Origin of the sequence: Streptomyces sp. BK79 (genome assembly GCF_044142145.1) — a bacterium.
Taxonomy (GTDB): domain Bacteria; phylum Actinomycetota; class Actinomycetes; order Streptomycetales; family Streptomycetaceae; genus Streptomyces.
Genome location: NZ_JBHVOC010000025.1, coordinates 112,677 through 159,371 on the forward strand (window position 1 = coordinate 112,677; position 46,695 = coordinate 159,371).

Annotated in this window: 43 protein-coding genes and 1 riboswitch; of the genes, 24 read left to right on the top strand and 19 right to left on the bottom strand. The window is 71.0% G+C overall.

From position 1 onward, the window contains the following. Positions 1-94 precede the first annotated feature (94 nt). From ACFIF2_RS28645 to ACFIF2_RS28675, 7 genes are all read left to right on the top strand, one after another. A complete protein-coding gene (locus ACFIF2_RS28645; RefSeq protein ID WP_395576122.1) occupies positions 95-745 on the top strand; it encodes an SCO family protein in 651 nt (216 codons plus the stop codon). Continuing rightward, positions 742-1,260, top strand: a complete 519-nt coding sequence (locus ACFIF2_RS28650) for a copper chaperone PCu(A)C (RefSeq protein WP_395576123.1) — start codon at positions 742-744, stop codon at positions 1,258-1,260. Before ACFIF2_RS28645 ends, ACFIF2_RS28650 begins: the two co-directional genes overlap by 4 nt. 13 nt (positions 1,261-1,273) lie before the next feature. Continuing rightward, positions 1,274-3,280, top strand: a complete 2,007-nt coding sequence (locus ACFIF2_RS28655; RefSeq protein WP_395576124.1) for a copper resistance CopC/CopD family protein — start codon at positions 1,274-1,276, stop codon at positions 3,278-3,280. Positions 3,281-3,288: 8 nt separating this feature from the next. After that, entirely contained in the window at positions 3,289-4,611 is a 1,323-nt protein-coding gene (efeB, locus tag ACFIF2_RS28660; RefSeq protein ID WP_395576125.1) for an iron uptake transporter deferrochelatase/peroxidase subunit, read from the top strand. A gap of 43 nt (positions 4,612-4,654) precedes the next feature. Further along, the gene (pheA, locus tag ACFIF2_RS28665; RefSeq protein WP_395576126.1) at positions 4,655-5,587 is read left to right on the top strand and encodes a prephenate dehydratase; all 933 of its coding nucleotides are present in this window, start codon (positions 4,655-4,657) and stop codon (positions 5,585-5,587) included. 553 nt (positions 5,588-6,140) lie between these two features. Further along, entirely contained in the window at positions 6,141-7,418 is a 1,278-nt protein-coding gene (serS, locus tag ACFIF2_RS28670; protein WP_395576127.1) for a serine--tRNA ligase, read from the top strand. Beyond that, entirely contained in the window at positions 7,415-8,245 is an 831-nt protein-coding gene (locus ACFIF2_RS28675; protein WP_395576128.1) for an HAD family hydrolase, read from the top strand. The genes serS and ACFIF2_RS28675 overlap by 4 nt, the downstream gene beginning before the upstream one ends. Positions 8,246-8,429: 184 nt before the next feature. Here ACFIF2_RS28675 and ACFIF2_RS28680 read toward each other — a convergent pair whose 3' ends face one another. The 5 genes from ACFIF2_RS28680 to ACFIF2_RS28700 form a co-directional block, all read right to left on the bottom strand. After that, entirely contained in the window at positions 8,430-8,735 is a 306-nt protein-coding gene (locus tag ACFIF2_RS28680) for a hypothetical protein (RefSeq protein ID WP_395576129.1), read from the bottom strand. A gap of 123 nt (positions 8,736-8,858) precedes the next feature. Next, positions 8,859-9,578 carry an ABC transporter permease subunit gene (locus tag ACFIF2_RS28685; RefSeq protein WP_395576130.1) on the bottom strand — a complete coding sequence of 240 codons (720 nt, stop codon included), beginning with the start codon at positions 9,576-9,578 and terminating at the stop codon, positions 8,859-8,861. A gap of 11 nt (positions 9,579-9,589) precedes the next feature. Next, positions 9,590-10,501: an ABC transporter ATP-binding protein gene (locus ACFIF2_RS28690; RefSeq protein ID WP_395576131.1), complete on the bottom strand. Its 912-nt coding sequence runs from the start codon at positions 10,499-10,501 to the stop codon at positions 9,590-9,592. Next, positions 10,498-11,406 carry an ABC transporter permease gene (locus ACFIF2_RS28695; RefSeq protein WP_395576132.1) on the bottom strand — a complete coding sequence of 303 codons (909 nt, stop codon included), beginning with the start codon at positions 11,404-11,406 and terminating at the stop codon, positions 10,498-10,500. The genes ACFIF2_RS28690 and ACFIF2_RS28695 overlap by 4 nt, the downstream gene beginning before the upstream one ends. Further along, positions 11,396-12,358, bottom strand: a complete 963-nt coding sequence (locus ACFIF2_RS28700; RefSeq protein ID WP_395576133.1) for an ABC transporter ATP-binding protein — start codon at positions 12,356-12,358, stop codon at positions 11,396-11,398. Before ACFIF2_RS28700 ends, ACFIF2_RS28695 begins: the two co-directional genes overlap by 11 nt. A 249-nt stretch (positions 12,359-12,607) precedes the next feature. Here ACFIF2_RS28700 and ACFIF2_RS28705 point away from each other — a divergent pair, with 249 nt between their 5' ends. The 4 genes from ACFIF2_RS28705 to ACFIF2_RS28720 all read left to right on the top strand — a co-directional run bounded on the left by ACFIF2_RS28705 (position 12,608) and on the right by ACFIF2_RS28720 (position 16,968). After that, positions 12,608-14,365, top strand: a complete 1,758-nt coding sequence (locus tag ACFIF2_RS28705; RefSeq protein WP_395576134.1) for an SDR family oxidoreductase — start codon at positions 12,608-12,610, stop codon at positions 14,363-14,365. Positions 14,366-14,475: 110 nt separating this feature from the next. Continuing rightward, positions 14,476-15,057, top strand: coding sequence for an RNA 2'-phosphotransferase (locus ACFIF2_RS28710; protein WP_395576135.1), 582 nt, complete (start codon positions 14,476-14,478; stop codon positions 15,055-15,057). Between the two features lie 69 nt (positions 15,058-15,126). Beyond that, positions 15,127-16,032, top strand: coding sequence for an LLM class flavin-dependent oxidoreductase (locus ACFIF2_RS28715; RefSeq protein ID WP_395576136.1), 906 nt, complete (start codon positions 15,127-15,129; stop codon positions 16,030-16,032). 48 nt (positions 16,033-16,080) lie between these two features. After that, positions 16,081-16,968: an HAD family hydrolase gene (locus ACFIF2_RS28720; protein WP_395576137.1), complete on the top strand. Its 888-nt coding sequence runs from the start codon at positions 16,081-16,083 to the stop codon at positions 16,966-16,968. Between the two features lie 6 nt (positions 16,969-16,974). Here the strand turns inward: ACFIF2_RS28720 and ACFIF2_RS28725 are convergent, their stop codons facing one another. The 5 genes from ACFIF2_RS28725 to ACFIF2_RS28745 all read right to left on the bottom strand — a co-directional run bounded on the left by ACFIF2_RS28725 (position 16,975) and on the right by ACFIF2_RS28745 (position 26,060). After that, entirely contained in the window at positions 16,975-18,024 is a 1,050-nt protein-coding gene (locus ACFIF2_RS28725) for a peptidoglycan DD-metalloendopeptidase family protein (protein ID WP_395576138.1), read from the bottom strand. Between the two features lie 118 nt (positions 18,025-18,142). After that, a complete protein-coding gene (locus tag ACFIF2_RS28730) occupies positions 18,143-19,825 on the bottom strand; it encodes a GAF domain-containing sensor histidine kinase (RefSeq protein WP_395576139.1) in 1,683 nt (560 codons plus the stop codon). A gap of 117 nt (positions 19,826-19,942) precedes the next feature. Beyond that, the gene (cydD, locus tag ACFIF2_RS28735) at positions 19,943-23,443 is read right to left on the bottom strand and encodes a thiol reductant ABC exporter subunit CydD (RefSeq protein ID WP_395576140.1); all 3,501 of its coding nucleotides are present in this window, start codon (positions 23,441-23,443) and stop codon (positions 19,943-19,945) included. A gap of 86 nt (positions 23,444-23,529) precedes the next feature. Further along, positions 23,530-24,534, bottom strand: a complete 1,005-nt coding sequence (cydB, locus tag ACFIF2_RS28740; RefSeq protein ID WP_395576141.1) for a cytochrome d ubiquinol oxidase subunit II — start codon at positions 24,532-24,534, stop codon at positions 23,530-23,532. Positions 24,535-24,554: 20 nt separating this feature from the next. Next, positions 24,555-26,060, bottom strand: a complete 1,506-nt coding sequence (locus ACFIF2_RS28745) for a cytochrome ubiquinol oxidase subunit I (protein ID WP_395576142.1) — start codon at positions 26,058-26,060, stop codon at positions 24,555-24,557. 211 nt (positions 26,061-26,271) lie between these two features. Between ACFIF2_RS28745 and ACFIF2_RS28750 the strand changes: the two genes are divergently transcribed. Then, on the top strand, positions 26,272-26,646 hold the full coding sequence (locus tag ACFIF2_RS28750) for a cyclophilin-like fold protein (RefSeq protein WP_395576143.1): 375 nt from the start codon (positions 26,272-26,274) through the stop codon (positions 26,644-26,646). A gap of 29 nt (positions 26,647-26,675) precedes the next feature. Here the strand turns inward: ACFIF2_RS28750 and hisC are convergent, their stop codons facing one another. Beyond that, positions 26,676-27,755, bottom strand: a complete 1,080-nt coding sequence (hisC, locus tag ACFIF2_RS28755; protein WP_395576144.1) for a histidinol-phosphate transaminase — start codon at positions 27,753-27,755, stop codon at positions 26,676-26,678. A 400-nt stretch (positions 27,756-28,155) separates the two neighbouring features. On the opposite strand from hisC, the gene ACFIF2_RS28760 reads away from it, so the two are divergent. The 3 genes from ACFIF2_RS28760 (at position 28,156) to ACFIF2_RS28770 (ending at position 31,639) form a co-directional block, all read left to right on the top strand. Next, positions 28,156-29,268: a LacI family DNA-binding transcriptional regulator gene (locus ACFIF2_RS28760; protein WP_395576145.1), complete on the top strand. Its 1,113-nt coding sequence runs from the start codon at positions 28,156-28,158 to the stop codon at positions 29,266-29,268. A 212-nt stretch (positions 29,269-29,480) separates the two neighbouring features. Further along, on the top strand, positions 29,481-30,587 hold the full coding sequence (locus ACFIF2_RS28765; RefSeq protein WP_395576146.1) for a metallophosphoesterase: 1,107 nt from the start codon (positions 29,481-29,483) through the stop codon (positions 30,585-30,587). 182 nt (positions 30,588-30,769) lie between these two features. Then, positions 30,770-31,639 carry a hypothetical protein gene (locus tag ACFIF2_RS28770; protein WP_395576147.1) on the top strand — a complete coding sequence of 290 codons (870 nt, stop codon included), beginning with the start codon at positions 30,770-30,772 and terminating at the stop codon, positions 31,637-31,639. A gap of 24 nt (positions 31,640-31,663) precedes the next feature. Here ACFIF2_RS28770 and ACFIF2_RS28775 read toward each other — a convergent pair whose 3' ends face one another. Together ACFIF2_RS28775 and thiC are read right to left on the bottom strand one after the other, a co-directional pair. Then, positions 31,664-33,124 carry a VWA domain-containing protein gene (locus ACFIF2_RS28775; protein ID WP_395576148.1) on the bottom strand — a complete coding sequence of 487 codons (1,461 nt, stop codon included), beginning with the start codon at positions 33,122-33,124 and terminating at the stop codon, positions 31,664-31,666. A gap of 86 nt (positions 33,125-33,210) precedes the next feature. Further along, on the bottom strand, positions 33,211-35,004 hold the full coding sequence (gene thiC / locus ACFIF2_RS28780; RefSeq protein WP_395576149.1) for a phosphomethylpyrimidine synthase ThiC: 1,794 nt from the start codon (positions 35,002-35,004) through the stop codon (positions 33,211-33,213). After that, positions 34,997-35,186, bottom strand: a riboswitch (TPP riboswitch). Its footprint overlaps the gene before it by 8 nt. A 71-nt stretch (positions 35,187-35,257) precedes the next feature. Here thiC and ACFIF2_RS28785 point away from each other — a divergent pair. Next, positions 35,258-36,682, top strand: coding sequence for a YibE/F family protein (locus ACFIF2_RS28785; protein WP_395576150.1), 1,425 nt, complete (start codon positions 35,258-35,260; stop codon positions 36,680-36,682). 51 nt (positions 36,683-36,733) lie between these two features. Here the strand turns inward: ACFIF2_RS28785 and ACFIF2_RS28790 are convergent, their stop codons facing one another. The 4 genes from ACFIF2_RS28790 to ACFIF2_RS28805 form a co-directional block, all read right to left on the bottom strand. Next, positions 36,734-37,171, bottom strand: a complete 438-nt coding sequence (locus ACFIF2_RS28790) for an SsgA family sporulation/cell division regulator (protein ID WP_351387688.1) — start codon at positions 37,169-37,171, stop codon at positions 36,734-36,736. A gap of 99 nt (positions 37,172-37,270) precedes the next feature. Then, positions 37,271-37,996 (bottom strand): IclR family transcriptional regulator, encoded by a 726-nt coding sequence (locus tag ACFIF2_RS28795; protein ID WP_395576168.1) that lies wholly within the window; start codon positions 37,994-37,996, stop codon positions 37,271-37,273. Between the two features lie 317 nt (positions 37,997-38,313). After that, positions 38,314-38,526, bottom strand: coding sequence for a DUF5326 family protein (locus ACFIF2_RS28800; RefSeq protein WP_395576151.1), 213 nt, complete (start codon positions 38,524-38,526; stop codon positions 38,314-38,316). Between the two features lie 173 nt (positions 38,527-38,699). Next, positions 38,700-39,017 (bottom strand): cupin domain-containing protein, encoded by a 318-nt coding sequence (locus ACFIF2_RS28805; RefSeq protein WP_386931749.1) that lies wholly within the window; start codon positions 39,015-39,017, stop codon positions 38,700-38,702. Positions 39,018-39,076: 59 nt separating this feature from the next. Here ACFIF2_RS28805 and ACFIF2_RS28810 point away from each other — a divergent pair, with 59 nt between their 5' ends. The 6 genes from ACFIF2_RS28810 to ACFIF2_RS28835 all read left to right on the top strand — a co-directional run bounded on the left by ACFIF2_RS28810 (position 39,077) and on the right by ACFIF2_RS28835 (position 43,825). Beyond that, positions 39,077-39,454, top strand: a complete 378-nt coding sequence (locus ACFIF2_RS28810) for a phage holin family protein (protein WP_395576152.1) — start codon at positions 39,077-39,079, stop codon at positions 39,452-39,454. 5 nt (positions 39,455-39,459) lie between these two features. Then, the gene (locus ACFIF2_RS28815; protein ID WP_395576153.1) at positions 39,460-39,954 is read left to right on the top strand and encodes a low molecular weight protein-tyrosine-phosphatase; all 495 of its coding nucleotides are present in this window, start codon (positions 39,460-39,462) and stop codon (positions 39,952-39,954) included. Next, complete coding sequence (locus tag ACFIF2_RS28820) at positions 39,951-41,129, top strand: cystathionine gamma-lyase (protein ID WP_395576154.1); 1,179 nt, start codon at positions 39,951-39,953, stop codon at positions 41,127-41,129. Before ACFIF2_RS28815 ends, ACFIF2_RS28820 begins: the two co-directional genes overlap by 4 nt. A gap of 229 nt (positions 41,130-41,358) precedes the next feature. Next, on the top strand, positions 41,359-42,264 hold the full coding sequence (locus ACFIF2_RS28825; RefSeq protein WP_395576155.1) for a LysR family transcriptional regulator: 906 nt from the start codon (positions 41,359-41,361) through the stop codon (positions 42,262-42,264). Between the two features lie 67 nt (positions 42,265-42,331). Next, positions 42,332-42,814: an NUDIX domain-containing protein gene (locus tag ACFIF2_RS28830; protein ID WP_395576156.1), complete on the top strand. Its 483-nt coding sequence runs from the start codon at positions 42,332-42,334 to the stop codon at positions 42,812-42,814. 144 nt (positions 42,815-42,958) lie between these two features. Then, positions 42,959-43,825: a GNAT family N-acetyltransferase gene (locus tag ACFIF2_RS28835; protein ID WP_395576157.1), complete on the top strand. Its 867-nt coding sequence runs from the start codon at positions 42,959-42,961 to the stop codon at positions 43,823-43,825. 94 nt (positions 43,826-43,919) lie between these two features. Here ACFIF2_RS28835 and ACFIF2_RS28840 read toward each other — a convergent pair whose 3' ends face one another. Continuing rightward, positions 43,920-44,342: a heme-binding protein gene (locus tag ACFIF2_RS28840; RefSeq protein WP_395576158.1), complete on the bottom strand. Its 423-nt coding sequence runs from the start codon at positions 44,340-44,342 to the stop codon at positions 43,920-43,922. Positions 44,343-44,365: 23 nt separating this feature from the next. Beyond that, a complete protein-coding gene (locus tag ACFIF2_RS28845; protein WP_395576159.1) occupies positions 44,366-45,574 on the bottom strand; it encodes an MFS transporter in 1,209 nt (402 codons plus the stop codon). A gap of 139 nt (positions 45,575-45,713) precedes the next feature. On the opposite strand from ACFIF2_RS28845, the gene ACFIF2_RS28850 reads away from it, so the two are divergent. Beyond that, a complete protein-coding gene (locus ACFIF2_RS28850; RefSeq protein ID WP_395576160.1) occupies positions 45,714-46,178 on the top strand; it encodes a MarR family winged helix-turn-helix transcriptional regulator in 465 nt (154 codons plus the stop codon). A 45-nt stretch (positions 46,179-46,223) separates the two neighbouring features. Continuing rightward, the gene (locus ACFIF2_RS28855; protein WP_395576161.1) at positions 46,224-46,676 is read left to right on the top strand and encodes a GNAT family N-acetyltransferase; all 453 of its coding nucleotides are present in this window, start codon (positions 46,224-46,226) and stop codon (positions 46,674-46,676) included. Positions 46,677-46,695 lie beyond the last annotated feature (19 nt).

Consider the following 46,695-nt stretch of genomic DNA (forward strand, 5'->3'; position numbering starts at 1 on the left):
CGACCTCTCGTCCGGTGTGCACCGGGGCTCCTCCGCCCTCCGGCGGGACGGCCCCGGTGCACACCGGAGCACCTCACATCTGGGACATTTCTCTATGCGCAAGAAGACGTTCGCCGCGGCCGCCCTGCTGGCCGCCGCCTCCCTGACCCTCTCCGCCTGCGGCAGCGGCGCCGACAGCGACAAGCCCGTCGCCGTGGTCTCCGAGGACACCGGCCGACAGGCCGCCACCCTCCTCGACAAGCCCTTCGAGAAGCCCGACCTGGTCCTCACCGACACCCAGGGCAAGAAATACGACCTCCGCGAGCAGACCGCCGGCAAGCCCACGCTGATCTACTTCGGCTACACCCACTGCCCCGACGTCTGCCCCCTGACCATGAACAACATCGCCGTGGCCAAGAAGGAGCTGTCCCAGGCCGAGCAGGACCAGCTCCGCGTCGTGTTCGTCACCACCGACCCGGAACGGGACACCCCGGCCGCCCTCGGCAAGTGGCTCAAGGGCATCGACCCGCAGATCGTCGGCCTCACCGGCGACTTCGACACCGTCCAGGCCGGCGCCCGCACCCTCGGCATCTCCATCGACCCGCCGACCAAGGACAAGGACGGCAAGATCGTCTCGACGCACGGCACCCAGGTCGTCGCCTTCTCCCCGAAGTCCGACGCGGGCTACGTCCTCTACGGCGAGGACGCCGGCGTCGAGGACTACACGCAGGACCTCCCCAAGCTCATCAAGGGGGAGAACCCGTGAAGGCCCGTTCCGCTCTCGCCGCCGTGACGGCGACGGGCGCCCTCGCCCTGGTGCTCGCGGGCTGCGGCGACTCGGACTCCGGGTCCGGCTCCGGCTCCGCCTCCGGGTCGGGAGCCGGTGCCGAACTCTCCGTCGGCGCCGCCTACATACCGCAGCCGGTCTCCGACTCGATGGCGGCGGGCTTCCTCACCATCACCAACGAGGGCGACGCGAAGGACGAACTCACCTCCGTCACGAGCGAAGCCGGCGACGTCACCGTGCACGAGACCGTCGACGGGACCATGAAGGAGGTCGACCGCCTCCCGATCCCCGCCCACGGCAAGCTCGTGCTCGAGAGCGGCGGCAACCACCTGATGTTCGAGCGGCTGAAGCAGCGGTTCAAGGAGGGACAGACGGTCTCCGTCGAACTGCGCTTCGCCCACGCCGACCCCGTCACCGTCGAACTGCCCGTGAAGGCGGCCACCTACCGGCCCACCACCGGGCAGCCCGAGCACTCCGAGCACTCCGGACACTGAGGGAGGGACCACCGTGACGCAGACCACCGCCCCGCGCCTGCGGACCCTGGTGCTGCTGCTCCTGGCCGCGGCCTGCGCGCTGCTCGCCGGCGCCGGGCCCGCCTCCGCGCACGCCGCACTGACCAGCAGCGACCCCCGGCAGGGGGCGGTGGTCGACAAGGCTCCGGCCCAGGTGTCGCTCACCTTCTCCGAGTCGGTCTCCATGGACGACGACTCGCTGCGCGTCCTCGACCCCAAGGGCAAGCGCGTCGACGACGGACGGCCGGCCGGCACCGGCGGCACGACCTACACCGTGAAACTGCACGCCGGGCTGCCCGACGGCACGTACACGGTGACCTACCAGGTCGTCTCCGCCGACAGCCACCCCGTGGCCGGCGCGTACACCTTCTCCGTCGGCGCCCCGTCCGAGACCTCGGTCTCCGTGTACACCACGGAGGCCGGCGAGGGACCCGTCGGCTGGCTGTACGGCCTCGGACGGTACGTGTCGTACGCCGGGTTCACCGTGCTGGTCGGCGGTGCCGCCTTCGTCCTGGCCTGCTGGCCGCGCGGCTCGGGGGTGCGGGTGGTGCAACGCCTGGTGGTCGCCGGTTGGCTCGCGCTGACCGCCGCCACCCTGCTGCTGCTCCTGCTGCGCGGTTCCTACACCGGCTCCGGGACGTTCGGCGACGTCTTCGACCTGAACCTGCTCGGCGAGGTGCTGCAGACCAAGACCGGCGCCGCCCTCGTCTCCCGGCTGCTGCTGCTCGCCGCGGCCGCGCTGTTCGTCGCCGTGCTCTTCGGGGCGTACGACAAGCGTGAGGACGAGGAGAAACGGGACCTCACCTTCGGGCTGGCCATCGGCGGGGCGGTCGTGGCGGCGGGGCTCGCGGCCACCTGGGCGATGTCCGAGCACGCCTCCGTCGGCCTCCAGGCCGGCCTCGCCATGCCGGTCGACGTCGTCCACCTGCTCGCCGTCGCCGCCTGGCTCGGCGGCCTCACCACCCTCCTCGTCGCCCTGTACCGGGCGCCCGCGGACACGCCCGTCCCCGCAGCGGCCGTACGCCGGTTCTCGCGCATCGCCTTCGGCAGCGTGATCGCGCTGGTCCTGACCGGCACCTACCAGTCCTGGCGCCAGCTGGGCTCCTGGACGGCCTTCACCGACACCCGGTACGGACAGCTGCTGCTCGTCAAGATCGGGCTCGTGGCGGTGCTGGTCGGCGTCGCCTACCTCTCACGTCGGTGGACGGCACAACTGGCGGAGGCCGCGCCCGCGGTGCTCCGTCGGCGGGAGAAGGAACGCGAGAAGGAGGAAGTCGGAGCGCCCAAGAGCGCCGAGAAGGGGTCCGGCACGGCGAAAGGCGCGGACACCGCAACCGGCGCGGCGAAGGGCGCGGGCAAGGCCGTCGGCACGGCGAAAGGCGCGGGCACCGCATCCGGCACGGCGAAGAATCCCGGTGACTCCCGGCGGGCCGCCCAGCTCGCCCGGCAGCGCGCTGCCGTGGACGCCGCCCGGCAGAAACGGCAACGGGACTCCGACCCCCACCGCTTCGGGCTGCGCCGCTCCGTGCTCGCGGAGGCGGGCGTCGCCGTCGTCCTGCTCGCCGTCACCACCGTCCTGACCCAGACCGAGCCGGGCCGGACCGAGGAGGAGGCCAAGGCCGCGGGTCAGTCCTCCGTCTCCACGTCCACCCCCGCCACCGGGGCCGTCAGCCTGGACATGCCCTTCGACACCGGCGGCCCGAACGGCAAGGGTGTCGTACGGGTCGAGCTCGACCCCGCCCGCGTGGGCGCCAACGACCTGCACCTCTACGTCGAGAACCCGGACGGGAACGCCTTCGACGTCCCCGAGGTGAAGGTCGCCTTCACCCTCAAGGCCAAGGACATCGGGCCGCTGCCCGTGGTCCCCGACCACATCACCACCGGACACTGGTCGGCGAGCGGAGTCCAGGTCCCGATGGCCGGCGACTGGGAGGTCGCCGTCACCGTACGGACCTCCGACATCGACCAGATGACCGTCTCCAAGAACACGCAGATCGGCTGAACCGCACCATGGCTGACCAGTCCCTCCCGCAGGCCCGGACCCCGGACGCCCCCCACGGGGCGTCCGGCGGACCGGGGCCGCACGACTCCGGGAACACCACCGCCCGCGAGGGCATCACCCGGCGGCGACTGCTCGGCACCGCCGGTGCCACCGGGCTCGTGCTCGGCGCGGCGGGCGGTGCCGCGGGCTACGCCGCCGCCCCCTCCTCCGCGGCCACACCGCTCACCTCGCTGGGCAGCGAACGGGTGATGTTTCACGGGAAACATCAGCCCGGCATCACCACCCCCATGCAGGCCTGCGGCCACCTCGTCGCCTTCGACCTCGCGGCGGGCGCCGGACGCAAGGAGGCCGCCGCGCTGCTGCGACGCTGGTCGGACACCGCCCGGCGGCTCATGGTCGGCGAACCGACCGCCTCCCGCGACACGGACGTGGCCCGGGACGCGGGGCCGTCCTCGCTCACCGTCACCTTCGGTTTCGGGCACAGCTTCTTCGGCCGGACCGGCCTGGCCGAGCGGCGTCCGGTCGCCCTCGACCCGCTGCCCGACTTCTCCTCCGACCACCTCGACAAGAACCGCAGCAACGGCGACCTGTGGGTGCAGATCGGCGCCGACGACGCCCTGGTCGCCTTCCACGCCCTGCGCGCCATCCAGCGGGACGCCGGGACGGCCGCCCGCGTCCGCTGGCAGATGAACGGCTTCAACCGCTCGCCGGGCGCCACCGCGCACCCCATGACGACCCGCAACCTCATGGGCCAGGTGGACGGCACCCGGAACCCGAAGCCGGCCGAGTCCGACTTCGACCGGCGGATCTTCGTCCCCGAGCAGCCGGGGAAGAACGAGCCGGCGTGGATGGCGAACGGCTCCTACGCCGTCGTACGCCGGATCCGCATGCTCCTCGACGACTGGGAAGCCCTCTCCCGCACGGCGCAGGAGGAGGTCATCGGGCGCCGGAAGTCCGACGGGGCACCGCTGTCCGGGGGCACCGAGACCACCGACATGGACCTGGAGAAGACGGACGCGGCCGGGGACCTGGTCATCCCGATCAACGCCCACGCCCGCATCAGCCGCCCCGACCAGAACGGCGGCGCGGCCATGCTCCGCCGCCCCTTCTCGTACCACGACGGCTTCGGCACGGACGGCGTCCCGGACGCGGGCCTGCTCTTCATCTGCTGGCAGGCCGATCCGCTGCGCGGCTTCGTGCCGGTGCAGCGCAAGCTGGACCGAGGAGACGCGCTGTCGCAGTTCATCCGGCACGAGGCCAGCGGCCTGTTCGCGGTGCCGGGCGGCGCGGCGGAGGGCGAGTACGTGGGGCAGCGGCTGCTGGAGGGGTGACAAGGCGTGAGCCCCGTCTCCCCGGGCCCATTAGGGTGAGGACATGCCAGCCAGTTACGCGTATCTCGGCCCTGAAGGCACCTTCACCGAAGTCGCCCTGCGCACCCTTCCGGAGACGGCGACCCGGGAGCTGGTCCCGTACGTATCCGTCCAGTCCGCGCTCGACGCGGTACGCACCGGCGAGGCCGAGGCCGCGTTCGTGCCGATCGAGAACTCCGTAGAGGGCGGCATCACCACCACCCTCGACGAGCTGGTCGCCGGCCAGCCGCTGATGATCTACCGCGAGGTGCTGCTGTCCATCACCTTCGCGCTGCTGGTCCGTCCCGGCACCAAGCTGTCCGACATCAAGACGGTCACCGCCCACCCGGCGGCCCAGCCCCAGGTACGCAACTGGCTCAAGGCCCACCTCCCCGAGGTCGCCTGGGAGTCCGCCGCGTCCAACGCGGACGGCGCCCGCCTGGTCCAGGAAGGCCGGTACGACGCCGCGTTCGCCGGCGAGTTCGCCGCGGAGCGCTACGGACTGGAGGTGCTGGAGGCCGACATCCACGACGCGAAGAACGCCCAGACACGCTTCGTGCTCGTCGGCCGCCCCGCCCGGCCCGCCGCGCCCACCGGCGCCGACAAGACGTCCGTCGTGCTCTGGCAGCGCGACGACCACCCCGGCGGCCTGCGCGACCTGCTGGGCGAGTTCGCCACCCGGGGCATCAACCTGATGCTGCTGCAGTCCCGGCCCACCGGGGCCGGCATCGGCAACTACTGCTTCTGCATCGACGCCGAGGGGCACATCTCCGACCGTCGGGTGGCCGATGCCCTGATGGGCCTGAAGCGGTCCTGCCTCCAGGTGCGCTACCTCGGGTCGTACCCGCGTGCGGAGGTCGTGTCGACGGACGTGGCCTCGCTGCGGCCGGGGACGTCGGACGCGGACTTCGTCGCGGCGGCGGACTGGGTGGCGCGCTGCCAGGACGGCCGGTTCTGACCGCTGGAGTCCGGCCGGTCGTACCTGCTGATTGTCGTTGTCCACAGAAGTTATCCACAGGTCTGCTTCTCGACCTGGGGACAAGTCGACAACGAAACGGCATTCAGTCGACATATCCCCCCACAGGCACCCACTCCGTCCACAGGCGCCCAGGTCACCCCTCGTCCACCTGTTTCTCGCCCGCCATCCTCCGGAGTGACACCGAGCGCCCCGTTTCCACTCGAAAGTGGGGGCGTGGAGGGTTTGAAGAACCCCTCTCCGCAATGAGGAATGATCACTTCCGGGGATTCCACAGATGTTGCGCACAGCCTGTGGATAACTTTTCCCGGCTGTGGATTCCTGTGGACAACGACGGCCCAAGTCCCGTCCTCCACAAGGGAATCCAGTCAACCAGCCCTCCGCCCACTGCCCCGTTCAAGGGACCGGATCTTCTTTCCTTGACAAGCGGAAACACAAGGAACACAGCGGGCAATACCCGCATAACGGAACCTGCGCACCGGGTTCGGCAATAGTGAGTCGAGACCCGTCACCGCACACCGGTAGCCTTGACCGCGTGATTGACCTTCGCCTGCTCCGTGAGGACCCTGACCGTGTGCGCGCGTCGCAGCGCGCCCGTGGAGAGGATGTCGCGCTCGTCGACTCCCTCCTGTCTGCCGACGAGCGGCGCAGGTCGTCCGGCGTCCGCTTCGACGAGCTGCGAGGCGAGCAGAAGGGCCTCGGCAAGCTCATCGGCAAGGCCACCGGCGACGAGAAGGCCGAGCTGCTGAAGCGGGCGAGCCAGCTCGCCGCCGACGTCAAGGCCGCCGACGCCGAGCGCGACGCGGCCGACGCCCAGACCCAGGAGCTGCTCCAGCGGCTCGGGAACCTCGTCCACCCCGACGTCCCCGTCGGCGGCGAGGAGGACTTCGTCACGCTGGAGACGCACGGCACGCACCGCGACTTCGCGGCCGAGGGCTTCGAACCCCGGGACCACCTGGAGCTGGGCCAGCTGCTCGGCGCAATCGACGTCGAGCGCGGCGCCAAGGTCTCCGGCTCGCGCTTCTACTTCCTGACCGGCGTCGGCGCGCTCCTGGAGCTCGCCCTGGTCAACGCGGCGATCGCCCAGGCCACGGCGGCCGGCTTCACGCCGATGCTGACCCCGGCGCTGGTGCGCCCGCAGTCGATGGCCGGCACCGGCTTTCTCGGCCAGGCCGCCCAGGACGTCTACCACCTCGACAAGGACGACCTGTACCTGGTCGGCACGTCCGAGGTGCCGCTCGCCGCGTACCACATGGACGAGATCCTCGACGCGGACCGGCTCCCGCTGCGCTACGCCGGTTTCTCGCCCTGCTTCCGCCGCGAGGCGGGCTCGCACGGCAAGGACACCAAGGGCATCTTCCGGGTGCACCAGTTCGACAAGGTCGAGATGTTCTCCTACGTCCTCCCCGAGGACTCGCAGGCCGAGCACCAGCGCCTGCTGGAGTGGGAGAAGCAGTGGCTCACGTCGCTGGAGCTGCCGTTCCGGGTGATCGACGTGGCCTCGGCCGACCTGGGCGCCTCGGCCTCGCGCAAGTACGACTGCGAGGCCTGGATCCCGACCCAGGGCAAGTACCGCGAGCTGACCTCGACCTCGGACTGCACCGAGTTCCAGTCGCGCCGGCTGTCGATCCGCGTCCGCGAGGACAAGAAGGTGCGCCCGCTGGCCACGCTCAACGGCACGCTGTGCGCCGTACCGCGCACGATCGTGGCGATCCTGGAGAACCACCAGCAGGCCGACGGTTCGGTGCGTGTGCCCGAGGTGCTGCGCCCGTACCTGGGCGGCCGGGAGGTCCTGGAACCGGTGGCCAAGTGACCGACACCGAAACCGCGGGGAGTTCCACGAGGGACTTCCCGTACCGGCTGATCGCGACCGATCTCGACGGCACGCTGCTGCGCGGCGACGACACGATCTCGCAGCGCACCCGTGACGCGCTCGCCGCTGCCACCGCGGCGGGCGCGGCCCACATCGTGGTCACCGGCCGCGCGGTCCCGTGGACCCGGCACATCCTCGACGACCTCGGTTACGACGGTCTGGCCGTCTGCGGTCAGGGCGCGCAGGTCTACCACGCGGGCGAGCACCGGCTGCTGACCTCGGTCACGCTGGACCGCCAGCTCGCCGGGGTGGCGCTGGCCAAGATCGAGGCGGAGACCGGCCCGCTGTACCTGGCGGCGAGTCGCGACGGCCTGGACGGTGACGTCCTGGTCGGTCCGGGCTACGCGGTCGGCGGCGATCTGCCGGCGGTGCCGTTCACCGACGCCTCGGATCTGTGGTCGGCGCCGCTGAACAAGATCTACATCCAGCATCCGACGCTGTCCGACGACGAACTGGCGGAGGCGGCCCGGCGCACCGCGGGCGGTTTCGTCACGGTCGTCATGGCCGGCGCGGGCATCGTCGAGCTGCTCCCCCTCGGGCTGTCCAAGGCCACGGGCCTGTCGCTGGCGGCGCGCCGGCTCGGGCTGAAGGCCGCGGACACGATCGCCTTCGGCGACATGCCCAACGACGTCCCGATGTTCGGCTGGGCCGCCCGGGGAGTGGCGATGGCCAACGCCCACGCGGAGTTGAAGGCCGTGGCCGACGAGGTGACGTCGTCGAACGACGAGGACGGCATCGCGGTGGTCCTGGAGCGGTTGTCGGGCTGACGTCGCCCTGGTGCTGACCGCACGGCCCGGACGGCGCCGGCGTCCCCGTCGGTCGGCCCACGCGAGGCGTCCCGCGTGCTCGAAGCGGCCGCCCTTCGCACCGGCGCCGTCCGGCCTCGTGCAGTGACCACAGTGCCGGTACGGAAAGCCGGGCGCCACCGATTAAAAGCGGACGTACGCCGCCTTACCGCCTGCGCCACCCGCGGCGTCGGCCCTTGCTGAAGAACCAGCCGGCGGGCGGCTCGTCCGAGCGCCACGGCTGCGGTTCCGGCTTCTCGCAGCGCCAGCGGGCGGCGAGCATCCGGGCGCGGGCCGAGGGCTCGGCGGTCCCGGCGTCGCGGACGAAGTCCTCGTCCAGGACGATGCCCTCCCAGGCGCCGTCGCCGGTGTCGCCGGTGTCGCCGCCGGCGGTCTCCCGCCCGGAGCCGTCCGCGGTGGAGCCTTCCTCCGGCTGTCCGCGGCCGTCGTGCTGAGGTTTCTGGTCCGTCATCCCGGTCCTCCCGGCCTGCGTCCCGTGCGTCCTCGCACCTCCCGTACGGGGACGCCGTTCCCGTACGCCCCCGGCCCAGTGTGCCCGGGCCGGGGTGAAGGCCCCGTCAGGTCCGGGGGCCGCTCACTCCTCCCCGGCGAGCGTCAGCGACCGCAGCTTCTGGCCGGCGTACCAGGTCGCGAGGACGGTGACCCCGGCGAGCAGCACGATCGCGGTGGGCAGGCCGACGTCGGAGGTCACCAGGTCCCCGTCGGCGACCTTCTGGGCGACCGCCAGCGACCACTGCTGGACGCTCAGGGTGCGGGCGCCGGGCACCAGGGAGCCGAACAGGGCCTCCCAGACCAGGGCGTAGACGAGTCCGAAGACCACCGCGTGCCGGGACACCGTGCCCAGCAGCAGGAACAGCGCGGCGTACGCGATGGAGGCGACCAGCGCGGCGATGGTGTAGGCGACGGCGACCTGCTGGCCGTTGCCGTTGAGGATCAGGCCGGCGAGGAGCGTGGGCACGGCGGAGAAGACCATCGTCACGGCGACGGCGACGATCAGCTTGGTGAAGATGATCGTCGGCCGCTTGATCGGCTTGGACAGCAGGTACACCACCGAGCCGTCGTCGATCTCGGGGCCGATGGCTCCGGTACCGGCGATGACACCGATGATCGGCACCATGGTGGCCAGCGCGAACCCGCCCAGCACGTCGGCCGCGGTCTGGTCGTCGGCTCCGGCGAGCGCGCGCACCGCCACGGCGATGACGAGCAGCAGCAGGGGGAGCGCGCCGAGGATGAGGGCCCGGCGGCGGCCGAGCAGGGCTCGGTAGGTGAGCCGGGCGACTGTGGGGTCGTACATTCTTCGGCCTCCTACGCCGCGACGAGATACGAGAAGACGGACTCGAGGGACTCGTCCGACGGCGAGACCGTGAGCAGCCGGATGCCGTGGTCGCGGGCGACCTTGGGCAGCAGGGCCGTGAACCGGCCGAAGTCGACGGCCTGGACGCGCAGGGCGCCCTCGGCGAGGTCGACCTCGATGCCGGAGGTCGAGGGGTCGGCGATGAGCGCCGCCGCAAGGGCCCGGTCGTCGCTGGAGCGCACCAGGTAGCGGTGCGGCCGGTCGGTCATCAGGCGGCGGATCTTGCGGAAGTCGCCGCCGGCCGCGTGCCGTCCGGCGACGATGACCTCGATGTGCCAGGCGAGCTGCTCGACCTCTTCGAGGATGTGCGAGGAGAACAGCACCGTGCGGCCCTCGTCGCCCATGCGCCGCAGCAGATCCATGAGCTGCATGCGCTGGCGTGGGTCCATGCCGTTGAAGGGCTCGTCCAGGAGCAGCAGCGAGGGGTTGTGGACGAGGGCGCTCGCCATCTTCACGCGCTGCCGCATGCCCTTGGAGTACGTGGCGATCTTGCGGTCCTGCGCGTGGGCCATCTCGACCGTGGCGAGCGCCTCGTCGGCCGCCTTGGCGCCGAGGCCGTGCAGTTCGGCGTTGGCGAGGACGAACTCGCGGCCGGTGAGGAAGTCATACATCGCCTCGCGCTCGGGGACGATGCCGATGTGCTGGTAGATGGCCTCGTTGCGCCACACCGGCTGCCCGTCGAGGGTGACCGTGCCGGTGGAGGGGGCGAGGAAGCCGCCCATCATGTTGATGAGGGTGGACTTCCCCGCGCCGTTGGGGCCGAGGAGGCCGGTGACGCCGGGGCCGATCGTCATGGTGATGTCGTTGACGGCGACCACGTTGCCGAACCAGCGGGAGACGTGGTCGATGTTCAGCGTGGTCACAGTCCCACCTTCTTGTAGCGGCGCATCAGCAGGCCGTAGGCGCCGGCGATCAGGCCGAGGGTGACGAGGACGTAGACCGCGCCCTCGGCGTTGCTCGGGCCGATCCCGCCGGGGAAGGCCGAGGTGGCGCCGAGGAAGGCCGACGACACTCCGTCGATGAGGGTGATCGGCGAGAACAGGCCGATCCAGGCGACGGCGTCGCTGCTGCCCTGGACGTCCGCGATGGCCTGGAGGGTGGAGACCGCTCCGTAGGTGATGGTCAGCACGGCGATGACGGCCGCGATGCCGAAGCCGCGGCGCGGGGTGACCGACGCGACGACGAGGCCGAGGCCGGCGAAGAGGAGCGAGAGCAGTGCCACGGAGACGAGTCCCTGTGCGAATCCCTTGGTCTGGTCCGCGAAGTCGAGTTCGGCGAGCAGCGCGCCCACGTAGAGCACGAGCAGCGGTGCGGCGGTGAGGAGGAACAGGGCCGAGGCCAGTGCCGCGTACTTGGCGCGGACGTAGTCGGCGGTCTCGATGGGCCGCGAGAAGTACAGCGGCACGGTCTTGAAGCGCAGGTCGCGCGAGACGGACTGGGGGGCCTGGGAGGCGACGTACAGGCTGATGACGGCCTGGAGGACGATCGCGTAGCGCGTGTAGTCCAGGGGCAGGTCGCCGGCCTTGGTGGCGACGGCGACGGCGACCATGATGGCCGCGGGCAGGCACATCACCACGAACAGCAGCATCGGCAGCACCTTGGACTTGGCCGAACGGCCGAGGCCGTAGGCGCCGCGCAGGGACTGCGAGTACAGCGAGCGGCGGGCGTAGGCGCGGCCGAGGCGGGGGCCGTCGTAGCTGCGGTAGCCGATGTTGTGGATGCGGGTCTGGTCGCCCGGAACCGTGGCTGTGGGCTGTTCAGCTGCCATGGCCGACCGCCTCCTTCCGTTCTGCGTCGCTGTCCTGGAAGACCTCCGCGATGTGGTGCCGGCGCTGCTCCATGCGCACCAGGCCGAGACCGAGATCGGCGATGACGTCCCTGACCAGGTCGTACGTCTCTTCGCCCGACGCGGTGAGCAGCAGGACGTGACCGGCGCCGGGAAGGCCGCTGCCGTCCTGGACGGTCACCCCGCGCGCGTGGAGCGCGTCGCGCACCGCGCGGGTGCCGTCGGGGTGGTCGTCGGTGTCGGTGACCTCGATCGCGAGGGTCGTGGTGCTCTGGGTGAAGTCGGTGGTGGAGCTGGAGCGCAGCAGCTTGCCGCCGTCCACGACGACGACGTGGTCGCAGGTGCGTTCCAGTTCGCCCAGCAGGTGCGAGGTGACCAGGACGGAGATGCCGAAGTCGGTGTGGATGCGGCGGATGAGGCCGAGCATCTCGTCACGGCCGACCGGGTCGAGGCCGTTGGTCGGCTCGTCGAGGAAGACCAGCTGGGGGTCGTGCACCAGGGCCTGGGCGAGCTTCACGCGCTGCTTCATGCCGGTGGAGTAGCCGCCGATGGGCCGGTAGCGCTCCTCGTACAGGCCGACGTGGCGCAGGGTGTCGGCCGTGCGTTCGCGGGCGGCGGTGGGCGGGAGGCCGGACATGCGTGCCATGTGGACGACGAACTCGGTGGCCGAGACGTCGGGCGGCAGGCAGTCGTGTTCCGGCATGTAGCCGACTCGCTCGCGGATGTCGGCGCCCTTGGTGGCGACATCGAGTCCGAGCACTTCGGCCCGGCCCTCGGTGGCGGGAGACAGACCCAGCAGGATCTTGATCAGGGTGGATTTGCCGGCGCCGTTGGCACCGACGAGTCCGGTCACACCGGGTCCGACGTCCACGGAGAGCCGGTCGAGCGCGGTCACCCGGGGGAACCGCTTGCTCAGGCTTTCGGTCGCGATCACAGTCACATCCACGACAGTAGTGACGGGCGCCACTGCGGTCGTCAGACCGGAGAGCCGTCTTCGCGTCAGACTCGAGTAGTACGGGCCCGTAGGGGTTGCCGTGCCTGAGAGCTACGGAACGGCCCTCCACAACCCTCCGGCCCCGCGCGACCGTCCTATTGACGCCGGGTCTAACGACTGGGAGATTCGGCGACGCCACCTGCTGGCTGGACGACGAGTGCCGCACGGGCGGCGCCGGGCGGAGGAGAGATGACGGTGCTGGACGGTGCGCGGGAGCGCTGGGTACGCACGGGCGGGGTCGAGCTGTGCGTGGCCGAGCTGGGCGACCCGCGGCAGCCCACGGTCGTTCTGGTGCACGGCTACCCGGACAGCAAGGAGGTCTGGTCCGAGGTGGCCGGCCGCCTCGCCGACCGCTTCCACGTGGTCCTCTACGACGTGCGGGGCCACGGGCGGTCCACCGCGCCGAGCCCGCTGCGCGGGGGGTTCACGCTGGAGAAGCTGACGGACGACTTCCTGGCCGTGGCGGACGCCGTCAGCCCCGACCGCCCGGTGCATTTGGTGGGCCACGACTGGGGCTCGGTGCAGTCCTGGGAGTTCGTCACGGTCGAGCGGACCGAGGGCCGCATCGCCTCCTTCACGTCGATGTCGGGGCCGTCCCTCGACCACTTCGGGCACTGGATCAACAAGCGGCTCAGGCGTCCCACCCCACGCCGGGTGGGCCAACTCCTGGGCCAGGGCGCGAAGTCCTGGTACGTCTACCTGCTGCACACCCCCGTGCTGCCCGAACTGGCCTGGCGCGGCCCTCTCGGCAAGCGCTGGCCGGGCATCCTGCGGCGCCTGGAGAAGGTTCCCGGCGGTGACTACCCGACCCCGTCCCTGCCGACGGACGCGGCCCACGGGGCGTGGCTGTACCGGGACAACGTCCGGCCCCGGCTGCGCCGCCCGCGCGCGGACGCCTACGCGCACGCGCCCGTGCAGCTCATCACGCCCCTCGGGGACGCGTTCCTGTCGGAGCGGCTCTACGACGGACTGGAGGTGTGGGCGCCGCGGCTGACGCGTCGCACGCTGCCCGCGAAGCACTGGGTGCCGCGCACGAGGCCGGACCGGCTGGCGGACTGGATCACGGAGTTCGTCACCGCGGTCGAGGGCGGACGGCCCGAGGGGGTGGCGAAGGGCAGGCACGCCGACCGCTTCGGCGGGCAGCTGGTGCTGGTCACCGGGGCGGGAAACGGCATCGGGCGGGCGACGGCGTTCGCCTTCGCCGAGGCCGGCGCGCGGGTGGTGGCCGTCGACCGGGACGCCGAGGCGGCCGCCCGCACCGCGGAGCTGTCCCGGCTGATGGGTGCGCGGCAGGCCTGGGCGGAGACCGTCGACGTCTCCGACGAGCAGGCCATGGAGAAACTCGCGGACAAGGTCGCCGCCGAGTACGGCGTGGTCGACATCCTGGTGAACAACGCCGGGATCGGCATGTCGGGCTCCTTCTTCGACACCACACCGGAGGACTGGAAGAAGGTCCTCGACGTCAACCTGTGGGGTGTGATCCACGGCTGCCGCCTCTTCGGGCGGCGGATGGCCGAGCGCGGGCAGGGCGGCCACATCGTCACCATCGCTTCGGCCGCGGCGTTCCAGCCGTCCCGGGCGCTGCCCGCCTACAGCACCTCCAAGGCGGCCGTGCTGATGCTGAGCGAGTGCCTGCGCGCCGAACTGGCCGGTCAGGGGATCGGTGTCACGGCGATCTGCCCCGGCCTGGTCAACACCAACATCACCTCGACCGCGCACTTCGCAGGCGTCGACGCACAGGAGGAACGGCGTCGGCAGCAGCGATCGGCGCGGCTGTACAGGCTGCGCAACTACCCGCCGGAGAAGGTGGCCGTCGCCGTCCTGGAGGCGGTCGTGCACGACCGGGCCGTGGTTCCGGTGACCCCGGAGGCGCGGGGCGCCCACCTCTTGTCGCGTGTCCTTCCCGGCGCGCTGAGGAGGCTCGCACGCGTGAAACCACCGCTGTAGTTTCCACAGGAAGCCCCAACCAGCCTGTGGATAACTTGACTTGACTGTGGATCAAACCTCCCCGGCGAAATCGATCGCGTGACGCCCGTCTCGCTCGGCAGTCTGGTCGCATGCATCAGAGTCACCATGACGACGGGCGGACCGTGCGCGTGTCCAAGTACCTGTCGAAGCATCTGCGTCACCAGCCGGACAGGATCGGGCTCACGCTCGACGAGGCCGGCTGGGTCGAGATCGACACGCTGATCGCCGCCGCGGCGGCGCACGGCTTCCGTTTCACGCGCGAAGAGCTGGACCACGTGGTCGCCACCAACGACAAACGGCGCTTCGCGATCGAGGGCAACCGGATCCGGGCCAGCCAGGGCCACAGCGTCGACGTGGACCTCGGGCTGGCCCCGGCGACGCCGCCCGCGTACCTCTACCACGGGACGGTGGCCCGGCATCTGGACGCGATCCGCGCCGAAGGGCTGAGGCCGATGAACCGGCACGATGTGCATCTCTCCAAGGACCGTGAGACCGCGACCCGGGTGGGTGCCCGTCGCGGCCGGCCGGTCGTCCTGCCCGTGGATGCCGGCGCCATGCACCGGGACGGGCACGTCTTCCACGTCAGCGCGAACGGGGTCTGGCTGACGAGGCACGTACCGCCGCGGTACGTGCGCTTTCCCCTCACTCCTTCACCCTCGGCCGGTGGCTGATCCGTCGCGTACGGTGACGCGGGTGACCGTTTCACGTGAAACGGGGACCGGCCGCATAGGCTCGGAGGCATGAGCTTGCGTCTGAGCACCGTGATCCTTCCGTACCGCCGTTGGCACGAAGGCGGCCGTTCGACCTGGACACGGGCCGAGCAGCTCGGCTTCCACACGGCGTACACCTACGACCACCTGTCCTGGCGGAGTTTCCGCGACGGCCCGTGGTTCGGTGCCGTCCCGACTCTCACGGCCGCCGCCACCGTCACCGAGCGGCTGCGCCTGGGCACCCTGGTGACCTCGCCGAACTTCCGGCACCCGGTGACGCTCGCCAAGGAACTGATCTCCCTCGACGACATCTCCGGCGGCCGGGTCACGCTGGGCATAGGAGCGGGCGGCACCGGTTCCGACGCCACCGCCCTCGGCCAGGAGCCGTGGACGCCGCGTGAACGGGCGGACCGGTTGGCCGAGTTCCTTCCGCTGCTCGACCGCCTGCTGACCGAGGACGCCGTGTCGTACGAGGGCGACTACTACTCGGCACACGAGGCGCGCAACATCCCCGGCTGCGTCCAGCGGCCCCGGCTCCCCTTCGCGGTGGCCGCGACCGGGCCACGAGGGCTGCGGCTCGCCGCCCAGTACGGGCAGGCGTGGGTGACCACCGGTGACCCGAAGCTGTACGAGACCGGAACCACCGAACAGTCGGATCGGGCGCTGCGGGCACAGGCCGACAAGCTGGCCGACGCCTGTGCCGCGATCGGCCGCGAGGTGAGCGAGCTGGACAGGGTCCTGCTCACCGGCTTCACACCGGATCGAAGCCGTCCGCTGGAGTCCGTGGACGCCTTCGTCGACTTCGCCGGCCGCCACCGTGACCTGGGCTTCACCGAGCTCGTCGTCCACTGGCCCATCCCGGACTCGGACTTCACGGCGGACGAGAAGGTCTTCGAGCGCATCGCCATGGAGGCTCTGGCGCAGCTGCGAGGATGAGAGCCGTACCTCACAGATGTGCGGACTCGCGCACGGGCGTGCAGGCATATGCGTGACAATGACCCGGTGACCTCAGCGACCCGACAGCCCGAGCCCTCGGCCGCCACGCTTCGCCCGCGGCTCATCGCCACCGACCTCGACGGCACGCTGCTGCGCGACGACAAGTCGGTCTCCCCACGCACGGTCGCCGCACTGGCCGCCGCCGAGAAGGCGGGCATCGAGGTCTTCTTCGTCACCGGTCGGCCCGCCCGCTGGATGGACGTCGTCAGTGCCCACGTCCACGGCCACGGCCTCGCCATCTGCGGCAACGGCGCCGCCGTGGTCGACCTGCACGGCGGACCCGGCGCGCACCGGTTCGTGAAGGTCCGGGAGCTGGCCCGGGAGAACGCGCTGGACGCCGTACGACTGCTGCGCGAGGCCGCGCCCGGCACGGTGTACGCGGTCGAGCAGACGTACGGCTTCCATCAGGAGCCGGCGTATCCGAAGCTCCACATGGAGGTCCCCGACGATCTCCTGCCCGCCGAGGAGATCCTGGCACCGGGCGGTCGCGCCGCCACCGAACCGGTCCTCAAGATCCTGGCCTTCCATCCCGAGCTGGACCCCGACGGCTTCCTCACCCTGGCCCGCCTCGCCATCGGCGACCGGGCCAACGTCACCCGGTCCAGCCCCAGCGCCCTGCTGGAGATCAGCGGGCCGGAGGTCTCCAAGGCCAGCACGCTCGCCCTGTGCTGTGCGGAGCGCGGCATCTCGCACGAAGAGGTCGTCGCCTTCGGGGACATGCCGAACGACGTCGAGATGCTCACCTGGGCGGGCCGGTCGTACGCGATGGGCAACGCCCACCCGGACGTGATCGCCGCCGCTTCGGGCCGGACGGTCGCCAACAACGACGACGGCGTGGCGGTCGTGATCGAGCGGATGCTGGCGGATCTGCCCTAGGGCCTGTCAGAGCGGCACCCCGCGCTGCGTCAGCCACGGCACCGGGTCCAGCGCCGAGCCCGTCTCCGGTGTCACCCGGACCTCGAAGTGCAGGTGCGGCCCGGTGGAGTTGCCAGTGCTGCCCGACTGCCCGATCCACTGCCCGGCGCCGACCCGGTCGCCCTGGTCGACGGCGACGGCGGCGAGATGGGCGTACTGCGTGTAGTAGCCGCCCGCGTGCTGGACCACGACCTGCATACCGAAGGCACCGCCGCAGGACACCCGCACCACGCGGCCCGTGCCGACCGAGCGCACCGGGGTGCCGACCGGCACCGCGAAGTCCTGGCCGGTGTGCCGGTCGGCCCACCGCGACCCCCCGCTGCCGAAGGACGCCGACAGGTCGTACGTCTCCACCGGTGCGACCCAGGAGCGGCCGGCCCCCACGTCCGGCTGGTCCAGACGGACCGCGCCGGGGCACGAGCCCGCGGCGACCGAGGCGTCGGCCTCTCCCTCCAGCTGGGAACGCGCCGCCTCCAGCTTGACCTCGATCTTCTTCTTCAGTGCCGCCAGATCGGCGTTACGCTGCTCCAGCGCCTGCCAGGCCGCCTGTGCCCTGGCCTCGTCGGCGGCGAGCCGGGCCTCGGCCCGCAGGCTCTTTCCGATGGCCGTGTTGACGGACAGATCCGCACGCGAGACCGCACGCTGACCGCGCATCAGCTCGTCGGGGTCGTCGGCGAGGATCATCTGCGCGGTCAGCGGCAGCCCGCCGCTGCTGCGGTACTGGGCGCGGGCGATACGGCCCAGGTCCTCATGCATGGCGTCGATCCGCTGCCGCTGCCGGTCCAGCCGCTTCTCGTACTCCAGGGCCTTCGACCGCTGCGTCTCCGCCTCGCGCCGTCCCTCCTCGTACTGCCGGGTGGCCTTCGCCGCGTCCTCGTACAGCCGGGCCACCCGCGCGCCGAGCGCCGTGCCGGATCCTCCGTCCTCGTCCCCGGCGCCGGTGGGGCGGGCCGCGAGCACGGCGAGCGCGCACAGCAGCACCGGAACGAGCAGCGGGTGTCGGCGAGGTGAGCACATGTCAGCGATCGTGGCCCGAGTGGGTGCGCACGGTCTCGTTCTGGGCGTGCAAGTGGGGGACGCTTGCTGCACTCGGCCCAGCGCGGCTGCTGCACATGGGGCATCGCGGCCCGCGCGTTCAGTACGGCGCCTCCCACAGCACCGTCGTGCCCCCGCCGTCCGCCCCGATACCCGGCCCGAGCCGACTGCTGCCGCCGACGGTGTCGGCACGGCGTTCCAGGTTGTGCAGCCCGCTGCGCCGTCCGCCCTCGGGAACGCCGACGCCGTCGTCCGCCACGGTCAGCCGCACGCCCGGCCTGCCATCGGGCAGGGTCACCGTCGCGTCGACGACGACCTCGATGCGCGTGGCGTGGGCGTGCCGGAAGGCGTTGGACAGGGTCTCGCGCAGCGCGGCGATGAGATGCTTGCCGGTGAGGTCACCGACGGCGCTGTCGACCGGTCCGACGAAGCGGTGCGCGGGCGTGAATCCGAGCGGCACCGCGGCCATGGTGATCTCGTTCAGCACCCGTGTGCGCAGTCCCGCCGGGGCCTCGGCGGGCTGCCTCAGCGCGAAGATCGCCGACCGGATCTCCTGAATGGTGACGTCGAGTTCGTCCACGGCCCCGCCCACCCCGTCGCGCACCTCGGGCGCGGCCGTCCCGCGCTGGGCGCTCTCCAGCATCATCCCCGTGGCGAACAGGCGTTGGATGACGAGGTCGTGCAGGTCCCGGGCGATGCGGTCGCGGTCCTCGTAGACCGCGAGCCGCTCCCGGTCGCGCTGGGCGTCGGCCATCATCAGCGCCAGCGCGGCCTGGGAGGCGAACCGGTCGCCAAGCGCGCGCTCCGTCCGGGTGAACGGACGCTCCCCCCGGGCACGCGGCATCACGAGACCGCCGAGGACCCGCCCGTCCCTGCCCAGCGGCAACAGCATGATCGGGCCGTAGGCGCGTACCGGCCCGGCCTCCAGGCGCGGATCGGTGGCGGCGTCGTCCACAAACACCGGGCGCCCGGCGAGCAGTTCCGCGACGACGGCGTTCTCCGGCGGGATGACCTCGCCCAGGGCCTTCGCGGGGTGCCGCGCGGCGACGGCCGCGATCTCCAGGCCGCCCCCCTCGGCCGGCAGCAGCACGATTCCGGCCGCCGCTCCGGAGAGCCGGCGGGACTGTTCGGCGACGACCTGGAGGGCCTCGTCGATGTCGCCGCCGGACAGCAGCGCGGTGGTCACGGCGACCGACCCGTCGATCCAGCGCTCCCGCTGCTGGGCGGCCTCGTGGAGCCGTGCGTTGCCGATGGCGATGCCGGCCTCCGTGGCCAGCACCCGGACCATGGCGAGGTCGGAGTCGTCGAACGGCTCCCCGGCGCGCTTGTCCGCCAGATAGAGATTGCCGAAGATCTCGCCCTGCACGCGGATGGGGACCCCGAGGAAGCCGCGCATCGGTGGGTGGTGCTCGGGGAAGCCGCACGAGCGCGGATCCTCGGTCAGGTCCCTCAGCAGGACCGGCCCGGGATCGCGGACGAGGGCACCCAGCAGGCCCTTGCGTCCGTCGGGCAGGTGACCGATCCGGCGGACGGCCGCCTCGTCGACACCGTGGTAGACGAAGTCGGCGAGGCCGTCGCCGCCCTCGTCGATGACACCGAGGGCCGCGTAGCGGGCGTCGGCCAGGTCGGCGGCCGTCTCGCAGATGCGGTTCAGCGTGGAGTGCAGCCCAAGGCCGCTGCCGACGGCCAGCATCGCGTCCAGCAGTCTCGGCACCCGTGCCAGGAGCTCGGCCGAGGACCCTTGGCCGGGCGGCTGGTGGCCCGGGGGCGGTGCTGGGGGCATGCCCTGAGCCTAATGAGCGGCTTTTGTTCAGGAAAGTCGGATTCCCCAGGAATTTCGGAGCGACGCGGAGTGACCCTCGGGACCGGGCCTCCCGTACGGGAGGCCCGGTCCCGAGGGTCACTCCGCTCCCACCAGCAGTTCCGAGGTCGCCTCGCGCTCGGCCATCGCCCGCAGCGGCCCCGGCACGGCGGCCAGCTCGGCGTACGTCCCCCGCTGCGCGACCCGGCCCGCGTCCAGCACGATCACCTCGTCCACGGCCTCCAGACCGGCCAGGCGGTGCGTGATCAGCAGGCTCGTACGGCCCTCGGTGGCGGTCAGCAGATCGGCGGTGAGCGCGTCGGCCGTCGGCAGGTCGAGGTGCTCGGCGGGCTCGTCGAGCACCAGAACGGGAAAGTCGGCGAGCAGCGCACGGGCGAGTGCCAGCCGCTGGCGCTGACCACCGGAGAGCCGGGCACCGTGCTCCCCGACCAGCGTGTCCAGGCCGTCGGGAAGGCCGTCGGCCCACTCCAGCAGCCGGGCCCGCGCCAGGACGCCGCGCAGCTCGCCCTCCGTGGCGTCCTTCCTCGCCAGGAGCAGGTTCTCGCGCACCGAACTGTCGAAGAGGTGCGCGTCCTGAGCGCACAGCCCCACGAGCCGCCGTACGTCGTCACCGGCCACGGCGTACGCGTCCACACCGGCCAGCGTGTAGGAGCCCGCGTCGGCGTCGAGGAACCGCAGCAGCACCTGGGCCAGCGTCGTCTTGCCGGAGCCGGACGGGCCGACCACGGCGACGCGGTGGCCCTGCGCCAGCGTCAGGTCGAAGCCCGCCAGGGCGTCCCGGTCCTGCCCCGGGTGGCGTGCGGCCAGGCCCTTCAGGACCACCGGGAACGCCGACGCGGGCGCCTGCCGGGGCGCCTCGGGCTCCCGTACGGGGTCGGGCGCGTCGAGGACCTCGTACACGCGCTCGGCGCTGCGGTGCACGCGCTGCCGGTACTGCACGGCCGACGGCAGACCGAGCACGGCTTCGAAGGCGGCCAGCGGGGTGAGCACCACGACGGCCACGGCCACGCCGGCGAGCCGCCCGTCGGCGAACGCCTGGACCCCGACGAGGGCGGCGGCCGCGACGGTCAGACCGGAGATCAACGCGGTGAGCCCGTCGCCCAGCGCGGTGGCGGTGGCGGCACGCGAGGCGATCCGGGTGAGCGCACCGTCGGCCCGGCGCGCCTCGGCGGCCCGCGCGGGCAGGGCACCGGCGACGGTCAGCTCGGCGGTGCCCGTGAGCAGGTCGGTCACGCGGGTGGCGAGCACGCCACGGGCGGGGGCCAGCCTGCCCTCGGCCCGTCGTGCCACGGCACCGGTGATCAGCGGCACTCCCGCTCCGGCGGCCAGCAGACCGGCCGCGAGCACGGCACCGGCCTCGGGCAGCAGCCAGGCCGTGAAGCCGACCGCCGCGGCGGAGACGACCACCGCGGACCCGGCGGGCAGCAACCAGCGCAGCCAGTAGTCCTGCAAGGCGTCGACGTCGGTGACGAGCCGGGACAGCAGGTCGCCCCGACGGCTGCGGCGCAGACCCGCGGGTGCCAGCCGCTCCAGCCGGCGGTACACGGCGACCCGGGTGTCGGCCAGCATCCGCAGCACGGCATCGTGCGACACGAGCCGCTCGGCGTAGCGGAACACGGCCCGGCCGATACCGAAGGCGCGCGTCGCCGTCACGGCGACCATCAGGTACAGCACCGGCGGCTGCTCGGAGGCCCGGGAGATCAGGTACCCGGAGGTGGCCATCAGGCCGACGGCGCTGCCCAGCGCCAGGCTGCTGAGGAACAGTGCGAGACCGAGCCGCCCCCGCCGGGCGCCGGACATGGCCCGCACCCTGGCGAGCACACCGCCCCGGGCCGCCGTCGAGGGCGCGGGGGCGCCGACGGCGGCCGGAAGGGGTGTGCCGGCCGGCTCCGCAGGCGCACGGACGGCCGAAGCCCGGCGGGTGCCGTCACCGGCGGTGGCGACGGCCGGCTCCTCCAGCCGCACCACCCGGTTGGCCACCTCCAGCAGCGCCGGGCGGTGCACCACCAGCAGCACCGTCCGCCCCCGCGCCAGCCTGCCCACGGCGGCCACGACCTCGGCCTCGGTGGCTCCGTCCAGGGCGGCCGTCGGCTCGTCGAGCAACAGGACCGGCCGGTCCGCGAGGAACGCCCGGGCCAGCGCCAGACGCTGCCGCTGCCCGGCGGACAGCCCGGAGCCGTCCTCCCCGAGGACGGTCGCGGTCCCCTCGGGCAGCGCGTCCACGAAGTCGAGCGCGCCCGCGTCCCGCAGCGCCCGCCGTACGGCGGTGTCGTCGGCGTCGGGCCGGGCCAGCCGTACGTTCTCGGCGATGGTTCCGGCGTACAGGTGCGGGTGCTGCGGAACCCAGGCGACACGGGCGTGCCATTGCTCCGGGTCGAGGTCCGCGAGGTCGGCATCCCCGATCCGGACCCGTCCCGCGGCCGGGCGCACGAACCCGAGGAGGGCGTTGAGGAGCGTCGACTTGCCCGCCCCGCTCGGGCCGACGAGCGCGACGGTCTCCCCGGGGGCGACGGTGAGACTGACGTCCGTCACGGCGTCCGCGGTCCGTCCGGGGTAGCGGACCGTCACGCCCTCGAAGGCCAGGGTGCCGTCCGTCGGCACCGGGCCGGTCCCCTGGGTCGGTACGGGCCTCTCCAGGACCTCGAAGATCTCCTCGGCTGCGGCGAGCCCTTCGGCCGCCGCGTGGTACTGCGCCCCCACCTGCCGCAGCGGCAGATACGCCTCGGGGGCGAGCACCAGCACGACCAGGCCGTCGTACAGGGCCATGTCGCCGTGCACGAGCCGCATGCCGATGGTCACGGCGACGAGCGCCACCGAGAGCGTGGCGAGCAGTTCCAGCGCGAAGGACGACAGGAAGGCGATGCGCAGCGTCCGCATGGTCGCCTGCCGGTACTCACCGGTGATGCGCCTGATCGACTCGGCCTGGGCCTTGGCCCGCCCGAAGACCTTGAGCGTCGGCAGCCCTGCCACCACGTCCAGGAAGTGCCCGGACAGCCGGGACAGCAGTTTCCACTGACGGTCCATCCGGGACTGCGTGGCCCAGCCGATCAGCACCATGAAGACCGGGATGAGCGGCAGAGTGACGACGATGATGGCCGCCGAGACCCAGTCCTCGGTGACGATGCGGACGAGCACCGCCACGGGGGCGACCACCGCGAGTCCCAGCTGCGGCAGATAGCGCGAGAAGTAGTCGTCGAGGGCGTCGACCCCGCGGGTCGCCAGCGCTACCAGCGAGCCCGTCCGCTGACCGCTCAGCCAACCCGGACCGAGTGCGGTGGCCCGCTCCAGCAGCCGGCCCCGCAGCTCGGACTTCACCGCGGCGCTCGCCCGGTGGGCGGCCAGCTCGGTGAGCCAGCCGACCAAGGCCCGCCCGCAGGCGACGGCCACCAGCAACAGCAGGGGAGTGCGCAGTTCGGCGACCGTCATGCCGTGCTGGAAGGCGCCCACCACGACCTCGGCTATGAGCATCGCCTGCGCGACGAGCATGCCGGCGCCGATGGCACCCAGGAGGACGACCGCCGCCAGAAAGAACCGGGTGGCGCGGGCATACCGCAGAAGACGTGGGTCGATGGGTTTCACGTGAAACAGGCCCTCCCGTCCGGAGAGTATGTCCACGTGAAACGTGTCACCGTGTCACGTTTCACGTGAAACATCTCGTGCCGGACTCAGTGCGCGGGTTCGGCGATGTGCTGGGTACCGATCCGCTTGCGGAACACCCAGTACGTCCAGCCCTGGTAGAGCAGGACGAGGGGTGTGGCGACCGCGGCCAGCCAGGTCATGATCTTCAGGGTGTACGGGCTGGACGAGGCATTGGTGACGGTGAGGCTCCAGTCCGCGTCGAGCGTGGACGGCATGACGTTTGGGAAGAGCGTCAGGAAGAGCATGGCCACGGAGGCCACGATGGTGACGCCGGACAGAGCGAACGACCACCCCTCACGCCCGGCCTGGTTGGCCATCAGGGCGATGACCAGGGCCGCGACGGCCACCACGAGGGCGACCAGACTCTTGCCGTCGCCGTTGTCGACCTGCGTCCAGACCAGGAAGACCAGGGCCAGGGCGGCCGTCACCAGGCCGACGCGAAGCGCCAGGTTCCGCGCCCTCTCCCTGATCTCACCGACGGTCTTGAGGGCGGTGAACACCGTCCCGTGGAAGGTGAACAGCGTCAGCGTGACCAGCCCACCGAGCAGGGCGTACGGGTTCAGCAGGTCCCACAGGGATCCGACGTACTCCATGTCCCGGTCGATCTTCACGCCGCCGACGATGTTGCCGAAAGCCACGCCCCACAGGAACGCCGGGATCAGCGACGTCCAGAAGATCGCGGTCTCCCAGTTGCGCTGCCAGCGCTCCTCGGGCCGCTTCACCCGGTACTCGAAGGCGACCCCCCGGACGATCAGGCACACCAGGATGACGAGCAGGGGGAGGTAGAAGCCCGAGAAGAGCGTGGCGTACCACTCGGGGAAGGCGGCGAAGGTCGCACCGCCGGCCGTGAGCAGCCATACCTCGTTGCCGTCCCACACGGGGCCGATGGTGTTGATCAGCACCCGCTTCTCGGCCCGGTCGCGGGCGAGCAGCCTGGTGAGCACCCCGACCCCGAAGTCGAAGCCCTCCAGGAAGAAGTAGCCGGTCCACAGGAAGGCGATCAGAACGAACCAGACGTCGTGCAGTTCCATGACGGTGCAGCTCCCTCGGCCTAGTAGGAGAAGGCCATCGGCTTGTCGGCGTCACGGAGGTCGCCGCCGATCTTCGTGGGCGGGTTGAGGTCGGCCTCGGTGAGCTCGGGCGGTCCCGCCTTGACGTACTTGGCGAGCAGCTTGACCTCGATGACGGCCAGGACGGCGTACAGCAGGGTGAAGACGGACATCGAGATGATGACCTCGGCCGTGGAGACGCCGGGGGAGACGGCGTCCCGGGTCTGCATCACGCCGTAGACCACCCAGGGCTGGCGGCCCATCTCGGTGAAGATCCAGCCCCAGGAGTTGGCGATCAGCGGGAACGCCATCGTCCACACGGCCAGCAGCCAGTACATCCGGGAGAGCCTCGAACCGAGCGGCTTCTTCAGCAGCACCAGATGCGGGACCTCGTCCTCCCCGGTGCGCAGGGCGGCGGGCAGCAGGAACTTCTTCCGGGTCAGCCACAGGCCCAGCAGGCCGAGGGAGAAGGAGGCCATGCCGAAGCCGATCATCCAGCGGAAGCCCCAGTAGGCGACGGGAACGATGGGCTTGTAGTCACCGGGTCCGAACTTCTCCTGCAGCTCCTTGTTGGTGTCGTTGATGCCGGGCACGTAGGACTCGAAGTCGCTGTGGGCGAGGAAGGACAGCAGCCCGGGAATCTCCAGGGCGACCTTGTTGTGGCCCTTGTCGACGTCCCCGTAGGCGAAGACGGAGAACGGTGCCGGCTCCTCGCCGTCCCACAGGGCCTCGGCGGCGGCCATCTTCATCGGCTGCTGCTCGTACATGACCTTGCCGAGGGTGTCGCCGCTGACCGCGGTGAGCATGCCGCCGACCGCCAGCGTGACCAGTCCCAGCCGGAGCGAGGTCCGCATCACCGTGATGTGCTTCTTGCGCATCAGGTGGAAGGCCGCGATGCCCACCATGAAGGCGCCACCCGTCAGGAAGGCCGCCGAGAAGCTGTGGAAGACCTGGTTGAGCGTGGTGTTCTGGGTCAGGACCGCCCAGAAGTCGGTGAGCTCGGCCCGCCCCTTCTCCTCGTTGATCCGGTAGCCGACGGGGTGCTGCATCCAGGAGTTGGCCGCGAGGATGAAGTACGCCGACAGCAGCGTGCCGATCGAGACCATCCATATGCAGGCCAGGTGGATCTTCTTGGGCAGCTTGTCCCAGCCGAAGATCCACAGACCGATGAAGGTGGACTCGAAGAAGAAGGCGATCAGCGCCTCGAAGGCGAGCGGAGCGCCGAAGACGTCACCGACGAAGCGCGAGTAGTCCGACCAGTTCATGCCGAACTGGAACTCCTGCACGATGCCGGTGACGACACCCATGGCGATGTTGATCAGGAAGAGCTTGCCCCAGAACTTGGTCGCCCTGAGGTACTTCTCCTTCTCCGTGCGGACCCAGGCGGTCTGCAGTCCGGCCGTGAGGGCGGCCAGCGAGATCGTCAGCGGGACGAACAGGAAGTGGTAGACGGTCGTGATGCCGAACTGCCATCGCGCCAGCGTCTCCGGCGCCAGAGCCATGTCCACGTCGTCAGTCTCCTTACCTCGCCACATCCGCCGTGGTCAGCGGCGGTTTGTGCGTGTATGTCACACCTAACCCGGGCGCAACCGGGACACGCTTGTGAACGCGTTCACATTCACAAGCAATTATGACGTACAGCTTTTCGACACCGGAAGGGGGGTCCCCTGTGACGTCAACCCCTTGGCAGAGACTTCAACATCTTGTTGAATCCGCCGCATGCAGATACGGATCTCATGGCCCGCGGGTCACCTCACCGCGGCGCTCGACGACACCCCGACCACGCAGGCGCTCCTCAAGGCCCTGCCACTCACCGCATCCGCCCACACATGGGGTGAGGAGGTCTACTTCGACACGGGTGTGTCGGTTTCACGTGAAACGGACGCCCGGCAGATCGTGGAACCGGGCACCGTCGCCTTCTGGACCGACGGCGACGCGCTGGCCCTGCCGTACGGCCCCACGCCGATCTCGCAAGGCGAAGAGTGCCGCCTCGCGAGTCCCTGCAACGTCCTCGGCCGTCTCGACGGCGACCCCCGCCTGCTCGCGACGGTGCGCGACGGCGACCCGGTACGCGTCGAGCGCGTAGAGGCATAAGCGCGTAGAGCCGTAAGGCCGAACGGCGCCTAGAGCTCCCTGCGGAACTCCTCCGACACCTTCAGGAAGATGTCGTTCGCCTCGCTCTCCCCGACCGTCACCCGGACACCCTCGCCGGGGAACGGCCGAATGACCACGCCGGCCCGCTCGCACGCCTCCGCGAAGGCGACCGTGCGCTCCCCCAGCCGCAGCCACACGAAGTTGGCCTGGGTCTCCGGCACCGTCCAGCCCTGCGCGCGCAGCGCGTCGACCACGCGCGTGCGCTCGCAGACCAGCGAACCGACCCTGCCGATCAGCTCGTCCTCGGCCCGCAGCGAGGCGATCGCCGCCTCCTGCGCGATCTGACTCACCCCGAAAGGCACCGCGGTCTTGCGCAGCGCGGCCGCCACCGGCTCATGGGCGATCGCGAACCCGACCCGCAGGCCGGCGAGTCCGTACGCCTTGGAGAACGTGCGAAGCACGCAGACATTGGGCCGTTCACGGTAGATCTCGACGCCGTCCGGTACCTCGGGGTCGCGGATGAACTCGCGGTAGGCCTCGTCGAGGACCACCAGCACATCGCTCGGCACCCGGTCGAGGAACCGCTCCAGCTCGGCCCTGCGCACGACCGTGCCCGTCGGATTGTTCGGGTTGCAGACGAAGATCAGCCGGGTCCGGTCGGTGATCGCCGCGGCCATCGCGTCCAGGTCGTGCACGTCACCCGGCGTGAGCGGCACCTTCACGGACGTCGCCCCGCTGATCTGCGTGATGATCGGGTACGCCTCGAAGGAACGCCAGGCGTAGATCACCTCGTCACCCGGACCCGAGGTCGCCTGGATCAGCTGCTGGGCCACGCCGACCGACCCGGTGCCGGTCGCCAGGTGGGTCAGCGGCACGCCGAACCGGTCCGCCAGCTCGCTCATCAGCGACGTACACGCCATGTCCGGGTACCGGTTGAAGGACGATGCCGCGGCCGTCACCGTCTCCATCACACCCGGCAGCGGCGGATAGGGATTCTCGTTGGAGGACAGCTTGTAGGCCAGCGGCCCGTCGGCCGCCGCGGGCTTGCCCGGCTTGTAGGTGGGGATCCCCTCCAGCTCGGCGCGCAGCTTGGGGCTCGTCTCGCTCACCGCAGTCCTCCTCATGACCACCACCGGCATCGAATACTTCTCACCTTATGAGGATTCCGCGCGGCTGCGTATAGCTGAGGCAGACCTCCTCAGTCACACAGGCATCAGGGGCATCAGCACCCGAAGGCGCACGATTCGGGGGGCGCGCCGCACATATATCTACGCGCCGGTGGCTCGCGCCGTGGCGCGCATCCCCCGTGCAGGTGAGTTGAGACCTCTTCGCAACATCTGCCCCTTGGCAGGCCCTCACTCGCCAACACGTCAGGTATCGGGGTCGCCGGGCCCAACTGGCTTGCTTTCCATAGCCGTTACCCTTTAATGATCATGCAGAAACGTGACTGTCAACGCGTGCATATGCGCCCGCCCTACCCCACCCCATGAGCCCTACTATCGGCTCGCCATGACAGCAGCAGGGAAGCACCAGGTGAGCCGCGCGGAAACCTCACGTCGAGGCAGTCGGCCGGGCCGGGCGGGTATCAGGGACGTGGCCGCCGCCGCCGGAGTATCCATCACTACCGTCTCCGATGCCCTCAACGGCAAGGGCCGACTCCCGGATGCCACGCGCCGCCACGTGCGCGAGGTCGCCGACCGACTGGGCTACCGGCCCTCGGCCGCCGCCCGCACGCTGCGCACCGGCAAGTCGGGACTCATCGGCCTGACCGTGACGACGTACGGGGATGAACCTTTCACCTTCACCGAGTTCGCGTACTTCGCCGAGATGGCGCGCGCCGCCACGTCCGCCGCGCTCGCCCGCGGGTACGCCCTCGTCATCCTCCCGGCGACCTCCCGGCACGACGTGTGGTCCAACGTCGCGCTCGACGGCACGGTCGTCATCGACCCCTCGGACCACGACCCGGTCGTCAGCGAGCTGGTGCGCCAGGGATTACCGGTCGTCTCCGACGGCCGCCCGGCCGGCTCGCTGCCCGTCACCGCCTGGGTCGACAACGACCACGAGGCCGCCGTACTCGGCATCCTCGACCACCTGGCCGACGCCGGTGCCCGCAGGATCGGCCTGCTCACCGGGACCACGACCGACACGTACACCCATCTGTCGACCACCGCCTACCTGCGCTGGTGCGAGCGCGTCGGCCAGGACCCGGTCTACGAGGCCTACCCGGCGCACGACCCGTGCGCGGGGGCCGTCGCAGCCGACCGCCTGCTCGCCCGCCCCGACCGGCCCGACGCCGTTTACGGGCTGTTCGACCCGAACGGCACCGACCTGCTCGCGGCGGCGCGTCGCTACGGGCTGCGCGTCCCGGAGGACCTGCTGCTGGTCTGCTGCAGCGAGTCCACCGTCTACGCCAGCACCGAGCCGCCCATCACCACACTCTCGCTCAAACCCCGCCGCATCGGCACCGCGGTGATCCAGGTCCTCATCGACGCCATCGAGGGCCTCGACGCGGACCAGCCGGTCGAGCAGGTGATACCGACCGAGCTGATCGTGCGTACGTCCTCGCAGCGCCGCCCGCCCCGCACGACGGTCAGCCCGCCGCGGTCACCGGAGCGCGAGTAGGGCCGGCCGCCGACGCCCCGCGAGCGCGGTCGCGTCACCGTCGCGGACGGGCGAAGCCGGGCCCAATCGGGGCGAAAGCCGCGGTGAACCGGAGTCCTGTTCTGATTCACCACCCCTGGGTCATCACACAGCGCGATCCGCATTCCTATGATGGGCCCACACACCGCGGGCCGCTGCGACCAGGCAGTCCGAAGCGGTGCAGATGCGGCGCGATGGTGGAGGGGTCGATGACTCAGGGGGCCGGTCAGGGACCCGAGGTGGAGCGGACCGCGACGGTGCGCGACTTCCGGGTGCCCGCGTATGTCCACGAGACCGCTCCGTACGCCGCCTCCGGCACGCACCCGGGCGATGCCGTGCCCCCCTCCGAGGAGGGGTACGACGAGGGCTACCCGGACGGGTACACACCCACCCAGCGGGATCTGCCGGTCATCCGTCGGGGTGACACGGTCCAGGTGCCCGTCGACCCCGAGCCCCTCACGGTGCGGCAGCCCGTCACGGGCCAGGGCCCGCTGTTCGTCGTCGGTGACGTGCACGGATACCTGGACCAGCTGGTGGCGGCCCTCCAGGAGAAGGGCCTCGTCGACGCGTCCGGCCAGTGGTGCGCGGGCACCTCGCGCCTGTGGTTCCTCGGCGACTTCACGGACCGCGGCCCGGACGGCATCGGCGTCATCGACCTGGTGATGCGGCTGTCCGCCGAGGCCGCCGCGGCCGGCGGCTACTGCAAGGCGCTGATGGGCAACCACGAACTGCTGCTGCTCGGCGCCAAGCGGTTCGGCGACACGCCCGTCAACTCCGGCGCGGGCACCGCCACCTTCCAGGCGGCCTGGCTGCTGAACGGCGGGCAGAAGACCGACATGGACCGGCTGCAGGACCACCACCTGCAGTGGATGGCCCGCCTGGACGCCATGGAAGAGGTCGACGGCCACCTCCTGGTCCACTCGGACGCCACCACCTACCTCGACTACGGCCGCTCCATCGAGGAGGTGAACGACACCGTCCGCGAGACGCTCACTCGCAATGACGCGGAAGAGGTCTGGGACCTGTTCCGCAAGCTCACCAAGCGCTTCTCCTTCCGCGACGAGGGTGGCGCCGACGCCGTGCGCTCACTGCTGGACACGTACGGCGGCGTCCGGATCGTTCACGGCCACAGCCCCATCCCCTACCTGCTGGGCGAGGTCGGCTCCGAGGACGGCGAGGACGACACCCGTACCGCGGTCGAGGGACCGCACGTCTACGCGGACGGACTGGCCATCGCGATGGACGGTGGGGTGACCATGGCCGGAAAGCTGCTGGTCCAGCAACTGCCGCTGGACGCCTGAGCGTTCACCGGACCGCTTCCGCGGCGGTGTCGTCCGTACAGGTCGGCACCCAATTTCTGGAAACCCCCTGTCACCCTCCACCGTCACCGCTCTACCATCGGCTTATCCGTAGCAGGCTCCCCTCCGTTTCTGCCCGACGGCTCGTTGGCATGCGAGCCCCAAGCCCTACGGAGCATCGGGGGATGCACATGAACAGCGTTCCGCAGCACTTGTCGAACGAGGACCGCCAGGAGTACGCGCGGATCCTCGATGAAGCGCTGCGCTCCGCACCACACCGCCCGGAACTGGCCGCTGTCGGACAGCGGCTCAACTCCGAACAACTGCGCACCATGGCGCTCAACGCCACCGCCCTCATCACCGCGGCGGCAACGACGGAGTACCAGCACTACGTGAAGGTCCGCGAGGAACTGCGCCACCCGGCGCCGGCCGCCCGGACCCCGTCCACGCGCGAATCCGGCTCCGACGAGCCGGGCACGGGCGCGGTGCGGCTCGCCGCCACCGTGGGCGAGGTCGCCGAGGCGACCGGCGCGGGTGCCGTCGCCGTGGTCGCCGTCCTGGCACCCGTCCTGGCCGGTACCGCCGCGGCGATCTTCCTCCTCGTCGGCTACATCCTGAAGATGCTCGAACCGCAGCCGGCCTTCGCGCAGACCATGCTCACCACCGGATGGGTCTTCGGCGCCGTCGCCGCGGTGGCGATCCTCGTCGCCGGGGTGGGACTGCTGCTCACGGCCCTGCGCAACCGCCCCTCGGCCGAGGCCGGGCGTTACGGCGAACTCGACGAGGAAGTGGTCCGGGCCAGGGACGCCTGGCACGACGCGCTGCTGGAACGCGGCATCATGCCCTTCCTGCGGGACGCGCTCGCGGATCCGGGTACGACGGCACTGGGCCGCACGGGGCCCGCGGCGCCGACGAGTCGCATGCCGCACCTCGGCTACGACCGGCCGGGGTTCACCAGCCCCGGTGAGGGTTCCACCACCGGTCCGCGGCCGAGCTACTCCAGCCCGGACTACAGCAGCCCGGACTTCGGCGGTCCGGAACACCGGCCCGACTGACCACCGGCCCGGGCGGGCAACGGATCAGAGGATGCCCGCCCGGCCGGCGGCAGTGATCCAGGACGGGAACTCGGACAGCAGCCGGTCGTACAGCTGGGCGTCCGGGAGGGTGCTGATGTCGTCCACGGCGAAGAAGCCGACGTTGTCGACGCGCCGGCCCGGCAGGGTGTCGAAGCGTTCCAGCACGCCGTAGTCGGACCGCCCGAGCCCCACGAACTGCCAGAAGACGGGTTCCTCCACCGCCTCCCGCAGCTCCCGCTCGATCTCGGCGTTGCGGTAGACACCGCCGTCGGAGAAGAACAGCACCAGGGTCGGCGCCGCCGCCGGGTTCTCCCGGACGAAGGCACGCACCTCGGCGATCACCTTCTGCTCCTCGTTCCCGATGCCGACCGCCCGCATGTCGGCCTGGTCGGGGTGCAGGCCCTTCTTCCTGCCACGGCGGAACAGGCTCATCTCCCCCACGCGTACGTGCAGCCGCAGCCAGTCGGGCAGCTCGCCGATGCGGAGGTCGGGCAGGCGCGCCGGGTTCGAGGCGAAGGTCCAGGCCTGCATCTCTCCGTCGTCGTCCAACTGGGCCGCGACGGCCGCCATCCGTTCCACGACGTCCGTGACCACGCCCTTGGAGTAGAGGAAGGACATGGACCCGGAGGCGTCGAGCACCAGGACGACGCGCGCGGTGACACCGGCCGCCCCGTGCTTCTTCAGACTGACCGCGACCTGTTCCTTGCGCAGGGACAGCCGTTTGCGCATGTCGACGGGCAGGTGCTCCTCCCCCTTGGTGAGGCGAGGGCCCGCAGTGGTGGGCGGCGTCGCCGGTGCGGGGGAGGGTGCCGGGGGCGAGGACGGTGCCGGTACCGGTGGCGGTGCCGGTGCCGAGGGCGCGGGTGTCGGAGGAGCCTGAGGTGCCGCCACCGTCGACGGGGCCGTTGGCGCGGCCGGAGCCTCGTCCACGGTGATCCCGAAGTCGGTGGCCAGCCCGGCGAGACCGGAGGCGTACCCCTGTCCGACCGCCCGGAACTTCCACTTCCCCTGCCGCCGGTACAGCTCGCCGCCGAGCAGCGCGGTCTCCGGCCCGGCCGTCATGTCGAACCGGGCCAGCTCGGTCCGGGTCCCGGCCTCCAGCAACCGCAGCGACAGCCCGGGAACCTGGCCGAAGGTCCCACCGTCCGCCGAGGCACCCAGGACGATGCGGTCGACGACCGGTTCCACCGAGCGCAGGTCCACCTCGACGGCGTCGGTCATGACGCCCGCCCCCGCACCGGACCCGCCCTGCTTGCCCACGTGCCGCACCGCGTCGGACGCGTGCCGGGGCTGGTTGTAGAAGACGAAGTCACCGTCGTCCCGCACCCGGCCCTCCGCGGTGAGCAGCAGCGCGGAGACGTCGACCTCGGGCACGGCCGGTCCGGCGGACCAGACGAGTTCGACGCGCACCGCGGGGGAGTCGACGGCGAGGTTGGCGCCCTTGCTCAGGGAAGTGGCTGTCATGCGCCCAGTCTGCCCAGACCCGGCCTTCGATGGGGAGAGGGCGGGCTGTGCGGCCTGTCCCCTCCCCACCGCCGCCCGGGCCTCGTTCAGTCCGCGATCGGCAGGTACACGCGATTGCCCGCGGCGGCGAACTCCTGCGACTTCTGGGCCATTCCCTCCTCGATCTCGGCCTTGCTCCCTCCGTGCTCCCGCCGGATGTCCTGCGAGATCTTCATCGAGCAGAACTTCGGCCCGCACATCGAGCAGAAGTGGGCCGTCTTGGCGGGCTCGGCCGGCAGGGTCTCGTCGTGGAACTCCCGTGCCGTGTCCGGGTCGAGGGCCAGGTTGAACTGGTCCTCCCACCGGAACTCGAACCGGGCGTCGGACAGCGCGTCGTCCCACTCCTGCGCACCTGGGTGCCCCTTGGCGAGGTCGGCGGCATGGGCGGCGATCTTGTAGGTGATGACGCCGGTCTTGACGTCGTCACGGTTGGGCAGGCCCAGGTGCTCCTTGGGCGTGACGTAGCAGAGCATGGCCGTGCCCCACCAGGCGATCATCGCGGCACCGATGCCGGAGGTGATGTGGTCGTACGCCGGCGCGACGTCCGTCGTCAGCGGGCCGAGCGTATAGAACGGAGCTTCCTCGCAGATCTCCTGCTGAAGATCGATGTTCTCCTTGATCTTGTGCATCGGGACGTGGCCCGGGCCCTCGATCATGGTCTGCACGTGGAAGCGCTTGGCGATCGAGTTGAGCTCCCCGAGGGTGCGCAGCTCCGCGAACTGCGCCTCGTCGTTGGCGTCCGCGATCGAGCCCGGCCGCAGGCCGTCGCCGAGGGAGTACGTGACGTCGTAGGCCGCGAGGATCTCGCAGAGTTCCTCGAAGTTCTCGTACAGGAACGACTCCCGGTGGTGCGCCAGGCACCATGCCGCCATGATCGAGCCGCCCCGCGAGACGATGCCGGTCTTGCGGTTCGCGGTCAGCGGCACGTACGCCAGCCGCACACCCGCGTGGACCGTCATGTAGTCCACGCCCTGCTCGGCCTGCTCGATGACCGTGTCCTTGTAGATCTCCCAGGTCAGCTCCTCGGCCCGGCCGTCGACCTTCTCCAGTGCCTGGTAGAGCGGCACCGTCCCGATGGGCACGGGGGAGTTGCGCAGCACCCACTCGCGCGTGGTGTGGATGTTGCGGCCGGTGGAAAGGTCCATGACCGTGTCGGCGCCCCACCGGGTCGCCCAGGTCATCTTCTCGACCTCCTCCTCGATGGAGGACGTCACCGCCGAGTTGCCGATGTTGGCGTTGACCTTCACCAGGAACCGCTTGCCGATGATCATCGGCTCGATCTCCGGGTGGTTGACGTTGGCGGGCAGTACGGCGCGGCCCGCCGCGATCTCCTCGCGGACCACTTCCGGCGAGACGTTCTCCCGGAGGGCCACGTACTCCATCTCCGGCGTGACCTCGCCCCGACGGGCGTAGGCGAGCTGGGTGACGGGCGTGCCGTCCCGCCCCCGGCGCGGCTGACGCGGGCGGCCGGGGAAGACCGCGTCCAGGTTGCGCAGACCTCCGCGGGGGGAGGTGTGCTTGATGCCGTCGTCCTCGGGGCGGACGGGGCGGCCCGCGTACTCCTCGGTGTCGCCCCTGGCGATGATCCAGTTCTCACGCAGCGGCGGCAGCCCCCTGCGGACGTCGGTGTCGACCAGCGGATCGGTGTACGGGCCCGACGTGTCGTACAGCGTGACCGACTGCCCGTTGGTGAGATGCACCTGACGGACCGGCACCCGCAGGTCGGGGCGCGAGCCCTCGACGTACGCCTTGTGCCAGCCGATGGACTTCCCGTCCTCCGTGCGCTCCTTGTGAGCGGAGTTCTGCGCGGAGGCAGGCGTGCGTGCGTCCTCGATGGTCATGAGACCTACTCCCTACGCCGGCATTACCCGGTAACAGGTTCGGCGGTCGACGCAGCGGCTTCCGTCTGCCGACGCTTCGTGGGATAGGTCACTCGACTTCGGTGACGTTTCCCGTGAAACATCGCTGGGACGGAGGTCAGCGCCCTCTCAGCCCGGTGCTCCGAGCTCCCGCGTGTACAAAGGTGCCTCCACGCTAGCGCCAATTCGGGCGCGGTGAACAGAGGGCCCCCCTGGTTCTTGCGATGATCGGGCGGTGACCACACCGCAGCATCCCCCCTTCCCACCGCACGAGCCCGGCCGCGGGCAGGGCTCCGACGGCGGCGCCGGCCGCGAGGCCGGGCCCGCCTCCCCCACCGCCCATGGGCACGCGCACGTCCACAGTCACGGGCCGGCCACGCCGGTCTCCCGGCATCTGCGGAAGGTCATCGCGGCGGTCCTCATCCCGTTCGCGGCGGCCGTCCTGGTCGGGCTCGGGGTGCTGTGGCCCGGTGGTGCTCCGGCGCACGAACGCACCGGGGTCGGCTTCGACCGGCAGACGCAGGACGGCACCGTCACGAAGGTGGTCGAGCTGAGCTGTCAGTCCGTCAACGCCTCGGGCGTCCCGCCGACCGGTGACACCTCCACCGCGGAGGGCTCCTCCGCGGTGCAGCAGGCGAACGGCGACTGCAAGCGGGCGACGATCCGCGTCGACAGCGGCAAGGACAAGGGCCGTACGTTCACCGAGGTCGTGCAGCCGGACCAGTCACGGCAGTTGCACGAGGGCCAGAAGGTGGTGGTCGCCTACGAGCCCTCCGCGCCGAAGGACCTGCAGTACTCGGTGACCGACATCAACCGCGGGCTGCCGCTGGCCCTGCTCGCCGGCATCTTCGCGATCGCCGTCGTGGTCGTCGGACGACTGCGGGGCCTGATGGCCCTGGTCTCGCTGGCCCTCAGCTTCCTGCTGCTGAACTTCTTCATCCTGCCCGCGATCCTGCAGGGATCGAATCCCCTGGCCGTCGCCGTGGTCGGGTCGAGCGCCATCATGCTGATCGCGCTGTATCTGTGTCACGGCCTGTCGGCCCGGACCTCCGTCGCGGTGCTCGGCACCCTGATCTCCCTGCTGCTGATCGGCGTCCTCGGATCGCTGTTCATCGGCTGGGCCGCGCTGACCGGCAACACGGACGACAACACCGGCCTCATCCACGGCCTGTATCCGACGATCGACATGAGCGGTCTGCTGCTCGCCGGTGTCATCATCGGTTCGCTGGGTGTCCTGGACGACGTGACGGTCACGCAGACCTCCGCGGTCTGGGAACTCCACGAGGCCAATCCGACCATGGGCTGGCGCGGCCTGTACCGCGCGGGCATCCGCATCGGCCGCGACCACATCGCGTCGGTCGTCAACACGCTCGTCCTCGCCTACGCGGGCGCCGCGCTGCCCCTGCTGCTGCTGTTCTCGATCGCGCAGAGCGGGGTGGGGACGGTCGCCAACAGCGAGCTGGTCGCGGAGGAGATCGTGCGCACGCTGGTCGGATCGATCGGCCTGGTGGCGTCCGTGCCGGTCACCACGGCCCTCGCTGCCCTGGTGGTGTCCGCCGACCGGTCCGCCGACCGGACGGCGGCCCAGACCTCCGGAGGGGCGCCGGGCCCCGGCACGGCCCCCGGGCGCGGCGGAGGCGGCCGGCGCCGTAAGCGCTGACGCGCTTTCGGGCGAAGCGTTACGCCAGCGCCGAAGGGCTGCCGTAACGGTTCATCCGGCGCTCTGTTCCTCCGCCAGGATGCGGTCCAGGGCCTCGTCGAGGTGGGCGTCGAAGTCGGCGAGCGCCCCCTCCTGCCCCAGCGGCACCAGCTTGTCGGTCCGGTCGAGGAACGCGACCAGGGGAGCGGCCGACGAGCGGAACAGTGCCTGGTCGATGCCGACCTGGAGACGGATCAGCACCTCGGCCAGCGGTTCGGGGTCGACGGGGGCGATGCGCACGTCACCGTCACCGCACGGCCGTCCCACGCCGTCGACCAGCAGTTCCCGGCCGAAGGCCCAGGTGACCGGTGCGTCCCCGGGCAGATGGAAGGTCAGGCGCACGGCATAGGGATCACAGGTCTCGTAGCGCAGTTCCACCGGAATGCGGAACGAGAGCTCCTCGGACACGAGAAAGCTCATCATGACCTCTGCCTGTACGGACTCGCCCATCGCCTACCCCGTCATTCGCCGTCGACTGTCCGGGAATCAAACCTCTAACACTGGTGGCATCTTGCTCAACGTACACACCAGATCACAAGGAGTGAGTTTTCAGATACTGATAGAGATCGAGAGTGACCCCAGAAGCCGGCCCACCTCGTGCTGCAACCGCTCCGCCGCGGGCAGCAGCCGGTCGGCCTGGTGGAGGGGCAGGGAGATGGCCATGGTCGCGGCCGTGGTGCCGACGGTGATCGGGATCGCCGCGCAGACCGTCCCCAGGGCGTACTCCTGGCGTTCGATCACCGGCGTCATCCGGCGCATGCGTTCCAGCCGTTTCAGCAGCGTGTGCTCGTCACGCACCGTGTACGGCGTGACCGGCTGCACCGGGTAACGGTCCAGGTGGTCGCGGCGGGCGTCCTCGTCCAGTTGCGACAGGAGGCACTGCCCGATCGCGTGCGCGTGTCCGGTCTCGCGGAAGTCCGCCCACTCCTCGACCGCCGGAATGCCCGGGGTGTCGGACACGCACATGACCTCGATCTCACCGTCCCGGTACACGGCGTAGTACACGGGAACGCCGATCGCGTCCCGCCAGCGGGCCAGGGTGTCGACCACCGTGCTGCGACGTTTCTGCTCGGCTCCGCTGCCGCTCAGCCGCTCGGCGGCCTCCCCCAGGAAGAACAGACCCTTCTCCCGGCGCAGATAGCCCTCGTGCACCAGGGTGCGCAGGAGGTGGTACGCCGTGGGCAGTGCCAGCCGCGTCTCGCGGGCCAGTTGCTTGGCCGGGGCGCCGTACTGGTGTCCGGCGACGCACTCCAGCAGGCGCATCGCCCGCTGCACTGAGCCGATGAGGGTCGCGGTGGGGGCATCCGCGGAGTCGGTGGTGGGGGGTGTCCCCGGCGTCGAGTGGGGCTGCACGGGCAGCGCGTGCAGTGGAACGAATGCGGTGTCGGCCGTGGCCAAGGGACACTCCCGGGGCGCGAGGGGGGAGCCCGTGCGGGGAACACGGGTGGGGTGTACGCCACTCGCGGGGTTACCCCCGCGTGGAGTTCCGGACTCTAACGGCCGGTCACCGCTCGCCGGCCGCCCGTCGTGCAAACTTCCCCCGCGCGAGGGAACCGGTGATTCCTGTTACCGCCACCGGTGTCCCACGGCTCTCACCAGTCGCTGCGCGCCGACGAACTCGACGTGAACTTCCGTACGACGTAGATCAGTCCGCCGACGAGCGCGACGAAGACCAGCAGCTTGAAGAGCAGCCCGATGACGAAGCCCACCACGCTGGCGATCAGCCCGCCGAACACGACCAGGGCGATGACCGGCACCGCGATCCACTTCACCCACCACGGCAGCCCCGTGAAGATCTCTCGCATCGCCCTCGTCCTTACCTCTCCACCCGTCCGAGTGCCGGGTCCTTCGGTCGCCCGGGATTGCTCCGGGAGTCTGACGTCCTGCACTCGATGCTAGGGCGGCGAGGCCCCCCGCAGGGCCCTCACACCCCTTGTCTCCCCCTGACCCGTCCCTTAGGGAACCCCGAGGTCGCGGCTCAGCTCTCGGGCGGAGAGAACACCACCAGGACCCTCAGGTCCTCGCTGATGTGGTGGAACTTGTGGGCGACCCCGGCCGGCACGTAGACCACGCTGCCGCGGGCCACCTGTGTGGTCTCCATGCCCACGGTGATCGCGGCCCTGCCGCTCACCACGAAGTACACCTCGTCCTGCGCGTGCGGCTTCTGCGGGTCGGACGTGCCCGCGTCGAGGGCGTACAGGCCCACCGACATGTTCCGCTCGCGCAGGAACTGCAGGTAGGCACCGTCGTTGGCGGCGCGTTCCGCCTCCAGTTCGTCCAGCCGGAATGCCTTCATCGCCTTGTCCGCCCCTGCCTCACCGTTCGTGTCCGATCGCGTCTGCCACGATCAGACACATGATGAATTTCCTAGTCAAGACGATCGCCAACGCGGGCGCCCTCGCGGTCGCCGTGTGGCTGCTCGACAAGATCACACTCACCGGGGGCAGCACCGGTGAGAAGGCCCTCACGCTGATCGTGGTCGCCCTGGTGTTCGGCCTGGTCAACATGCTGGTGAAGCCGATCGTGCAGGTGCTGACCTTCCCGCTGTTCATCCTCACCCTGGGCCTGTTCACCCTGGTGGTCAACGCGCTGATGCTGCTGCTCACGTCGTGGGTGGCCGACAAGCTCGACCTGAGCTTCCACGTCGACGGGTTCTGGACCGCCGTACTGGGCGGCCTGATCATCTCGATCGTCTCCTGGGCCCTCAACGCGTTCCTGCCCGACAAGGACTGATCCCGATGGCCTACCGCGTCTGCTTCGTGTGCACGGGCAACATCTGCCGCTCCCCGATGGCCGAGGCCGTCTTCCACGCGCGCGTGGCGGACGCCGGGCTGGACGGACTGGTCGAGGCCGACAGCGCCGGCACCGACGGCTGGCACGAGGGGGAGGGCGCCGACCCTCGCACCGTGACCGTCCTGGCGGAGAACGGCTACGACCTCGACCACACGGCCCGCCGGTTCCATTCGTCCTGGTTCTCCCGCCTCGACCTCGTCATCGCCCTCGACGCCGGCCACCTGCGGGCGCTGCGCCGCCTGGCGCCCACGGAGCGGGACGCGGCCAAGGTACGGCTGCTGCGGTCCTACGACCCCGCCGCGGACCCCAGCGACCTCGACGTGCCCGACCCCTACTACGGGGGCGTGGACGGTTTCGAGCGATGCCTTGAGATGGTGGAGGCGGCGAGCAGCGGACTGCTCGCCGCGGTACGCGAGCAAGTGGAAGGACGGGCGGCATGAGTGAATCCGCTGTCAACGCCGGGGCCGGTACGCACGCGCGGGGGGCGTCCTCCGGCCCCGGTGACGGCACGCGCGCGGTCCGGGCCGGGCTGCCCGAGCCCGTCAAGCACGAGCCGACCCTGCCCGGGCCCGTGTTCGCCGCCCACTTCCACCTCCCCGGCGAGCCGACCGGCCCGTACACCTACGGCCGTGACGAGAACCCGACCTGGACCCACCTCGAGCGCGCCATCGGCGAGCTGGAGGCACCTGGACGCGACGACGTCGAGACGCTCGTGTTCGCCTCCGGCATGGCCGCGATCTCCTCGGTGATCTTCTCCCAGCTGCGCGCCGGCGACGTGGCCGTCCTGCCCGACGACGGCTACCAGGTGCTGCCGCTGGTCCGGGCGCAGCTGGAGGCGTACGGCATCGAGGTGCGCACCGCGCCGACCGGCGGTGACGCCCAGCTCGACGTCCTGGACGGGGCCAGGCTCCTGTGGATCGAGACGCCGTCCAACCCGGGGCTCGACGTGTGCGACGTCCGACGGCTCGTCGAGGCGGCTCACGCGCGCGGCGCCCTGGTCGCCGTCGACAACACCCTCGCCACGCCGCTGGGACAGCGCCCGCTGGAGCTGGGCGCCGACTTCTCGGTGGCGAGCGGCACCAAGCAGCTCACCGGCCACGGCGACGTCCTCCTGGGCTACGTGGCAGGCCGCGACGCCGAGGCGATGACCGCCGTACGGCGATGGCGCAAGATCGTCGGCGCGATCCCCGGCCCCATGGAGGCCTGGCTCGCGCACCGCTCGATCGCCACCCTCCAGCTGCGCGTGGACCGGCAGAACGCCACCGCGCTCAAGGTGGCCGAGGCACTCCGCGCGCGGCCCGAGATCACCGGCCTGCGCTACCCGGGGCTGCCCGACGACCCCTCTCACAAGATCGCCTCGCAGCAGATGCTGCGCTACGGGTGCGTCGTCTCCTTCACGCTGCCCACGCGCGCGCGTGCCGACCGTTTCCTCGACGCGCTGCACCTGGTGGAGGGCGCGACGAGTTTCGGCGGGGTGCGCTCCACGGCCGAGCGGCGCGGACGCTGGGGCGGGGACGCGGTGCCGGAGGGCTTCGTCCGGCTCTCGGTCGGCGCGGAGGATCCCGAGGACCTGGTGGCCGATCTGCTGCGTGCGCTGGAGGAAACGGCGGACTGAGGTGCGTGGCGGGGCCGCCGTGCCCTGCCCTCCGATGTGACGGACGGTCCGAGCCTCCCCCCTCGTGGCTCGGACCGTCCTTCGGTTCTCGCGCGCGAAGAACCGCGCGACTTAGGCTAGTTGACTCAGTGTCAGTGTCCAATCACAGTAGCGGCAGAGACCTATCGACATATTTATAGTTGGGCGCGGCCGGAGGGTCGCGGGAGAACAGAAGAGGGGGAGGGCATCCGTGGATCTGGCCTTGCTGCGCACGTTCGTCACCGTGCACCGGGCCGGCTCCTTCACGCGTGCCGCCGCCCTGCTCGGCCTCTCCCAGCCGGCCGTCACCTCACAGATCCGCACCCTGGAACGGCAGCTCGGGCGCCCCCTCTTCCTGCGGCAGGCCCGCGGGGTGACCCCCACCTCCATCGGCGACGAACTCGCCCACAAGGCGGCACCGCACCTCGACGCCCTGGTGGAGATCACGGAGACCGGGCTGGACGACGACTCCTCCGTGCGCACCCTGCATCTGGCCGGACCGCCCGAGTTCACCGCCGAGCGGGCGCTGCCGGCGCTCACCGAGCTGATCGGCGAGGACGGACAGGGCCTCGCCCTGCGCGCGTCGTTCGGCACCGCCGAGGAAGCCCTCGAGGGACTGGCCGCCGGTCATCACGACCTGGCCATCGGAACGGCCCGGCCGCGCGGCGCGCTGCTCACGGCGACCCCGCTCTGCGACGAGGAACACGTCCTGGTGGCCGCGCCCCGCTGGGCGGAGCGGTCGGACGCCCAGAAGCCGGCCGGCACCGCCGCGCCCGCTCCGCAACACGTCCCCGTGGTCGAGGTGCACGAGTCACTGCCCTTTGTGACCCGTTACTGGGCGTCCGTCTTCGACGCCCGCCCGGCCCACCCGGGCATCGTGGTCGTGCCCGACCTGCGTGCGGTGCTCGCCTGCACGGTCGCGGGCGCCGGGCTGGCGGTGCTGCCCCGCTATCTGTGCGCCGGGGCACTGGAGCGAGGTGATGTGGTCGCCCTGCACGAACCCGCGGTGCCGCCGCTGCGGACGTACTTCCTGGTCGTCCGTACCGGCACCCTGGCGATGCCGCACATCGCCCGCGCCCACGAGTGGCTGCTGCACGCGGCCGCCGACTGGAACTGAACCTTCGGGCCCACGCGAGGGGCACCCGTGATGTTTCACGTGGAACCAGCCGGGCCACATTTCTCCCATGACCGTCCGACCCGTGGTCAAGCGCACCGCCCGCGCCGTCCTCCTGGACGGCGAGCACTTGATCCTGATCAAGCGCACCAAGCCCGGTGTCGATCCCTACTGGGTCACTCCGGGAGGCGGGGTCGAACCGGACGACACCACCGTCGTGGACGCTCTGCACCGTGAGGTGTACGAGGAACTCGGAGCCAAGATCACCGACGTGGTCCCGTGCTTCGTGGACACGGTGGAGCACATCGGCGAGGACGGTGGCGCGACCGGCGTGAAGGTGCAGCACTTCTTCGTCTGCCGCCTGGCGTCCATGGACCCGGCCCTGCGGCACGGTCCCGAGGTCGACGAGCCCGCCGGTGAATACGAGATCGTCCGAATCCCCTTCACCCGGGTCGGCATCGCCTCCGTCCACCTCGTACCGCTGTCGCTGCGGCACTACCTGGACGGCAACATCGAGGGAGTACGTGCCATGCACGCTCCCGACCTCGGCTGACACCGGCGGTCCCGGGCCTGGTGACCGGTACGGGTCCGGCGGGCGACGGGAGACGGTGCGTTCGGCCACGGCATGGCCAAAAGCACGTGTGTTCCACCGGAAAGCACTGGACGCGGACGGCCACCGTCGGACAGCCTGACCTGCGTGCCGACACCTTCCCTCGCCTCTCTGCCGATCCGCCGCCTGACGCTCCGCGACCTCACCGCCTGCGCCGACCTCTCCGAGGACCGGGGATGGCCACGCGAGGAGCACAAGTGGGGGTTCCTCCTCACCGCCGGGCAGGGGTACGGCATCGACGATCCCGACGGCGGCCTCGTCGCCGCCTGCACCGTCACCGAGTACGGCCCGCACGGGCGCCCCTCCCTCGCCGCCATCGGCATGGTGCTGGTCGCCGAACGGCATGCCCGCCAGGGCGTCGGACGCCGGCTGATGCGCCACGTCGTCTCCGCTCTGGGCACCACCCCCCTGACGCTGCACTCGACCCCGTACGGCCGATCGCTGTACGAGGAACTCGGCTTCAAGGCCACCGGCCGGGCGGAGATGGTCCGCGGGAGGTTCACTCACGGCGGGAGCGAGCCGGTGATCGCCACCCGCGCGGCCACGGCCGACGACCTGACCGCGATTCTCCGTCTCGACGAGCAGGTGTTCGGCGCCGACCGGACCCCCGTCGTCACGCGGCTGCCCGCCTTCGCCGACCAGTTGCGCGTCGCCGAGGAGGGCGGCCGCCTCATCGGGTACGCCGCGGCCTGGCCCAACATGGACACCCACGTCGTGGGGCCGCTCATCGCCCGCGACACGGAGACCGCCAAGGCGCTGATCGGCTCCCTCGCGGCCGGTACCGACCGCCCGCTGCGCACGGACATCGACGTGCGCCACGAAGAACTGCTGGCCTGGGTGAAGGAGCACGGCCTCGCTCCGGTCGCCTTCAACGCGGTCATGACGTACGGCATCACGGAACTGCCCGGGGACTGGGAGCGGCGGTTCGCCCCGCTGACGGTGGCGGCGGGCTGACCCGTCCGTCCCGCCGCCGAGCGGCGGAAGTACGCCTGAGGCCGGTCCCCCGGTGGCATCCCGGGGACCGGCCTCGCGCGTGCGGAGACGGCCGTCAGACGACGGTCTCCACGGCGGCCGCGGCGAAGGCGTGGTCCTGCTCGGGCGCACCGCCACCGACCCCGACCGCACCGATCAGCCGGCCGTCGCGCCGCACGGGCACGCCGCCCGCGATGAAGAGCAGCGGCCGGTCCAGCGCTGTGGGCAGCGTGTGGAACAGTCCTCCGGGCTGCACCGCGTCGACGAGGTCCGCGGTGGGGGTGCTCAGCTGGAGCGCCGTGTAGGCCTTGCGCGTGCTGGTCTCACCGGAGATCAGCACCGCCCGGTCGTCGCGGCGGAAGGCGAGCAGGTGGCCACCGGCGTCGAGGACGGTGACGCTGACGGTCACTCCGGCGTCCTCGGCGGCGCGGTGGGCGGCGGCGACCAGGGCTTCGGCGTCCTGGATGGTCAGCGGGGTGACAGCAGTCGTGGTGCTCATGGGGGGATCTCCTTGGTCGGTGCTCAGTGGTGGGCGGTGGCCGGCTGACCGGCGGGCACGGAGCCCGCGACGATCGCGCTGGAAGTGCCGCCGCGCCGTTCGAGCGCGGCCGACACGAAAGCGAGGAACAGCGCAGCGGCGGCGAGAACGGCACCCACCCAGTTCGGGGCCGTGTAGCCGAAGCCGGCGGCGATGACGACACCCCCGAGCCAGGCGGAAAGCGCGTTGCCGAGGTTGAAGGCGCCGATGTTGACGGCCGACGCGAGGGTGGGGGCGCCGTGCGCGTGGTCCAGGACGCGCTTCTGCAGCGGCGGGACGGTGGCGAAGCCCAGGGCGCCGATCAGGACGACGGTCACGGCCGACGCGACCTTGTTGTGCGCGGTGAACGTGAAGAGGGCGAGGACGACGGCCAGGGCACCCAGGGACGTGTACAGCAGGGGCATCAGGGCCCGGTCGGCGAACCTGCCGCCGACGAGGTTGCCGACCACCATGCCGATGCCGAACAGGACCAGCAGCCAGGTGACCGAGCCCTCGGCGAAGCCGGCCACGTGGGTCATCATCGGGGCGATGTAGGTGATGGCCGCGAAGACGCCGCCGAAACCGAGGACGGTCATGGCCATCGCGAGCAGGACCTGGGCGTTCTTGAAGGCGGCCAGCTCGTGCCGCAGTCGCACGCCCTCCGCCCTCGGGACATCCGGGACCAGCTTGGCCACACCGGCCAGGCCGACGACGCCGAGCGTTGCGACGGCGGCGAAGGTGACGCGCCAGCCGACGGACTGGCCGACGAGCGTGCCGAGCGGGACACCGACGACGTTGGCGACGGTCAGCCCGGTGAACATCATCGCGATCGCCCCGGCCTTCTTGTGCGGCGCGACCAGGTCGGCCGCGACGACCGAGCCGATGCCGAAGAAGGCACCGTGGGCGAGGGAGGCGACGACGCGGCCCGTCAGCATGACGGAGAAGGCGGGGGCCAGGGCGGAGAGCAGGTTGCCCGCGATGAACAGGCCCATCAGCAGCATCAGCATCCGCTTGCGCGGAACCTTGGTGCCGAGCACGGTCATCAGCGGGGCACCGAACATCACGCCGAGCGCGTATCCGGTCACCAGGAAGCCTGCGGTGGGGATGGAGACTCCGTAGTCGCTCGCGACCTCGGGCAGCAAACCCATGATCACGAACTCGGTCGTTCCGATACCGAAGGCCCCGATCGCCAGAGCCAGAAGCGCGAGAGGCATGGAGGAGTACACCTTCCGAATGATTGCAGGAGCGCTTTACAAGCCAAGACAATAGTTGCAGACGCTGGCTATACGCAAGCGCAGGCAATTGCGTCTCTGGTCTACCCTGGTCACAGCCGCTCCGGGACGGAGGAACCACATGACAGCGACGGATCCCGCGCTCACCGCCCTCTCCCAGGGCTGGTGCGCCCTCTCCCTGCTGCACGGGAGGATCGAGGCCCACATCGAGCGCGCCCTGCAGGCGGGGCACGACCTGAGCGTGCGCGAGTACTCCCTGCTCGACGTGCTCAGCCGGCAGCACGACGGCGACGGGGGGCACCTGCAGATGAAGCAGGTCGCCGACGCCGTCGTCCTCAGCCAGAGCGCCACCACCCGCCTGGTCACCCGGCTCGAGGACCGGGGGCTGCTCGAGCGCTACCTGTGCCCCACCGACCGCCGCGGCATCTACACCAACGTCACCGCCGCGGGCCTCGAGCTGCTGGACGAGGCGCGGCCGACCAATGACGCCGCTCTGCGCGAAGCCCTCGACGAGGCCGCCGGGAACCCCGACCTGGCCCCGCTGGTGCGGGTCGTGGAAACCCTCAAGACCCCGGTGCCCGGTTAGCCCGGCCCCCGACCGACACGCCCCTGTCTGCGTAGGGTGCGGGGCATGGGAGATCTTGAAATACGACCCACCACCGAGGACGACATCCCGGCGGTGGTCGCGATGCTCGCCGACGACCCCCTGGGCGCCCAGCGCGAGTCACCGGACGACCTGAGCCCTTACCTGGCCGCGTTCGCGCGGCTCAGCGCCGATCCCCACCAGCACCTGGTCGTCGCCGTCCGGGACGAACAGGTCGTCGGCACGCTGCAACTGACGATCGTGCCCGGTCTCTCCCGGCGCGGCGCCACGCGGTCGATCATCGAAGGGGTACGCATCCACGCCGCGGAACGGGGCAGCGGCCTCGGTACCCAGCTCATCGGGTGGGCCATCGACGAGTCCCGTCGACAGGGCTGCCATCTGGTGCAGCTGACCTCCGACGCCAGCCGCACGGACGCCCACCGGTTCTACGAGCGTCTCGGATTCTCCGCCTCACACACGGGCTTCAAGCTCCAGCTCTGAGCGGACGCCACCCCGCCGC

Excerpts from the sequence above, each read along its gene's own strand:
- ACFIF2_RS28830 (WP_395576156.1), top strand. The coding sequence starts at position 42,332 with ATGACCGTCCGACCCGTGGTCAAGCGCACCGCCCGCGCCGTCCTCCTG.
- ACFIF2_RS28790 (WP_351387688.1), bottom strand. The coding sequence starts at position 37,171 with ATGGGCGAGTCCGTACAGGCAGAGGTCATGATGAGCTTTCTCGTGTCC.
- ACFIF2_RS28840 (WP_395576158.1), bottom strand. The coding sequence starts at position 44,342 with ATGAGCACCACGACTGCTGTCACCCCGCTGACCATCCAGGACGCCGAA.
- ACFIF2_RS28800 (WP_395576151.1), bottom strand. The coding sequence starts at position 38,526 with ATGCGAGAGATCTTCACGGGGCTGCCGTGGTGGGTGAAGTGGATCGCG.
- ACFIF2_RS28685 (WP_395576130.1), bottom strand. The coding sequence starts at position 9,578 with ATGTACGACCCCACAGTCGCCCGGCTCACCTACCGAGCCCTGCTCGGC.
- efeB (WP_395576125.1), top strand. The coding sequence starts at position 3,289 with ATGGCTGACCAGTCCCTCCCGCAGGCCCGGACCCCGGACGCCCCCCAC.
- ACFIF2_RS28775 (WP_395576148.1), bottom strand. The coding sequence starts at position 33,124 with ATGACAGCCACTTCCCTGAGCAAGGGCGCCAACCTCGCCGTCGACTCC.
- thiC (WP_395576149.1), bottom strand. The coding sequence starts at position 35,004 with ATGACCATCGAGGACGCACGCACGCCTGCCTCCGCGCAGAACTCCGCT.
- cydB (WP_395576141.1), bottom strand. The coding sequence starts at position 24,534 with ATGGAACTGCACGACGTCTGGTTCGTTCTGATCGCCTTCCTGTGGACC.
- ACFIF2_RS28725 (WP_395576138.1), bottom strand. The coding sequence starts at position 18,024 with ATGTGCTCACCTCGCCGACACCCGCTGCTCGTTCCGGTGCTGCTGTGC.
- ACFIF2_RS28855 (WP_395576161.1), top strand. The coding sequence starts at position 46,224 with ATGGGAGATCTTGAAATACGACCCACCACCGAGGACGACATCCCGGCG.
- ACFIF2_RS28680 (WP_395576129.1), bottom strand. The coding sequence starts at position 8,735 with ATGACGGACCAGAAACCTCAGCACGACGGCCGCGGACAGCCGGAGGAA.
- ACFIF2_RS28850 (WP_395576160.1), top strand. The coding sequence starts at position 45,714 with ATGACAGCGACGGATCCCGCGCTCACCGCCCTCTCCCAGGGCTGGTGC.
- ACFIF2_RS28770 (WP_395576147.1), top strand. The coding sequence starts at position 30,770 with ATGCACATGAACAGCGTTCCGCAGCACTTGTCGAACGAGGACCGCCAG.
- ACFIF2_RS28750 (WP_395576143.1), top strand. The coding sequence starts at position 26,272 with ATGCAGATACGGATCTCATGGCCCGCGGGTCACCTCACCGCGGCGCTC.
- ACFIF2_RS28765 (WP_395576146.1), top strand. The coding sequence starts at position 29,481 with ATGGTGGAGGGGTCGATGACTCAGGGGGCCGGTCAGGGACCCGAGGTG.
- ACFIF2_RS28730 (WP_395576139.1), bottom strand. The coding sequence starts at position 19,825 with ATGCCCCCAGCACCGCCCCCGGGCCACCAGCCGCCCGGCCAAGGGTCC.
- ACFIF2_RS28720 (WP_395576137.1), top strand. The coding sequence starts at position 16,081 with ATGCGTGACAATGACCCGGTGACCTCAGCGACCCGACAGCCCGAGCCC.
- ACFIF2_RS28805 (WP_386931749.1), bottom strand. The coding sequence starts at position 39,017 with ATGAAGGCATTCCGGCTGGACGAACTGGAGGCGGAACGCGCCGCCAAC.
- ACFIF2_RS28810 (WP_395576152.1), top strand. The coding sequence starts at position 39,077 with ATGATGAATTTCCTAGTCAAGACGATCGCCAACGCGGGCGCCCTCGCG.
- ACFIF2_RS28645 (WP_395576122.1), top strand. The coding sequence starts at position 95 with ATGCGCAAGAAGACGTTCGCCGCGGCCGCCCTGCTGGCCGCCGCCTCC.
- pheA (WP_395576126.1), top strand. The coding sequence starts at position 4,655 with ATGCCAGCCAGTTACGCGTATCTCGGCCCTGAAGGCACCTTCACCGAA.
- ACFIF2_RS28705 (WP_395576134.1), top strand. The coding sequence starts at position 12,608 with ATGACGGTGCTGGACGGTGCGCGGGAGCGCTGGGTACGCACGGGCGGG.
- ACFIF2_RS28695 (WP_395576132.1), bottom strand. The coding sequence starts at position 11,406 with ATGGCAGCTGAACAGCCCACAGCCACGGTTCCGGGCGACCAGACCCGC.
- ACFIF2_RS28710 (WP_395576135.1), top strand. The coding sequence starts at position 14,476 with ATGCATCAGAGTCACCATGACGACGGGCGGACCGTGCGCGTGTCCAAG.
- ACFIF2_RS28820 (WP_395576154.1), top strand. The coding sequence starts at position 39,951 with ATGAGTGAATCCGCTGTCAACGCCGGGGCCGGTACGCACGCGCGGGGG.
- ACFIF2_RS28715 (WP_395576136.1), top strand. The coding sequence starts at position 15,127 with ATGAGCTTGCGTCTGAGCACCGTGATCCTTCCGTACCGCCGTTGGCAC.
- ACFIF2_RS28845 (WP_395576159.1), bottom strand. The coding sequence starts at position 45,574 with ATGCCTCTCGCGCTTCTGGCTCTGGCGATCGGGGCCTTCGGTATCGGA.
- ACFIF2_RS28815 (WP_395576153.1), top strand. The coding sequence starts at position 39,460 with ATGGCCTACCGCGTCTGCTTCGTGTGCACGGGCAACATCTGCCGCTCC.
- ACFIF2_RS28760 (WP_395576145.1), top strand. The coding sequence starts at position 28,156 with ATGACAGCAGCAGGGAAGCACCAGGTGAGCCGCGCGGAAACCTCACGT.